Genomic DNA, 54,730 nt, shown 5'->3' with positions numbered 1-54,730 from the left:
ACTGGGCAAATGACGATGCAGGCTCAGACGGACGGAGGCGTCGTACGATTGTTGGCGTGCGATTACCGCGCTGGGGAACTTCGCGGTTATGTCGATTTTGATCAAGATCGGCTGGACGATCTAGGCGCCAACCCTTCGCTTTTTGCCCTGTTTGGCAAAGGTTACCTTGCGATCACTTTCGACCAGCCCGGTGAAAAGGGGCGGTATCAGGGAATCGTGCCGCTAGAAGGCGAAAGCATCGCGCAAGCGTGTGAAAGCTATTTCATGCAGTCAGAACAATTGCCGACCTTAATCAAGGTCGGAATTCATTCTGGCCCAGATGGTTGCGTTGCAGCTGGGCTGCTCATTCAACACTTGCCCGACGGGGAAGATGGCAGAGAGCGGATTGAAGCAAGGCTTGATCACCCTGAATGGGACCATGTTTCTATTCTGGCCGGTACCATTCGTCACGATGAACTTCTCGACAAGGGTCTGTCGCTTGAAGCTATTATTTGGCGATTATTTCATGAGGAGAACGAGGTTCGCGTTTTGCAGGGTAACCGCCTAGAGCGTGGCTGTCGTTGCTCCATTGAACATTATCGGTCGGTCCTTTCCGGCTTTCCTGAATCAGAGCGAGCAGAAATGCGTGACGAAGCCGGATTTATCCAAGTGGATTGTGCGTTTTGTTCAAGGAAATTTCCCATCGCGGCTTAACGCTTCACCGCTGGCAAAGAACGCTTTGTCGATGGTCCGAGAATGTGCTATGGGTCACCCACAAGGATATTGTGTGATATGACTGCGAATTTGAGAACAGCTATTGGATTTTTGGGAAAAGCGGCCGTGGCGGCGACGCTCGCTGTTCCTTTTATGATGCCAGCCACCGCTCAGGCGCCGGCGCTTGCCATGCTTGATAATCTTGATCGGGGTCAGTGGGAATTACGCTATCGTGACGGCCGACCGTCGGAGAAAATCTGCGTGCGAACCGGCCGTGAGCTTATCCAGATAAGGCATCCGGGCCGTGCTTGTAATCGTACAGTGATTGAAGATTCGGCCCAAGAAGTTACCGTGCAATATTCTTGCCGGGGAGACGGCTATGGCCGAACCAGCATCCGGCGAGAGACTAGGTCGCTCGTTCAAATCGAAGCTCAGGGGATTGCCGGGACAAAGCAATTCGAGTTTACCGCTGAAGCACGCCGAACAGGTAACTGCCGATAAGTCTCGATCCCGAAAACAATAGTGGGATTGCAGAGCGGAGTTTTTCCGATTAGCCGGAAGCGCATGGCGACTTCATCATTAAAATGCCCGCGGCCCGCGGTAGTGCTGCTGTCTGGCGGTCTCGATTCAATGGTCTCAGCTGCGCTCGCGCGTGAGCAAGGCTATTCCCTGTTTGCTCTCACAATTGACTACGGTCAGCGGCACCGGATCGAAATTGAATCGGCCAAGACTATTGCGGCCAAACTGCAATGCGAACGGCATGTTATTCTACCGCTTGATTTGCGGGCATTCGGGGGGTCAGCTCTGACGGACGATATCGACGTGCCAAAAGGCGGGGTCGGCCAAGACATTCCGATTACGTATGTTCCAGCCCGTAATCTGGTGTTCTTATCGCTGACTTTGGCATGGGCCGAAGTAACAGGTGCGCAGGACATTTTTATCGGGGTTAACGCGCTCGATTACTCCGGCTATCCCGATTGCAGACCGGAATTCATCAGCAGTTTCGCTGAGACGGCTCGCTTGGGCACAAAATCTGGAGTGGAGGGCGCGCCGTTTACTATTCACACCCCATTGCAGGATCTTACTAAGGCGGGAATTGCCGTCGAGGCAGATCGGCTTGGACTGGATACCAGCCTGAGCTGGTCTTGTTACGACCCATCGGTAGAAGGATTGGCCTGCGGGGTTTGCGATAGCTGCAGATTGCGGCAAAAGGGCTTTTCCGAAGCAGGCCTGGAAGATGGAACCGTTTATGCCGAATGATAGTAGCGTAGTTGCCAAACCCGAGACTGATGGTGAAGCGAAGAAAGTTCCCGCCTACAGCTGGTACGCGCTGGGTATTTTGGTTCTCATCTACATTTTGAATTTCGTAGACCGCAATATTCTATCGATCTTGGCTGAAGATATTAAAGCCGATTTGAACATCGGTGATGATGATTTGGGCTTTCTTTATGGAACAGCCTTCGGAGTGTTTTACGCCTTGTTTGGCATTCCGCTGGGCAAGCTTGCAGACAATTGGCACCGGGTCCGCTTGATGACGATAGGTCTCGCGCTATGGTCTGCCATGACCGCGCTGTCCGGTTTTGCGCGTAGCTTCGGCGCGCTGAGTGTCGCGAGGATCGGGGTTGGCGTGGGTGAAGCAACAGCCAGTCCTGCGGCCTATTCCCTCATCTCTGATTGGTTTCCCAAGCGGATGCGCGCCACTGCTCTCGCGATTTATTCATCGGGCCTATATATCGGCGGCGGTGTTTCATTGTTGATTGGCGGATTAATCGTGGAGCGGTGGAACTCCGCTTATCCTGATGGGGGTGCCTTTAATCTCGCTGGCTGGCAAGCAGCGTTTATCGCCGTTGGTCTTCCAGGTCTGCTGCTTGCAGCGCTGGTGTTTACCTTGCGTGAGCCGATCCGGGGACAAGTTGATGGCATCGTTACAGATCCTGTCAAAGACCCCTTCCGCGGCTTTGTCCAAGAATTGTTCGCGATCATTCCGCCATTTACAGTGCTGCAAGCAGCCCAGCATGGTTCTCGGGCGTTGGTCACCAATTTGATTGGCGCTGCAGTCATTTCAGCCGTCGCCTATTTGTTGATCCTCGTTACTGGTGACTGGCGCCAATGGATCGCGGTTGCAATCGGATATTATGCTGTGTTTTCGTGGGCAACCACGCTCAAGCGTCGCGATCCGCCAACCTTTGCTTTGATCTGGGGATCTCCGGCATTCTTATGCACAATCCTTGGGTACGGGATGGTCGCATTTGCATCCTACTCTGTCACCTTTTGGGCGGCCCCATATGCGATCCGTGTTCTTGGCGAAGCGCCAAGCATGGTTGGCTTTTGGATCGGCGGGCCAGGGGCGGTTGCAGGCTTCTTGGGCGTGATCATTGGTGGCCGTGTTGCTGATTGGCTCCGCGAACGTAATCCTGCCGGCCGCATATTGGTCATTCTATTCGGGGTTCTTGCTCCGGTTATCCCATTGATCGTGGCATTCAATACCTCGAATGTTGCGCTGTTTTATGTCCTGAGTTTCGTCCTTAGCCTGTTTGCAAGCTCGGCCTTGGGCGCTGCGGCGGCAACGTCTCAGGATTTAGTTCTTCCCCGTATGAGAGGTACCGCTACTGCAACATTCTTCCTGTCCACAACGCTCATCGGTCTGGCGCTTGGACCATATCTAGCGGGTCAAGTGTCTGTCATGACAGGCAGCCTCTCAACTGGGGTGCTTTCACTGTTGATAGCTGCGCCAATCGGAACGGTACTTCTGATTGCAGCCTATCGGTTGGTGCCCACAGCCGAATTGACTTTGATTGAACGAGCGAAAGCCGCTGGTGAAGTCATCGGATAAGAGGGTGATGTCTGGGATTGGCTAAGGCCGGACTAGCACCGCACAAGCGACGCGAGGTCCGGCGGCACCAGTAGGATCTGTCAGATAGTCGTCGGGCTCGGCGTGAATCATGACGGCCGTACCATCTTCATCGAATATCCAGGCCAGCACTTGTTCTGCGTGATTTGTGAACTTTGCGGTCAACATAGATTGGCCCGCTTCATTCGTAATCAAATTGGGTAGGTCGCCGAGGTGGCTGCCGCCTTCTGATTTTGATCCATGGCTCCTGTCCAGTGGATTTAGATGACCACCAGCAGACTTGAAGTCCGGGCTCTCGCAAGAGCCTGTCTGGTGAAGATGAAACCCGCGCTGCCCGGCTGTCAGGCCGCTTATCTTTGCGGACAATCGCACCTGTCCTGTCGTTTCGGTCAGCTGAACTTCGCCGATTGCTTCACCATTGGCATTCTTGAAGGTTCCTGTGGCGACGGTTTTCGAGAAGGCATCGTCCTCGCCAGTCGGCGCAACTTGCTGCCCTGCGCAGGCGGATAAGAACGTTAAAGCCAGAAGGGCTAAGGGGATTTTCGCAAATGTCATGCCGGTCTCCATAAGGCTTTCTGGAGGTATAACAAAAAAGGGGCCGGATTGCTCCGGCCCCTTCCAAGATTATTTTCGCGTAAGCGAACTTACATGCCGGAGCCCGGACCGTAAGTTACTTCCACACGACGGTTCTGCAATTCGCGAACACCGTCAGCAGTTGGAACGCGCAGTGCGCTTTCACCAAATGCTTCACTTGAAATCCGGCTGGTCGGAATTCCGCGACCTGCAAGATAGTTAGTGACCGATTCGTTACGACGCTCGGAAAGTCCGACGTTGTAAGTCTTCGCGCCGGACGCATCAGCGTGACCAGCGAGCATGACCGAAGCCATTCCGCAGTTTGCATAGGCCGAAACAGCGCTGTTCAGAATTGTGGCAGCTTCCGGAGTGATATCCGACTGATCCCATTCAAAGAACACGATGTAAGGGCCTTTGTTGCATGGCGGCGGAGGCGGCGGTGCAACTGGCGCTGGTGGTGGTGGAGGCGTGCGTACTGGTGGAGGAGGCGCCATCGGTACTGGCGGCGGAGGCGGAGCCTCACCACCGAAGTTGTATGTCAGCGTACCGAGCAGCGAGTGCGAACGGAACTTGCCATCGAGATCACGTCCGAAGCGATCAACGATGCTGACGCTTTCTGCAGTGAACAAGCGATAACGAAGGCCAACATCCCAGCTGTCGCTCAAAGGTGCGCGAACACCGGCGAGAACTTGCCATGCGAAGCCGGTATCCGAATCGTTGAAGGCATCACAAGCGCGTGGGTTAGCACAAGCTTGAGCATCGGTACGGGCAACGCCCACACCGCCGCCAGCAAAGCCTTGGAGACCATCATCGTCACCGAAGTCGAACAGACCGTTGACCATGAAGCTAAGTACATTCACGTCACCAGCAGCAGGATAAGTGCCTGGGGGCGTTACGGTGTTAACCCGTGGAAGTCCGATCGAATCTGCAGACAGATTATCGATATCGCCTTCGCGGTAGCTGGTTTCGGCTTCGAGGCGGAAAGCACCGAAGTCATAACCAACGGCACCACCGAAGTCGTAACCTTCTTGAGTGTCAGCAATAATATTGCCAGCACCATCGTTTACATCAAAAGCGACATCTTCAATGAGCATTGGGCCGCCACCGACCTCGACATACCATTGACCGTCGCGGGCGAGCGCAGGCGAAGCAAGGGCCGTTGAGGCCAGCGCCATGCCTATGACGAGTTTCCGCATTATGTAGTTCCCCTTTAATAGCGAAATTGAGCCACCGAGTGGCAGTTTTCTAACTTTTCCTCGTAGGAGAGGCAAGAGTTCAATCGTTGCAAACTGTTGCATGAAAGCCTCTCTTTACCATTTGGAGCCTTAAATTTGATCACGCTCCTCATCCTGACACCACCTAAACGGTGATGCCTAGCAATTGGTTCCTACTCAATTGCCGAATAAATTCCTGCGATCTTAAGGCTTTCAACTAGACCTACGAAAGCTTCTCTTAGCTCCGCATCGACCGTTTGGCCACCCAAAGCTTCTTTTGGAGGGCTGGGTTTTTGCCATTGACCGTCGAAAACCGCGAATTGCTTCGATGCCTTATCAAAGATCTGCATACCTATCTGGGGCAGGATGTATAGCCAGCCGTCGACTTGATAGGCGGCAATTTGGGTGGCTCTTCCAGCCCAATCTCCCGTAGCGGATTCGGCAATGATCCAAGCCTGACCGCTCTGCGGGTCCGAGGGTGGAGAAAGCTCGGTGGCTTCAACAGCAGGGTGAAGCAAAAAGTCCGTCAGGGCATGGGCCTCGTTGACGAGAAATTCTTTTTGCGCCTGCCCGGCAAAGAGAAATGGCAAGCTAAAACGTGGTGTGGAGCTGGTGAACTGAACGGGGTCTGGCATAACAATGGTCCAATCTTACTATATTTTTGGAGAATTTCTGAATTGTTTCGCATTTGCGAATCAAGGCAACAATCCGAGCAGTAACGGTGATGACTGGCTGATTCGGCCAATTTGCTGGACCCACACCGCGTTTCCAGAATATCCGTTTATATCGGACTGAGTTAATTCAATTTCGGGAACAGCAGTAAGCCAATAGGCGACCGGATTATCACGAGCGCCAATTCCAACTCTGTATAATTCTTTTTCTTCGTTCAGAGGCACCTCAACATAATCGTGCCATGCCCAAGCTCCGCGGGAGCGGCGAATCCAAGATAGCCGGAGATCGCCATTTTCAAGCAGAGATATTCTCGGATGGACGGGGCTGAGCGGCTGGCTACTAATGCCGCGGCTATTGATCGGTGTGAGAACGGCATCGTCATCTCCTCTCCCTATCGCTGCGAGTAATATGCCGTGGTCCTCAGGTAATTGTTCCGCAGTGATCCGTACAAGATTGTCGTCCAGCAGAACTACGGGCTTGCCCTCGCTGTGGCCGGCCAGTGCCGCAGCCTCCGAGCCTGCCCGACCCCTGAGCAAACCGGTCAACCGCCAGTCGGTTTCTGACAATTGCACCGCTTCTTTGAATTGCAGTATCTCCGTGCCGACCAAAAGCCGGTTCTTGCCTTGCGCCAATTCCGCCTTCGAAACAGAATTGAGAAGCATTCCGTCGTGCTGCGTTTGGATATTGCAGGAGGCCTGCTGATTGAAGAGGATGGCGGGTGAGGCAGGCAGGCTAGTCAGCAAATGGCCGATGACCGACTGGCCCCTGCCGCTTGACCCAATTGGCACGAGTTGACCGGAATTATCGGAATATAAGGCGGCTCCGGTCCAATTCGGATTGCTTCCACTCACTGCCGCATAAACATGGGGCTCGTCCGGATTACCAATTCCATGCCAGGGCAATTCAAACGCACGGATTTGTGTTGGCGACGAAATAAGGTCTGGCGGCAACGCTGGAAGGCCAGGGTCTCCGGAACCCTCCGAAGCCGCGGTTAGCTGAACAGGCAATTTGCGCTGCAAGTCCAACTCAATGCCTCGTTCCCGCCACTCCCACCCTGACAATACCCAAAGGCCGTCGATACCAGGAGCTCGCACAATCGCGCCAGGAATCAGAGACGCGTCTAATTCCGCAATGCGCCAGCGCAACCGGTCTGGCGTCCATTTTGCTCTGGCTGAAGCTTGGTTGACCAAGAAACGAGCCGAGTCCGCTCCTAGCGCGCCGGGGAATTCCAAAACTTCATTGCCTGATGAATTTGAACGCCCTTCCGGCCTTTGAATGCCGATCTGATAATCGCGGCCTGTGTCATAGTACCTGATCGCGTTCGGCCGGCTGTTACTTCCAATCTGGCGTTCACGCGTTGAGCCTTCAGCACCGCCAAAATCATTTTCCTCCCAAGCGGAGGCCGGCGGCGGAAGTATAATTGGAGTTAAGCCGTGCGCGCTTGCTTCGCTCAGGTTAAATTCGTCGCCGCTAGAATCACTCGTTAAAGGATACAAATAATCGATGACGCCGAGTGTACCAAGCAAGCTACCTCCCTCGTAGCTAATGCCCGAGACGTCTTTCAACTTGCGTGTGCTGCGGGCGCCGGACACGAGCGGATCTACAATATCCGAGAGCGCAAGAGTGCCTTCGTCGGCAATTACTTCGAAGGTTAAAGCAGGGATCCGGTTTCCAAAATCTTCAAGCTGCAAATCCTCGAACACAACATAAGCGCAGTGGCGATATGCAGGGCAGCTCGCCCCGAGTGCAGACATCAGAAGAGGGTCTTGGCTTTGGTCTCCGTATCCTTCGTAGACCCGAAGCGAACCGGGGGTCTTGAGGTCACCTGCTGCACCGCGGAGCAAATTACCATCGGCCCATATCCTGCCAATTCCGCCAATGGGGCGGCTGGCAATGGCGACTGCGAAGGAAGAGGAATAGCTGTACTCGGTGGTTTTCGGCTTGCCTTTACCGCCGCTGCTAGACTCCCGATTTTCTTGTAAGTCGGTTGCCCAGATGATCGATCCAGAGGTGCGCATCCGGCCGTAATGCTTGCCGATCGGTGTCCCATATGTTGAAGTAGTGATGGCCAATTCTTTCAAACGCGGGCCTTCGCGCGATCCATTACCAATTATTGCGCCATCGATCTGGCGGCCGGCCAAGGCGCCAATTGCACCGCCCAATGGCCCGCCAAACATCGTTCCAAGTGCGCCTAGAACCAAAGTTGCCATGGTCTCAGCCTTTCTCTTCTAATCTCAGAATCGCCCATATCGGCCATGTGACCGGTCCAGGCATGGTCACAATCTCGCGCAAACTGGCATGGGCGTGCACGAATCCACCGCGAGCCTGTGCAACGAGGAAATGGAGCTGTGCGGGACCAGGCTTAACCACCACCAAGTCGCCAAGAAAGATGCCATTCTTGGCTGGCTTAAACCCGGCAAGACAAGCTGTTTTCAGAACAAATGAGTAGTCTGAATTGCGCAGCGCATATTTGGGTAGCTGTGGTCTAGGCAGCCCGGCGATCTTGAGCGATTCGTTTATTAATCCCACACAGTCGAGGCCCGAATGCGGGTCTCGACCATGCAATCTGAAGGGTGTGCCGACCAACGAGACCGCAGCTTTGGCGAATTTGTTCGCAACATAACTCATTGCGGCAAAGGATACCGGGCAAGCAGATCATTGCCGGGCAGATGAGGTTCACCCTGAAAATTGATTGCGTTGCTGAAACGGTCACCGCATGTCGCCAGCGTGTGGTTGCAGCCTTCTAGTAACCGGGCTCGATTTCCCGGGGCTATATCGACTGCGAGCGGACGGTCGAGGATCAAGCCCTCGACCGTCAAATCAATGATCTGCGTTCGTAAACCGCACTGCATCCCATTAAACCAGCGCAGCTCACCACCGACAAAAAGAGCTTGATCGATAGCAGCGAAACTTACGGCATTGCGTTCAATATCGACCGAACTAACGATTGCTTCGATCATGTATTTCGAAGCAGAAAGCGTACATCCGGCTCCGCAAAACTGTGCCCGGCAAGTTGGGCTGGTTCGCGGGACATAATCTATATTGAGCGCCGCCTTGGCGGAATGAAGCTCCGCGACGAACCCACCGCTTTCTTCTTTCACCGGTCCTAACGTACCGTGATATAGAGTCGCGCGGTCGAGCGTTTCCCAATTCACAGCGCCGATCTGGATGCTGGCAGAATCATAACGCCCTTCGGCCAAATCTGCCGAGCGGATGGCCGAATGGGTCAGCACTCCTTGAACCTCGGCGCTATCGGGTGACAGATCCGCTGATTTGTAGATCGCGCTTGGCAGCATTCCGGGAGCAGCACGGTGAAGCACGCCATCAAATCGCAAATCACGATTATGGCTGGTAAAGCCCAGAGAGACGCCGTCGTTACGCATAATTCGCCAGAATGTTGCGACACCTTCCAGCTCGGTGCGAAAGAATACCGGGCTCATGACGCCTCGCGAATTTCGACCAGCGGCACAGATGGTGCCTCGCCGGCTGCGAAATTTGCACCGCTCACATCGAGCCGGTCTTCTGCGAAGCGAACAGGAACATCGAACAAGAAACCAGCACGAATTTCGGCACCTTGCGGCGGGGCCTGAGTGAACTCGACTGTGCCACCAGTCTGGTATGTCCACTCGTCCACTGGAACGCCGTCCACGCTTACCAGCAGTGTTTCCACTCGCACTCTGCTGATTGGCCGAATTTGGGGCTCATCTCCGGCACCATATGACTTGATCAGGGCAAAACTCGCAGCATTGCCATCGCCAATGCCCAGCAACTGGTCTGATGGCGAAGGTTGGCCGGTCATAAGATTAGAGCTGAAATCGAACGGATCGGTTAAGCGAAACCCGCGTGCTGCGCCCCGCCTTGCACGGAAAAACTGGATCAGCGTGCCGAGTTCTTGCTCGGAACGGATTCCGGGACCGACATCGAAATGCAATCGGGCATCGGACCACAAGGAATTGCGCCGTTCATGGCCCGAAGCAGTTACCGCAACTGAAGTCGAGAATTCTGGACTAACCCCGGTGTCACGGCCCAGAGCGAGCGGATAAAGCACATCATCAAAAGCTTTCACGGGATTTTCCTCGGATGTGGCGAGGCGGGTGTAGCCATCGCGGGTGATTTGCGGCAGCGCCCAAACAAAGCGCTGTTCAATGCCGCGCTGGGCGGCTTCATCAAGACCTGCGTCTATGCGTGTCCAAAAATCCTCGGCATCAGCTGGGTCGAGCACGAAGCCCGACAAATAGTCTTGCTCTTCAACCGGATACCCCAATCGCGCATCGAATTCGGCATAGGCGGCCCGCCGCTGTGCATCCGCGCCTGATGTTAGCCAGTCATAATCTTCCAACTGCAGCCGGTCGAAAGCGGGCCTCGCCCAGCCTAACGGGACATTGGCTCGTTTAAGCTCGGGCATTTCCGGATCGAGAATGGTCGGGGTGAACGCGAGCAGTAGAATTTCGGCTGGTCCATTTGCAGCGCCGCGAACCGCTTGCGCAAGATCGGCGGTCGATTCGGCCAAAATTGCCCCAGCTTGATCGAGCAGAGCTGTCTGGGCCGGGTCAAGGTTGCCCCGCATTGACGCGATAATCGGCGGACTGCCGCCAAATTCAGCAATCGCAGCGGCATCGTACATGCACGGCTTATGGTCTGCGGTGATCCACCACCACGGTTCTCCGATCTGGAACAGCACCGGGAGTCCGGAATTTTGCATCAGTGCCGTAAATATCGCGGCAACCGATTGCAGCCAGCCCATCGCTTCGCCGTTTGCGGGTGATAGTAAAGCGGAAGGTGGATCCCAACCTGTTCGGCCAGCCTCGCCATCATGCGCAATTTGCTGCCAGCTTTGCGGACAATGCTCAGCAAGGACCTCGTAGGATAATGAGCAAATCGGCTGGAGACCTTGCTCTAAGCATATGGTGAAGAAAGAGATGTGCCACCGGAATGCAGGTCGGCTTATCGTCCCGTCACCAGCGACAATCAGCCGTCCTTCGCCGGGCTCAAGCCTGAAGAAGTGGCTCATTCCTAAATAGTGAAGAATCCGCCCACGGTAGCCAAGCCCGCGGATATTGCGGAGTAGCCGCTCGGGCGTCAGATTGTACGAATCGTCATAGGCGGTGGCGATCTGTTCGCCATGTGGCGGGACCATCACATCACCAATTTCCAGCATCGGACGGTGTCCGTCGCAGGCGATTTCGGTGAGCTTGAGTGATGCGCTTGCCAATTCTGGCAACGGCGCAGTGCTATCGGCGACGTAGCCGGGCGGAACCAAAGAGATAAATATCCGGTCAATATCGGCCGGGTAGATAGCCTCGCCGGGTAGTCCGTAACCGCCCTCAAGCTTGGAAAATGGCAGGACAATATCGGCATTGTCTGGCGTACCCACGGCGTAATTCCACAAGCGGATGTACCAACTGCGCGGTTCGCCAGTTGCATCGCGGCCTTCAATAGTCAGCGTTGGACCGTTTGGTTGGTCGAGCGGAATTAATCCGTTCGATCGCCAATGAAACCTTAGGGTGGTTCGTGAATAATCCCTATCTGTAGAGTAAGCCAGCAGAGGGTGATCGTGCGTGTCTTCGCTTTCCCAAATCAATCCGCAAAGTTCACCCTCATGGTGAAACTCGCAATCAACTGTCAGCTTGTCGGCCCCCTGCGTTATGACCGAAGCCATCATCGGACGCGGGAAATTGACGGTCCAGAATCGCGGGTCGAACCGCTGGATGAAGTCGCTATCTTGTCCCCGTCTTCCACGGGCAAGCCAAAATGCCATGGTGCTGTCCTTTTTTAAACCGAAAGTGCGCGGCGAACGGCGCTGGCGACTTGGCGTGACGAGCGCTGCAAGGCTGTCGGTGAACTGGTGCCGCGTGGCTGGGAGAGTTGGATGGCGACGCGGACATCGCGCGACTTTCCGCCGCCATCGAGTGTCTCGACGCGTCCGGAACTGGTTGGAACAAACATCTCCGGCCCTCGCTCGCCTACTAGATAGCCTCGTCCCGGTGAAACGGGCCCGCCCGTTGCACGGCCCGGCAGGCCGAAGATCGAACCTACAATTCCGCCAAATATGCCGCCTATTCCGCCGGTGGAACCAGCACCTCCCCCGCCAAAGATCTGGTCAAGGCCAAGCTGCATTGCCTGCGATGCAATTTGATCCAGGGCCTGTGACGCGGCGCGTTTCAGATCGTCGAAACCGAGGCTTCCCTTACGAATGGCAGAGAGCAAGCTGTGCTCGAGCACATCGCCGGCTTTGCCAAAACCGCTGATCAGGTCGGTATCCACGCTTCGCCGCATTTCGCCAATATCTGCTGCAAAACCGCTGGTGCTTGCGCGCACCTCGATCAGCAATTGATCGATAGAATCATCCATGTTGTTCGCCCTCCAAAAGGCTGTTGAGCTCGGTTCGGGTGAGGGTGTCAGTCTCTGTGTCTGACGCGTTCAGCGACAAGACGAGATCTGCAGGGGTGGCATTCCAGAAGTCGCCAGGCCGCCAGCCTAAAACTTGCGCGGCGAGACCGGCGAGACGGATAGCGCTCTCACCGAAACACTGGTTCATCCGGCACCCTGCAATATCTGGATCAGGATTGCGCGAAGCGGCGCCGCACATTTCGCAAGGCCGCTTTCCAAGACCGCTTCGCCGATCTGATCCCGAGATATGCTGTTCTGTTGCTCAAGGCAGTGCCAAAACAAGGCGCTCATCTCTGACAGCTTCAACCGACCTTCGCCTGCGCGTTCTACCAAAGCAAACAGTGAGCCCAGCTCCTCTTCCGCTGCAACCAGCGCCGTAAAGCTAGGGCGCAGCAAATACTGCGACCCGTTCACCAAAATCGAGGCTTCTCCGCGGTGGGGATTGGCCGCGCCGCTCATGCAGGGAGCACCGCGCCGGAGCTTTCAAGCTGGAGTGTGTAATTGCGCTCGCCATTGAAATCGCCGGAGTAATCGAGCCGCTGAACCAGAAACCGTCCGAGCAATTTTTCGCCGTCTTCGAAAGACAGTTCGTAATCATCGACAGTTCCGGCCAATGCGTGGCCGCGGATTAGCGCCTCTGCAGTGCTGCCCAGAAATATGCCGCTTGCGCTGACCGAGACAGACCGTGTTCCGGCGCCCGACAACAGATCGCGCCAGCCGCCCGATTCCTTGTGCGTGACAATCACTGGGTCGCCATTGATCGACATTTGGGTGGTGCGAAGACCGGCGACGGTTTGATAAGTTACGGGTTGTCCCTCGCTGGCATTTCCGTCGCCTATTTTAAGCAAGAAGGCAGATCCTTTTTGAGCTGTCATGATGTGTTACTCCGGTGATGTTTCAAGGATGCGGAAGCGATATTCCAGCAGGATAGTTAGTAAATTTTGCGGACGCCGCTCGGCGCGGGCACGCAGGAATTGGACAGTGATCATGTCGAAGCCCGATTGATTGCGCGGGAAGGCGGTCATGCGCTTCTCAATCGCGGCGACAAGGGCGCCATCGCCTACGGCATCGTCGCCGCGAGTTTGCAATTCGAGTGCAATCCGGACCTCCCGTCCGATCCGGTTCTTTGCGCTCCAGTCAATCGATGCGCTCGTGGCAATGCCAAGCCAGGGCGGGGTGGCGCGCACCGGACTTTCCTCTTCGACTGCGTTGAGCAGATCGGCGAGAGTGAGGTCCGAGCGCAACCAATCGAGAAGCGCAGCGCGTAGCAGGGTTTCCATCTAACGATCCTCGCTGAAAAGGGGCCATAGCAATCGGGGGCTTCGCCAATGGCTGGCATCCGCCTTGCGTGCGCGCCTCGCATTCTCGGCGTAGGCGAGACCCAGTCTGCGCGCCTTTGCGACAAGCCGGTTGGTGAGCGCTGCCGAAGACTGCGACGATTTGGCATCAATCATGTAAGCCGCAGCCTGCGCCATGGACGCCACAACGCTGTGACAGCGGCGGGCGGCATTGCGGCAAACCCAGAATCTCGCTCGCGGAAATGCTGCGCGGCCAGACGGATGGTGCCATGCCTCAAACCTGCCGGCAGCGAGCCCCAGCCCGGCGCGAGTCCGGCGGTGAACCGGACCGCAATCCGGCCAGCGGCACCTTGGCGAATAATTCGTACCATGCCTGTGCCGTCTGCACCCAGATCCATTTCATAGGCGTCCGGCGCGAGGGCAAAGCGCGGCCCTTCTGCCGGAATGCCTTCCACTCCGGTGATGGCTAGAATGGGGCGCGTGGAAAGCGTTTGCCATTCACGCGAAGCCGGCCAGATTTCTTCATAGGTTGCAGCAATTGGAGCGGTACCGGTAAAAGCCTCGCACAATTCCAGGCTGGCTTCGAGCAAACTGATCAATGTCGGATCGTCGTTTGGTGTGGTTATGGCGAGCCATTGTTTCAGCTCGTCTAGGGCGGCCCCGCCAAGTTCGGCAGGGGCGAGAATGGCTCGTTTCATGGCGGTCTCCCGTAGTTAGAAAAGGTGCGCCTGCGCCGCCAGGCACTGGGAGGGCGGTGCGGGCGGCGCAGGCGCGGGATACCAGCGGGGGAGAAGGGGAACTCAAACCCCGCCGGGAACTGTTACTCCTCGATTTTGAGGAGTTTGATCGCCGCACTGTCGAGCACTTGGCCGCCAACACGCTTGGTCGCGTAGAAATGCACGAACGGTTTGTTGGTGAACGGATCGCGCAGTATCTGTGTCGCGCTGCGCTCTGCAATCAGATAGCCGTGACGGAAATTGCCAAATGCGATCGGAAATGCGCCCGCTGCGACATCGGGCATGTCTTCGGCCTCAACCACCGGATATCCGAGCAGGCGATCGGGCTGGCCTTCGACCAGACCGGGTTGCCACAGAAACGCGCCATCGGCGGTTTTGAGCTTGCGGACATCTGCCAGAGTCGACGAATTCATCACGAAGCTCGCGCCCTGACGGTGCCCTGCCTTCATTGTGTGAACCAGATCGATCAGGCGGCTTTCGGGCGAGGCGCCGAAACCGGCGGCATCGCCCGAACCGACATATTGCAACGCGCCGAATGCGCGAACGCTATCTTCTGCAACGGAAACAGGTGCGGATAGGAAGCCCATCGGCTGATCGCTGCCGGTGCCGCTCACAAAGGCGGCCCCTTCAGCGCGGGCGAATTCCATTGCTATCTCGCTGGCCAGCCAGTTTTCCAGATCGAAACCGGCATCATCAAGCATTGCCTGACTTGCCGCTGGGTTGGCATAAAGCTCTCCCGTTGGTGGGGCGATTTCAGCAAATTGCGGTGTATCGGTTTCTGGCCGTGCAGCCGTTTCGCTGACCCAGCCGCTGGCGGTTCCACCGGTCGAGACAAGCTTGCGATAGCCAGCGCTGCCAGTTTGCACCACTTGGGCCAATGCTCGGATCGGGCTGATCTCGGTCAGTTCGCGGGCGATCATTGCGTCCACTTCACGCGGTACGGCATAGCCGCCATCCGATGGCACTTGCCCGCTGATTGATTTGATCTCGGTCTCGCGGCCACGGCGCAAATAGCCATCGACAAAGCCTTTTACCTCGGGACTTGCATCAGCCGCTCCGGAAATGGCGGGGCGGGCGGCGGCTTTAGCTACTTTGTCGAGGCGGGCCTTCACTTCATCAACATCGCTTCGCAGCGTGGTTACATCCTTTTCGGTTTTGTCCTGACGCGCCACAATATCGAAGCTGGCGTCAAGTTGGTCAGGGGTAGTTTTGGGGGCAGTATTTTCCATGGGGGTAATCACCTTTTGGAGGTTGGGGGCGGGTGGGAGACACAAAAAAGGCCGCCTGCAGGCAGCCAAAATATCGGTCGAATTTTTCAGAATCAGGCGACCAGATGAATTCGCGCACCGTGTTGGAGCGGGTGAGTAACTAAGCTGACTTCAAACAGATCGATCTCTTCAAGAACACGTCCGGAGCCGGCCTTGCGAAATTTGCGCGCGCGGTAGCCAAAGCTGAGCCCGCTTACCGTTCGGTTGGCCAGCATCGCTGCTGCTTTGCTGCCGGGGTTGTCTAACCTGCCAATGACCCGAAGGCCGCGCGCGTCCTCACTGACTGCATCAACCCAGCCAACTCGCTGGTTTGGCCGGTGCTGCCAGAAAAGGGGTAATGGGCCGGCGCGCTCCGACAAAGTCCGGGTGAAGGCGTTTGGAGCTATGGTATCGGCTGCGGCGTCCGGCTTTCCAAACAAAGCCGCATAGCCAGCAAATCTCATCGCAGCATGCCCGGAACGCCGATCCGCACTGCAATGCCAATCAGCAATAATGCGAATATGCCGCGCACCACCCACTGGATTACTGCTTTGGAGGCGCTTGTTTTGGCATCACGCCAGGCTTGCAGCAGCTCGCGCAGTTCATCGATGTCGTTCTGCGCATTGTCATCGCTCAGACCCAGCCGAACCATTGCCCGATCTGCGCCCATTTCACTCGCTTCTTCGATAATCGCGCGCAGTGTAACCAACTCACCGCCTTCGCTTGATGCCTGCGCGATCAACCCGGCGAGCATATCTTGTCTGTTCATTGCACATCTCCTTTTGCGCTGAAGCTTTGAGAGCTTGGTTCGAGACCAAGCAGAGCGCGTTTCTCGTCGGCGCTTAGAAATTCGGCCGCCGAGACTTGCGACCACAACCGCTCACGGTCTTCCGACAAGGCGGAAATCTGGTCGAGATCGACCGCAAGCGTCGCGCCGCCAAACCATCCCGATAGCCCCTGCTGCAATCCGCCGAGGATCTTGCCAGCTAGCGGCAGCAGCGTCAGCCGCCACAATGCCCGATTGGCCTCGCGGTAATTGGCATAAGTGTTGTCACCCGGCAGCCCGAGCAGCATGGGCGGCACACCGAAAGCCAGCGCGATATCGCGGGCGGCGGCAGCTTTCAGCGTGGCGAAATCCATATCCGCCGGGCTCATCGACATGGCCTTCCAGTCCAGGCCGCCTTCGAGCAGCATTGGACGCCCTGCATTTGCCTGCCCTGCATAGGCGCTTGCGAGTTCGGATTTCAGCCGGTCAAACTGATCGGTGGTCAGCCCGCCAGAATCGCCTGCATCATAGACCAAAGCGCCGGAGGGTCGCGCCGCATTTTCAAGTAGCGACCGGTTCCACTCGCTTGCTGCATTATGGATAGCGACAGCCTGATCGGCCGCTGCCAGGCTACCTGCCCCATAATGGTCATCAACGGGATGGACGCTTTTCAAATGGATGATGTTGGGCCAACCCGCCTCATCCTCGAGTGGGATTGTCAGCGTCCGTTCGGTCAATTTATACTGATATGCGGCTGGCCAGCCATCATCGCCTGGAACGATTGAAACCCGCTCGGGGCGTAAAGCGAACAATTCGGCTGGCTGGCCGGCACCATCCTTCAGAATTTGCACATAGCCATTGCCGTGCAGCAGCAGATGCATCGCCAGCGTCTCGACCAGGGACTGCCCCGCGCTGGATGTCCTGATTAATGCAGACAAGGCCTCATCTGTAGGGGTTAGCGGCGCGCTGCCAACGCCTTCGGCCACAATCCGCACGGCACGTTGTGCCACCGGATTTTCGACGAAGCTGCGGCGCACCCCGCGGCCATAATCAAACGGCGCACGCGGGCTGCCGCCGTCAAAGGCGACCGCCCAAGGGGATTGGAAGCTGCGCGCCAAAGGCACACGGTTGCCGCCCCCGCCCTTAAAGGCGGAAGCGAGAGTGGCTAAAAAGGACATAGGATTTCCTTGGTTGTCAGATATTCGAAATTCGCGGACGAGCTTGCCGACCCAGCATCAATTCACTCAACGCCCATACCAGTGCGTCCGCCCGGTCAGGGCTGCGGCCGGGGCCTTCATAAGCGCCGCCTGCCATCAAACCGCACATCTGGTCTTCCAACTGAGCGAACATCCCTGCGTGGTGAACGCGTCCCGCTTCGTAAAGTGCGGCGACGGGTTCGGCGCGGGCGACCTTGCCTCTGCTCGCATGGACCAGCTTCAGCGGCAGCGAAATGTTGGCTGCGCGCAAGACGCTGGCGACCATCGCTCCGCCCTGATTGGCTTCGGCGACTACGCGATCGGCGGACCAAGCGGCTGCTGCATCGGCAACCGCGCGGGCCCAGCGTTCGGGACTGGCTCTACTGACCGAGCAATCGGCGAGCACCACGCCGGTGCCACATTCGTCCAGCGCCGCCACGACGATCCCGCAATCGTCGCCATGCGCAGAAATGGGCGGATCGACCGCAACCACAATCCGCGCGGGCGGACTTTCGGGTAGGAGAATTCGGCACTTCTCTAGCAGCGAGCGAGACCACAACGCGCCTTCTTGATCGGCGAGCATTTCACCCAGCAATTCCTGCCGGCCCAGTGAGGATTCGCCATATTTGCGCCGCATGTCTCGGGTGAATTTTGCGGGTAGATTGGCGGAATTGTCATAGGTCGAACCGCGAGTGATAGTGACATCGCCATTGCTCTCCTCGTCCAGCAATCGGCGCATCAATGGAACTGCGCGAGGCGTAGTGGTTGCCAGCACCCGTGAATGCTTGCCAAGCCGCAGTCCCATCATCAAATTATCCCAAGCTAGCAGGCTTTTGACCGGATCCCATTTGGCCACTTCATCGCACCATGCGTGGCTATGTTGCGGCCCGCGCAGGCTTTCGGGCTCAGCGGCAGAATACAATGTAGCGATAGCGCCGTTGGGCCAGGTAAGTCTCCGCAATGACGGTTCAAACCTGGGCATCCGGTAGGGCGGAGAGCAGGCCAGCAAACCGCTTTCTCCCTCCACCATCACGGCGCGTGCCTCTGCCAGCGAAGCACCAATCAGCGCGATTCTGGCAAGCGGGTCTTCTTCCGCCAGATAGCGAACCCATTCGGCCCCGGCGCGGGTTTTGCCAAAACCACGCCCGGCCATGATTAGCCAGATTTGCCAATCGCCGCTTGGGGGTAGCTGGCCAAGATGCGCGCGGGTCGCGAAATGATTGTCCCATTCAAGTGCGATCCTTGCTTCTTGATCGCCCAGATCTTCGAAAGTGTTTTCGCGTTCGAACGCATTTGCTTCGGCCACGAAATCCAACGGATCGGTGGCCGATCCAGTGCCCGACGTCACTGGATCGTGTCACCACGTGCGTCGCGGCGGGCGAGAACGCGCTGCCGCAGTTCCTCCAATTTTGCATCGATGATTTTGCGAGCAGACGCCGCGTCCATATTGCCCCTCTGTGCCTGTTCCTGAACCATCGTATCACGGTGCAGGGCAAGCAATCTCAGTGCGGAAGCATTATCATATTTGGGGCCGTCCTTCGGCTCTCCAGCGCGCAATCTGGCGAGCAGTTCAAGTTCCAGATGTTCATAGCCCTCGACCAGAGCGCAATGCCACTGGCGGGCAAATTCATCTTCCTCACGCCTGACTTTGTAGGCACGGCTGGGATTGATTTCCGCCCGCCGTGCAGCCTCGGAAACATTCGATGTTTCGGCCAGGCTGTCGAGGAACAGAGAACGCCAATGGCGGTTGAGTTTGTCCTTTTCCCCTTCTTTGAAGGCCGGATTGATTTTGGTCGGCTTTGCTTTGCGCTTACCGGATTTGGTGGTCATTTTCGGGGAAGCTCCGCTTGTTGAAAGCTCAAACGCAAACGGGCGGCCCGCCATTAGTGGAGGGCCGCCCGCTTTCGAATCGGTCTATCGCGATGTTCCGTTTCTCTAACCAAAGAGCGTTACGATGTCAATAGCAAAGTGCCAAATAGGTTATTTTCTTTATGATTGCCTCATGGGCGCACCTCGCCTAAATCGCTCGCGAGTAATCGGGAAGCCCACTCACTATGATGAAGATGCTGCGCGGTCTGTATGACTGGACGATGGACAAGGCCACGCATCCGCATGCGGTGTGGTGGCTGGCGTTTTTCTGCTTTATCGAAGCGAGTTTCTTCCCGATCCCGCCGCATCCCTTGCTCGGCCTGATGTGTCTGGCCGCCCCGAATAAGGCGATCCGCTTTGCTCTTATCGCCACGCTATCGTCGGTCGCAGGAGCGTTGTTTGGCTATGCAATCGGCTTCTTCCTGTTCGACACCGTTGGTCAGTCGGTGATTGCGATGCTGGGTCTGACCGAGAGCCTTCCTGCTGCGCGCTGCACCTTTGACGAATATGGAGCGGCGGCGGTGACCATTGCGGCGGCAACCCCTGTGCCGTTCAAATTGCTCACAATTACCGCCGGTTTCCTTGAGATGTCGCTGGTGCCGTTCATTGCGGCCAGCCTCGCAGGCCGCGCACTGATCTTCATGACCGTCGGCATCTTGTTCCGCTTCTTCGGCGCGCCGATTAAGCGTGTGATTGACCAATATCTTGGCACGATGACATCGATCTTCGTGGTTCTTGTGGTCGGCGGGTTTATCGCACTGACGCAGATGGGCGGCAGCGATGAGGGCGCCAAAGACACATGCGTATCGGCGGCCGAAGGGGGCGCGACCCAAATACGCTAAAGCTTGCCCTATCCAGAAGCTGCATCTTTCAGTATTTTGGCATCGATAATCTCAAGCCTCCCGTACCGTCTTACCAGCGCGCCCTCTAACTCCATCTGCCCAAGGCATTTGTTTACTGTTGCGCGGGTCAGTCCGGTCAGTTCAGCCAGTTCTTCCTGACCGAGCCTGACGATCGCTGGTAAGGGGCCGCCGCCGGCCAGGTTAATCAGCACGGCCGCGATCCGCGCCTTGCTTGTTCCTTCGCCCAAGCTCGACACCAGGCTTACGGTTTCTTGCAACTGCTTTGCCAGCGCACCGATCAACCGCCGCATTGCAGGCAAGTCCGTCGCGATTGCCTGTTCAAAGGATTGCCCTTCAATCCAACGCAATTTCACATCGCCATCCGCGACCGAATCGACTGCGCGCTCGTTTGCAGCAAATAGCGCCAGCTCACCGTAAGAATCGCCTTGGCCAAGCAACGCGATCACACGCAATTCACCTTTCAGGCGAAATTGGCCGACTTTGACCGCGCCTTGCTCGATTACCCAGAACCCGTTTGGCTTATCGCCGCGATGCTGGATGATTTGGCCGTCAGTAAATTGCAACAGCGGGGCTTTGGCCAGAAGGTCAATTTGCATCGCCGGAGCCAATTCACCGAACAATGTCGGTGCTAGCAGTGAACGATACCTCAGATTCGGGTCAAAATGTATACTGTTTGACATTCTAGTCCGGCAATATGCGTTAGCTGACCAGCAATCAAGAGAGGGACACGAGCATTGGCTACATCCACAATTGTAATTCTAGCGATCTTTTTCGGCTACGCACTGCTTGAAATGTGGCGCTCTGACTTGTTCAGTAAGCAAGAGCAGACCCGGGATGACGGGATCGTTGAACTGGTATCGACCTTTGTTCTGCTCGGTCTCACTCAGCCGATGATTTTGTTTTTGTCCGCTGCGCTAATGGGTTTAGCGGCCCCCGGGCTGGCGGGGGCCTTGGCCGATATCAATATTTTCGCGGCAATCGCGCTGTTCCTCGTCTTTGACGATATGATGCAATATTGGCTGCACCGCGCATCGCACACTGTGCCTTGGCTGTATAATTTGCACCGCGCCCACCATAATGCCCGCTACATGAGCGTTCGCCTGGTCTACCGGAATAATCTGTTTTATTATGCGCTGATGCCCGGGATCTGGTTTTCTGGTGTGCTGATTTATCTCGGACTCGGCTGGGTTTACGCTGGCTACATCGTGGTCAAATTATTGGTGATCACCGGCGCGCATAGCAACGTTGCTTGGGACAAGCCGCTTTACAAGATCAAGGCATTGTCACCATTCATGTGGGTGGTTGAGCGGGTCATCTCCACACCTGCAACACACCACGCCCACCACGGTCGCCACGCCGATGATCCTGCGGTTCAATATAAGGGCAATTTCGGCAATTTGCTGTTTTTCTGGGATGTTCTGTTCGGTACAGCAAAGATCACTCGCTCATATCCGGTCAGCTATGGAGTGGAAAATTTGCCCAAGGCAACGCTCGGCCAGCAATTGGCGTGGCCTTTGTTCAAAGAAGGCACCGAGATGGAAGCAGCGTCTGAACAGCCGAAATCCGGCGCAAGCGTGATTTAAGTTGGAGAGGAAGGCAGCCAAAGAAGCTGCCGAACCTACAGGGTGAGCGGCCGGGCTCAGATGATCCCGGTCGCTTTTCCAGCCCGATCGAACATGCCCAATATGGTGGTCACTTCCTCATCACTATGCTCTGCACAAAGTGAACAGCGAAGCAGGGTCATGTTAGCCGGGGTTGCTGGTGGTCGGGCCAGATTGACATATAGCCCTTCTTTCAGCAGCGCTTCCCACATCATCGCGCCCCTTTGCAGATCAGGCATGATCACCGCGACAATTGCACTTTGGCATTCGTCTGTACCCAGAGTGAAGCCCATTTCTTTCAGGCCGGCATGGAGCCGTTTGGAATTTTCCCACAGATGCGCCCGCTTGTTGTGGCCATGCATCAGTTTGCGAATGCTGGTTTCGGCTGTTGCTACAACGCTGGGAGGGAGCGAAGCCGTGAAAACGTATGGGCGGCAAACGAGCCGCATGATTTCAAACTTCGGATGGTTGGAAACGCAAAAGCCTCCGACGGTCCCGACGCTCTTCGAAAAAGTTCCGATGATAAAGTCGACATCGTCAATCACTCCGGCGGCTTCGACAACGCCGCGACCATTCTCGCCGATGAAACCCATCGAATGCGCTTCATCGACCAGCACCATCGCGCCATGCTTCTTCGCAATCGCGACCATTTCCTTCAGCGGGGCAACATCGCCAAGCATCGAATAAACGCCTTCGAGAATAACCAGCTTCCCGGCGCCCTCAGGTACACGCTTCAGCCGCTTTTCCATCGCTTCGATGTCATTATGCTTGAACGGCACGACTTCGGCATTACCCATCGCGCAGCCATCCCAAATGCTGGCGTGGCTATCGATGTCGAGAATGATGTAATCGCCTTTTCCGGCGATTGTGGAGATGATCCCGAGATTGGCAAGATAGCCGGTCGAGAACACCATTGCGTGTTCCATATCGTAAAATTCTTTGAGTGCTTCCTCGCATTCCTTGTGGCCTTGATACGTACCGTTGAGAACGCGGCTCCCGGTGGTGCCGGTGCCAAAGTCCGCCAGCGCTTGCTTGCCTGCGTCGATCACATCGGGATCGAAGGTCATTCCCATATAATTATAGGTGCCCAGCAATATCGTATCGCGCCCATTGCAAATGGCGCGGGTCGGGGAGAGAACTTTCTCCATGACCAGACTGAAGGGATCCTGCACACCGCTGGCGAGCAAGCCTTCGCGCATTGCAATGATGTCATCGAATTTGCTGAAGAGATCGCCTGACTCGGCGGGAATATTATCGCTCATAATCAGTTCTGCAATTTGGTTACGGCATCAATCAACTGGCCGAAGTTTTCTATCTCCGCCTGCTGGTTCATGCTGATGATGATATCGAATTCGTCTTCAATCTCAGCGACAAAATCCATCACAGTCAGGCTATCAAATTCCAGATCGTTGGCAAATGTGGACTCGTCCTGCAGCTTGATGCCCTTCTTGTTGAATGGCTCAATCAGCGAGCGGATTTTGCTGTCGACTTCGGCACGGTCCATCAAAATTCTTCCAATCAAATTAAAGGCAGAGCGAGCGCTTGCCATGACATTGGGGCCGAAAAGCGGCTGAAACCCCTGCTTGTCAAGCGCAACAGCCGCTGGCAAGCCTGCAAATGCATTGAATAGATATGCGCGGGGGGCACAATATCAATGACCGACAACATCCAAGGCGCATCGGCTGAAACCGAAGCGACGGCCATCAAGACCACTCCCGAATCGCCAATCTACTCGGCCCATGCGGTCCATATGGCGCGCACGGCGCAGGTCAACACGCTTACTCTTTCGCAAATGGCCGACCAGAAAGCGTCGATCCTGATGGGCGCAACTTTTTTGGTCTTTTCACTGTCGATCAGTCGGTCGCTTGGCGGTGAAGTTCCCTATTCGATGATGGTGCTGGCGGTGTTTTCGTTTTTAAGCTCGCTTTGCGCGGTCATGGCGGTGCTGCCATCTGTCCGAAAACCCAAAGACACAGGACCCATCCCCAACAAATTGTTTTTCGGACATTTTGCCGAGCTGGACGAAGAAGAATGGGTGGCATCAATCCTAGAAGAAATGCGGTCTGACGAGCGGATTTTCCGGACCATGATGCATGATATCTATCAAAACGGGCAAGTGCTCGCCCGGCGCAAATATCATTTCCTTGGTCTGGCCTACCGGATTTTTATCGGCGGTTTGTTTGTAACGCTGATCGTGTTTCTTTCGGAATCATTGGCAAGGTGAAGCCGTTTCTAACCGTCCAGTAATGCATTCACCGCCGCCATGAACGGGTTGATCGAAACTGGCTTGGACAGATAGGATTCGGCGCCTGCATCGCGGATGCGTTCCTCGTCACCCTTGCCGGCATAGGCGGTTACCGCGAGGATCGGCACATCCATTAGCGAAGCATCTTTTTTGAATGCCGCAATCAAGTCAATACCCGAGATATTTGGCAGCTGAATGTCCATAATCACCAAATCAGGCGCAAAGGCACGGGCAGCATTTAAGGCCAATTCGCCGTCTGCGATTGGCTCCACCTCACACCCGTTTGCTTTCAGAACATCGCAGAACAGTTTACGGTTCAAATCGTTATCCTCGACAACGAGGATTCTCTTTGCCATTGCGTCTCTCACTCGGCCAATTGCGCAAGGACAGATTGCCTTTGCCTTAGTGCCTCTAGGACTCTTGCAGGATTCTGACAATTCTCGTGCAAAACGAATTCACCCGCAGCGGTCATATGGAGCCGCAAAACCTCGCGCTGGCAGTGCTTGGCTGGATATTGGGCGATGGACCCAGAGCAGAGCGGCTGCTTGACCTCACCGGTCTGACACCCGATTTATTGCGGGAGCGTTTGGGCGATCCGGGCGTTCTGGCCGCAGTACTCGAATTTCTGATCAACCACGAGCCTGATTTGGTTCGGGCGTCAGACGAGCTGCAAATCACACCGCAACAAATTGTCGCGGCCCATGAAAGCCTATCCAGATGAGTTCTTACTAATGGCCAAGCCGCTGCTGATTTCCGATTGCGACGAAGTATTGCTGCATATGGTTGCCCCTTTCCGTGATTGGCTGGCCGAGAAAGAGGGTGTGACATTTCGCATGGAGGGCAACAATTTTGCCACTGCAATGCGCTGGCAGGAATCGGGTGAATTGGTTGAGGAGCGTGACATCTGGCGCTTGCTTGGCGGATTCTTCGATACCGAGATGCACCGTCAGAACCCGATTGAAGGCGCGATTGAAAGTGTTAACCGGATCGCCGAAAATGCCGATGTGGTGATTTTGACCAACCTCAATGATGAACGGCAACAGATGAGGGCGGAACAGCTTGCCGCGCATGGCGTCCATGCTCGCGTGTTCACCAATCAGGGGCCGAAAGGCCCGGCGCTCGCGAGAATCGTTGAGGAATATCAGCCGCTTACGACCATCTTCATTGATGATCTGCCGCAGCATCATCAGTCGGTCTCGGTCGATGTGCCGCAGGTGAAAAGATTGCATCTTTGCGGAGAGCCCATGTTGGCTCCGCATATCGATTGCGCTTATGAAGCGGGTCACGCCCATGCGCGAATTGACAGCTGGGACCATGCCTTGCCTTGGCTTCTGCGCGAATTGCACGAGGAAACAATATGACTATTGCAGCACGGCTTCAGGAATTGGGAATTGAGCTGCCCAAAGCGGCGGCACCGGTTGCGAGTTACGTTCCGGTCGTTGTCCATGGCGGGATGGCCTACATCTCTGGGCAATTGCCTTTTGTCGGCGGCCAACTGGTCACCGGCCGGCTGGGTGAGGATGTCTCGCTAGAGCAGGGAACCGAAGCAGCGCGTGCGTGCGGCTTGATGATTTTGGCGCAGCTCGAGCATGCCGGCATCGAATTGGACCGGGTCGAGCGGATCGTAAAATTGGGTGCATTCGTCAGCTCGACAGGTGACTTCGCCGATCAGCCCAAAATTGCCAATGGCGCTTCGGAACTGATGTTTGAGGTGTTCGGCGAGATTGGCAAGCACGCCCGCAGCGCGGTTGGCGTGCCGGTGCTGCCACTGAATGCCGCGGTAGAGGTGGATGCGATCATTGCTATTGCGCCTGCTTGATAATTGGCGCGCACCTGCGCCGCAGCCAGACAGGGTAAACTGGCTCAGCGAATGGGATTACGCCCATCGCGGCCTACACGGTGATGGCGTCCCGGAAAATTCGCCCTCGGCCTTTGCCGATGCGATTGCGCGCGGTCTGGGTATCGAATGCGACATCCAGCGCACGCGGGATGGCAAGGCAGTTGTGTTCCATGATTGGGACCTCGATCTGCTGACTGACGAGACAGGGCCGGTGAACAAGCGCGACGCAGCCGACATTGAAAAAATCATGCTGTCCGGCAGCACCGATGCGATTCCCCAATTGAGCCGGTTGCTGGATCAGGTCGCCGGGCAGGTGCCAATTTTGATTGAATTGAAATCCGCATTTGATCGCCGCACGAACTCGCTTTGCTTGGCGGTCAATCGCGCCTTGGAAGGGTATCGTGGGCAGTATGCAGTGATGAGTTATGACCCGCGCGTTGCAAGCTGGTTCCGGTCACATTCTCCGCGAGTTGTTTGCGGGCTGGTGATTAAGGAAGAGGGCAAGAAAAATGTGCGTGGAGCATGGGAACGGCGCCTGACGCTGTGGCATGCCAAGCCCGACTTTCTGGCCTATGATGTGCGCGATTTCCCGAGCAAATTTGCGAGCGCCCAGCGCAGTCGGGGCATTCCGGTATTGGCGTGGACGATCAATTCGGAGGAACTGCGCACGCGTGCCGTCGCTCATGCTGACGCGCTGATCGCGGAATTAGAAGGCTCGGCGTGAGCGAAATACCGCTTGTTGCAAAAATTGCCGGCTCCGTCGGAGCTTTGCCCGAAGATGGATGGAATGCGTTGGCAGGCGACGATAATCCCTTCGTGTCATATGCATTTCTAACTGCTTTGGAAGATTCTGGCAGCGTCGGCCCGGGCACCGGATGGCAGGCTACTCCGATTATCATCGAAGGCGAGGGTGGAGAATTATTGGCTGCGATGCCCGCCTATCTGAAGGGGCATAGTCAGGGTGAATATGTGTTCGACCACGCATGGGCTGACGCCTATCAGCGAGCTGGTGGTGAATACTACCCAAAGCTTCAGATCGCCGCGCCATTTACCCCAGCGACAGGCCCAAGATTGCTTCTGTCGGACCCGAAATATGCAAAGCCGCTGCTTCGTGCTGCAGAACAGCTTTGTGCGAGCAATGGGTTTTCCTCTGCCCATGCAACTTTTATCGAGCCAGATCAGATAGGATTGTTCGAAGAAGCTGGCTGGATGAAGCGCAGCGACACGCAATTCCATTGGGAAAATCGCGGATATGGATCGTTCGATGATTTCCTCGGCGCGCTCTCATCTCGCAAGCGCAAGGACATCCGCAAGGAGCGGCAAATGGCGCAAAGCGGCGTTGAAATTGTGCATCTTGTCGGCGATGAAATCCGCGAGGAGCATTGGGATGCGTTCTGGGAATTTTATCAGGATACAGGTGCACGCAAATGGGGGCGGCCCTATCTGACGCGCGAAGCGTTTACATTGTTTGGCGAACGGATGGGCGACCAGATATTGCTGATGCTGGCGTTAGAAGACGGCATCCCGATAGCAGGCGCGCTCAATTTCGTAGGCGGTAGCGCGCTATATGGCCGGTATTGGGGGTGCAGTAGGGAAAAGAAGTTCCTGCATTTCGAATTGTGTTACTATCAAGCAATTGATGCGGCTATTGCCCGCGGCCTGAAGCGCGTCGAGGCAGGTGCCCAAGGCGGCCACAAATTGGCAAGAGGGTACGAGCCGGTTACGACATGGTCCGCCCATTGGATTGCTGACCCAGACTTCTCAGCCGCTGTGTCAGACTACCTCCTGCGCGAGCGCGAAGGCGTTCGTACAGATCAAATGTTTCTAAGTCAGCGAACGCCGTTCAAGAAAGATTGATAGGCTCAGGTGGAATGCCAACCAGCTGTTTAGGCAGCTTGTCGTGCGGTAGAGCGCAGCCATTCGCGGGCACGGCGCTGGGCTTCAGCGATTTCGCGAGCGGTCATTTCATCTGAGACGTCGGCACGGCACCAAGCGGCTTCTTCATGTCCATTGGTCGCCGCCAGATTAAACCACTTATGGGCCTCAATCAAATCGCATGGCGCGCCATGACTGCCAGTGGAAAACGCTACGCCCAGGTCATAAAGTGCCGAGTCTTCGCCTTGAGCAGCGGAAGCGAGGCATTGTGCAACCAAAAGATCAGCGGCGCTTGTATCGGCTGGTTGGGCGTTTCCGCCATCGATCGAAGTCAGTTTCATTATTTAGTCCCCCAAGTGGCTGGCGGTTCCCTTTTCCGCCGGTGACCTCTGGTTCACCCGAACATGGTCAACAAATAGTTAACGCGGCCATCAATAATTTACTGCCTTCCCGTAAATTGCCGGCGCCTTGTCAGCAAAAAGATCAGAACGAGCCGCCAAATACCCATTGCGGCTTGTGCGCGAATGGAGTGCCGCCTATAGGCGCGCCAACGAACAGGTTTTGAAAACGCCCAAGAGGTAATGTGATCGAAACTTGATCGACTGACAGGATAGCTTTGGGAGCTGAGGACTAATGACCAGCGTGTCGTCCGATGACATAGAAGTCCTTGAAAGGGTTAAGAAATCGCTTGCTGCGGATTATGCTCCGAGCGACTCCGAACCTTATATGAGTGAGATGCAGCTGAATTATTTCCGCATGCTGCTGCTCGAATGGAAGCGCTCGATTCACTCCGCTTCCTCCGCAACGCTTCAATCTTTGCAAGATGCCCCAATCCGCGAAGCGGATTTGAATGACAGGGCTTCAAGCGAAACCGACTGGGGCATCGAATTGCGCACCCGCGATCGCCAGCGTAAACTGATTATGAAAATTGATTCAGCGTTGCGCCGGATTGACGAGGGCGAATATGGCTATTGTGAAGTGACCGGAGACCCAATCGGCCTTAAGCGTTTGGTCGCAAGGCCGGTCGCAACAATGACCGTTGAAGCACAGGAAGCGCATGAGCGGCGGGAAAAAATTTCACGCGACGATTAAACCTATATATATTAAACAGATATATTACGCCAGCTCCCGAGGGAGCCAGCTTGGCAAAATTAAACACTTTTTGACATTTTACATTTATCAGATGAGTCTGCTCTTTCAGGAGCGGAGTGTTAATTGCGTTTGAAAGAGAGACAGCCAGCCAATGTCCGGAGTTGATACCCGAAATATCTCGCGCGATAGTTTGTTCTTGATGGCTGATGTCCAGCTTGATGGAGACGATGCCGCGCACCGGGTGAAAGTCCGCAATTTATCCTCCGGCGGAATGATGGCTGAGGGCGGCCCTGCAGTAATTCGTGGCAAGAATGTATCGGTCAATTTGCGCAACATTGGTTCGGTTGATGGGGTTGTGGCGTGGATCGAGGAGGGGCGCTTCGGCATTGCGTTTTCGAAGGAAATAGACGCGAAACTTGCCCGTGCACCGGTGGGCACCGGGGACTTGGCATCGCCTCGATTTACCCGGTCAGCGGGAATTGATCCGAACGCAATGATTGGTGATTCCAAGCGCCTTCGGAACATCTGATCCCAAGCCGGTTCTTCTGATAAGAAAGATAGGCTAATTCGCCGCTGACGAACTGTCTTCAAGCTGCTACTTGCATGCTAATGGCACGTCTCGGAACTATTCTACTCACCATGATTTCGGCGGTTGCGCTGGCAGGATGCAGTGGGAGCACGGACGACAAGGTCACCCGTGTCGCCTTCATTGGCAATTCAAGTGACATTGAGGAAGATGGTGTCCGGCTGTCAGTTGCAGCACAGCATTTACGGGCGGCGACTGCAGAGGGTCTGGTCGCGTTGAACGAGCGAGGGGAAATCGTCCCTGCTCTTGCCGAACGCTGGATCATAACGGATGATGGGATGAGTTATATATTCCGTCTGAGAAGCGCCGATTGGCCAGACGGGACACCTCTCACGGGAGCTAATGTTCGCGCAGCCTTGGAGCGCAATTTCAAGCAGCTTGATGGGACATCACTTGGGCTTGATCTCGACATCATCTCCGACACGAGAGCGATGACCGGGAGAGTCATCGAAATTCGGCTGAAAAGCCCGATGCCGCAATTTCTTCAATTACTTGCTCAACCCGAATTAGGTCTTCGGCGGAACGGAAAGGGCACTGGCCCTATGGTTTCCGAGATCGAAGGTGGCCAGGCTATTCTGGATGTCATGGTAGATGGGCGTAGTGGCCTTGAGAGTATTGAAGACCGCAAGGGCAGTTACCGGCAAATAGCGGTGATAAGCGCTCCGGCTGATGAAGCGACAAAGTCATTCCAGAATGATGAAGCAGATGTTGTTTTTAACGGCCGGCTTCTCAGTTTGCCTCTGGCGGCAACCGGCCCACTGACCCGCGGCACTGTGCGGCTCGATATTGTGGTTGGCTTATTGGGCTTGCAAATCAGCAACAGTAATGGACTGCTGGCAAGTCCCGCGCGGCGCGAAGCATTAACGAAGGCAATTGACCGGGAGACGCTATTGGAATCATTTGCCGTCGGTGGCTGGGTTCCGGCTTCTCAAATCGTCCCGGCCGGACTGCCTTCAGAACCGATTTCCGTGACCGTGCCTTGGGCGGAAACTCCAATTTTGGATCGGCAAGCTGATGCGCGGCGCCAGATTAACGCTTGGAAAAACGGCGAAGGTAGGGGGCAAGCGAAATTGACAATCTCCCTGCCCAGAATGGCTGGATCGAACCTGTTTTTTGTGGCGCTGAAAGAAGATTTTGAAGCGATTGGCATCACGCTCGAACGCGTTGGACCAGATGACCCGTCGGACCTGAAATTAGTCGACCGGATTGCCCGATATGGCGACGCGCGCTGGTTTCTCAATCAGTTCAATTGCAGCTTGAAGCGCGGCCTGTGTTCTGCCCGGGCAGATGCGTTAGTCGGCGCTGCGGTCGCTGAAAGTGACCCAGTAGAGCGCTCGCAATTGTTGGCAGCGGCAGAGCGCGCCTTGCTTGAAGAGAATGTTTATATTCCTCTAGGTGCGCCTGTCCGCTGGTCCTTGATCAGCGGCGGCGTCGACGGATTTATTGAAAACCCGTCGGGAATGCATCCCTTGTTCCCGATGGCATTACGCCCCATTTAAGGGACGAATTGCCCGTTTTCCGGCTGAATGGAGTGCCCGATGGCTGACTTGGAACCCTATAATCCCGCCGCCGAAAACAGCGGGCAAGCCCGGCCAATGGGTTTTGAATTGCCGACCGGTACGGACCCTGCATCGGTTCGCAAACGGATTGAAGCTATGGAGCAATTGCTTGAACGCAGCTTCCGCATCCCCGGCATCAATTATCCGGTGGGCCTCGATTCAATTGTCGGGCTGGTGCCTGTTCTGGGCGATATCGTAACCACAGCGATGGGCGCCTATATTGTTTGGGAAGCGCGCAATCTGAATCTCCCGAAATGGAAGATCTGGCGGATGGCCGGTAATGTCGGTTTTGATGCGCTGCTAGGCGTGGTGCCGGTTGTTGGCGACGCCGCCGACTTCCTGTTCCGCTCCAACTCGCGCAATTTGCGGATCGTCAAGAAGCACCTCGACAAACATCATCCCGGTTCGAAAGTGATCGAAGGATAGTTTCAATACAAACCACTTTGGTCCTATAGCCTCTGCCATGACCAAAGGCGTTACCTACTCGAGCTATCTCGACCTCGACCGTATTTTGACTTCGCAGCATCCTGCGTCCGATGCACATGATGAAATGCTGTTCATCGTGGTCCATCAGGCCAGCGAATTGTGGTTGAAACTTTGTCTTCATGAACTCTTCGAAGCGCGTGAGCATATTGCTGCCGATACGCTTCGCCCAGCATTCAAGATGCTTGCGCGAGTGGCGCGTGCGCAGAACCAGCTCATCTCCAGTTGGGACGTTCTCTCGACCATGACCCCGCACGACTATTCTCTCGTGCGCCCGCATTTGGGTACCAGTTCCGGCTTCCAGTCGGCGCAGTACCGGCTGATGGAATTCCTGCTCGGCGGACGAAACCCCGATATGGTGACAATGCACGAAGCGACCCCCGATGTGGCGAAGCAATTGCGCGCTGAATTGGGCAGGGCCAGCCTGTATGACGAAGCGGTGAAGTTGCTAGCCCGTCGCGGGTTCGCGATCCCTCCAGAAGTGCTTGAGCGCGACACAACAGGCCCTTGGCAGGCTTCAGAAGCGGTTGAACAGGCTTGGGCAGAAATTTACCGCCACCCCAACAAACATTGGGATTTGTATGAGCTGGCGGAAAAGCTGGTCGATCTGGAATATCATTTCCAACGCTGGCGGTTCGGCCATCTGAAAACCGTTGAGCGGATTATCGGCTTCAAAAAAGGCACCGGCGGCACTGCTGGCGTACCATATCTCGAAGCAGTGCTGAAACAGACCTTCTTCCCTGAGCTGCTTTCGGTCAGAACCGCAATATGAGCCGCATTTGGGATATTTCGCAGAAATTGCGCGCCGGGTTGCCGGTTTGGCCAGGCGACACGCAGTTCAGCCATACCCCGACTTGGGAAATGCGGGATGGCTCGCCAGTCAATGTCTCAGCGCTGACTCTCTCGACGCACAGCGGGACTCATGCTGACGCACCGCTGCATTATGATCCTGCGGGACTGGACAGCGCCGCCTCTGATCTTGAGCCCTATCTGGGTAAATGTCTGGTGGTTGACGCACGCGGCTCTGGCGCGGCGATAGCAATTGGCACTGTGCCCGGTTTGGATGGCATAGAGCGGGTGCTGTTCCGCACCTATGAAAGTTTTCCGCATGATATGTGGGACGAGAATTTCACCGCCATCGAGCCTGAAACGATTGCGTGGCTTGCGGCACAGGGCGTGAAGCTGGTCGGGATTGATACCCCCTCGCTCGATCCGCAAGATTCCAAGACGATGGACGCGCATAAGGCGGTGCTTGCGGCGGATATGCGGATATTGGAAGGGCTGGTGCTGGATGATGTTCCGCCGGGTCTGTACGAGCTAATTGCCCTACCGCTGCCGATTGCGGGCGCTGATGCCTCGCCGGTTCGGGCCATTTTGAGAGAACTTCCATGAGCCTGCTCGATCAAGCCCGCGCGCTCGACGCCGCTGATCCTTTGCGCGAATATCGCAGCCGTTTTGAACTGCCTGAGGGAGTGATCTATCTCGACGGAAATTCGCTCGGCGCTTTGCCCAAGGCAACCAAAGCGCGGCTTAGCCATGTGGTCCAGCGCGAATGGGGCAGCGACCTGATCCGCAGCTGGAATGCGACCGAGAATGGCGGTGACTGGATTACCGCGCCGCAGCGGATTGGCGCCAAGATTGCGCCGTTGGTGGGGGCGCAGCCGCATGAAGTGATTGCGTGCGACAGTGTGTCGGTAAACCTCACCAAGCTGATCGGCGCGGCGCTCACCATGAATGCGGGCCGCACAGTGGTTCTCTCCGAACCGGGCAATTTCCCGACCGACCTCTATATGGTTCAGGGCCTGCAAGCGCGCGGCATGGCCGAGCAGCGGCTGGTTGCACGCGACAAGATGATCGAGGCGCTGGACCCGAAAAATGGCGGGCGCGATGTCGCGCTGCTGATGCTGACCCATGTCCATTACAAGACCGGCGAAATGTTCGACATGGCGGCGCTGACCAAGGCGGCGCATGATGCGGGCGCGCTGGTGCTGTGGGATCTGTCGCATAGCGGCGGCGCGGTGCCGGTCGATCTGAACGCGGCAGGCGCGGATTTTGCGGTCGGCTGCGGCTATAAATATCTCAATGGCGGACCCGGCGCGCCGGCCTATGCTTTCGTTGCCGAGCGGCATCATGAGACATTCCGGCAACCGATCACCGGATGGATGGGCCATGCGCAGCCCTTCGCCTTTTCGGACACATACGAACCCGCGCCGGGTGTCAGCCGGATGCTGGCGGGAACCCCGCCTATCCTTGCCATGGCCGCGCTCGAATGCGGGGTGGAACTGATGGCGGAAATCGGGATGGACAGGCTGGTGGCCAAGTCACGCGCCCTGTCCGAATTCTTCGGCGCCGCCATGGCGCAGCATTGCCCGCATATGCGCTGCGTCAGCCCGGCCGACCCGGCGCAGAGGGGCAGTCAATTGTCGTTCCGCCATGCAGAAGCCTATGCGATTTGCCAGGCGCTGATCGCGCGCGGCGTGATCGGCGATTTCCGCGATCCGGATATCCTCCGCTTCGGCTTCGCGCCCGCCTATGTCAGTTTTGCCGATGCAGCGGGGGCAGTGACCGCACTGGCGGAGATTTTGGACAGCGGTGAATGGGACGCGCCGGAGTTTAGACAGAGGGCGGCGGTGACCTGATGGCAGGAATTGGGGTGGGAAGCGGACATTAGAGCATTGAGTTTCTCTCTTTGGTCGTTCCAAGGTATCAAGCGCCCTTGGGCTTCTAGGCAAACGGGCGGGAACGGTTTAGTTTCTATCTGAAATTCACAGGCCTTTGCTTGGAATCTGAAAAAGGAAATGGCGTGGTCACCCTCTATACACTCCCACCGGCATTCGGTCAGCGCAATCCAAGCCCATTTTGCTTGAAGGTGGAAATGGCTTTGACCTACCTCGAGCTTGATTTTGAATCCAAAACTACCTTGGAATTGAACAAGGCTCCGAAAGGCAAAGCTCCCTGGCTCGAAGACAACGGAATCATTGCAGATTCCGAACTGATTCTCGGCCATCTAGACAGCAAAACCAATGGTAGATTGCTCGGTCAATTGACGGCGGAAGAAGTCGCAATTGGAACCGCATTTACGCGACTTGCCGAGGACCATCTATATTGGTTGACCGTTGCTTCACGCTGGTTGGATGACGAATGGTTTGAAGTCGTGAAACGCGATTTTTTCAGCAGTCTACCCTGGCCACTTCGAACGATTGTGCCTTTGATAGGGCGGCGGCGCATGCGTCAGACTTACGATCTGCATGGATTGGGACGACACAGTCTTGAAGAACAGCAGGCATTTCTGGATCGTGACGTGGAAGCGTTGGTGGCCCGCTTGACCGATCACAATTACATCGCTTCAGATCGCATGACGATTTATGATTTTACGGTTGCGAGCATGTTAGCTTCCAGCATGGACAATCAACCTGAAACTTGGGTTTCGGCAAGGATGAATCGAGAACAATCTCTGCGAGACTATATCGAGCGTGTACAAGAAGAGGTGGGTGTTTACGGCAGAAAGTGAAGGCTAGCTTCACTTGTCCGTTGTCCGCCTTGGTGACCAATGTCGACAATGTTCGGAGTAAACGCGAATGTCCGCAAATGGGTCGTAAGCGGACATAACAAATTCTCCTGTCCTACAAGCGGTCCATGATGGCATTTCGGGCAAATGCCACTCGTATCCCACCCCCTCAGTTCACCTCTTCCATCACCATTGAATCCGGCCCCGGTTTCGACTTCCAGGACTGTGTTCCATGTGTTCCACTTGCTCAGCTTTCGCGCCCCAAAGCTGAACGAATCACGCCTCCAGCTCGATGTCCCAATAGAGCCAGTCGCGCCATGTTTCGTGGAGATAGCCGGGCGGGAAGCTGCGGCCATATTGCTGCAATTGCCAGCTGGTCGGGCGGATCGGGTTGACCTGCTTCATATGCGCCTGTTTGGGCGTGCGCCCGCCCTTCTTCATGTTGCACGGCGCGCAGGCGCTGGCGATGTTTTCCCACGTGGTCTTGCCGCCCAGACGGCGCGGGATGACATGGTCGAAGGTCAAATCCTGCCCGCTGCCGCAATATTGGCATTCGAACTTGTCGCGCAGGAACAGGTTGAAGCGGGTGAAGGCGGGAAATTCGCTTTGCTTCACATATTGCCGCAATGCGATGACCGAGGGGATCTTCATATCGAGCGAGGGCGAATGGACCTCGCGGTCATAGCATTCGATGATATCGACCCGGTCGAGGAACACCGCCTTGATCGCGGTTTGCCACGGCCAGAGGCTGAGCGGGTAGTAGGACAGCGGGGTGTAATCCGCATTGAGCACAAGCGTGGGGCATCCCGCCAGATTGCGGGTTCCATCATCAGCCGCGCTTCTGAAGTGTGCGGCGCGTTCGATCAGTTCGGCCTTGAACAAAGTCTGCTCCCTTCTGATAGACATGAAGTGAGCATTTGCGCCAAAAAGCGTCAACCCTGTTACACAGGTGCAATCCACAGGCAATTTCGCCATATCGCCCGGTCGGGAAGGGAAAAGCAGCCATGATCGTCACCCGCTTCGCCCCTAGCCCGAACGGAATGTTGCATTTGGGCCATGCCTATTCGGCAATCGTCGCGCATGATCTGGCGCGCGGGCAAGATGGGACGGCGGACGGACGCTTTCTGCTGCGGATCGAGGATATTGACGGGGAGCGGAGCAGGCCGGAACTGACAGAGGCCTTTCGTGAGGATTTGGCATGGCTGGGTCTGGAGTGGGAGGAAGTCCCCCCGCAATCCTCGCGGCTGGAAAGATACGCTGCAGCTGCCGAGCGGCTGAAGTCAGAAGGCTTGCTCTACCCGTGCCAATGCACTCGCAGCGAAATCGCGGCGGCAGCGCGGCAAACGGGGCCGGAGGGTCCGGTCTATCCGGGCACATGCAAGCATAAGGCGTTTGATCCCGGCGTTCCTGCCGCATGGCGGCTTAATATCGCCGAGGCTATCGGGCGCACCGGACCACTTGATTGGTGCGATGATCTGGCAGGCTTGCAAGTCGCGCAGCCTGAATTGCTGGGCGATGTTGTGCTGGTGCGTAAAGACAATCCGGCAAGCTACCACCTCGCCGCGACGCTTGATGATGCCGCTGACGCCGTTACGCTGGTCACACGGGGGCAGGATTTGTTCGCTGCGACGCATGTTCATCGCTTGCTACAGGCGCTGCTCGATTTGCCAGTGCCAAGATGGCATCATCATGCGCTGGTGCTGGACGCATCGGGAAAGAAATTGGCCAAGCGGCGCGGCTCCGCATCGCTTGCTGATTTGCGGGCAAAGGGGGTGGATGGAAAAGATTTGGGCACAGAATTGCGCGCCGGGCGTTTGGCCGGTGTAAACTCACTCTCACAGGTTTAAATTCGCTCTCAAATGCTTAGGTAGAGATTATGAACTATATCCTCATCCCCGCCCTCATCATCCTTTGTGTTCTTGTTATCGTGTCGCTCATCCGCGGCATCGTCGCGTTTATGCAGAGCACCAAAATCGATCTTGAAACCGGCGAGAGCATGGATGCGAGCGATATGCAGCTGAAACAGAACAAGGCAATGTTCGCCCGGATTAAATATCAGGCGCTGGCGATTGTGGTGGTTGCGATCATCTTGGCAATTTCGCGCGGCGGCGCGTAACCACCCGAAATGGTAAAGCTCAACAAGATTTATACACGCACTGGCGATGATGGTTCGACCGGATTGGTCGACGGTTCACGTCTGGCGAAACATGCAATGCGCATGGCGGCAATTGGTGCAGTCGATGAAGCGAACAGCGTAATCGGACTTGCTGCGACATCGCTTCAAGGCGGGGCCTATGCCGCCGATGTTGAGCGCATCCAGAACGATATGTTCGATCTTGGTGCCGATTTGGCGACGCCGCTTGGTGAATTTGGCGGTGAAGATTTCGAGCCGTCCGAAATGGTCTTGAGAATAGTCGCAAGCCAAGTGGAATGGCTTGAAGAACGAATTGATGCGCTGAATGCGAAGCTTGAGCCGCTGACCAGCTTTATTCTGCCGGGCGGAACAGAAGCTGCGGCCCGGATGCACATCGCCCGTGCTTCGGTGCGCGGGGCAGAACGGGCAATGACCGCAATGGCCGCAGAAGAACCGACCAATCCTCAGGCGCTTGCCTACATCAACCGTTTGTCGGATTATCTGTTCGTACTCGCCCGCGTGCTGAATGATAATGGCACAGCCGATGTTAAATGGGTGCCGGGATCGAGCCGGACTGCGTGAAGCAAGTCTCTATCCGCTAGTCAGACCACCATCAGATCGCTAACAGACCCGCTTTGCTGCAAATGCGAAGGGATTTCTAATGCGTAAAGTCGCGATTATCGGTGCGGGTCAAATGGGTTCGGGTATTGCCCAAACAATCGCCCAACATGGCACACAAGTCTTGTTGTCCGATATTGATCTTGCCGTTGCGGAGAAGGCGAAAGCGGGGATCGAAGGATCGCTTGGCAAGCTGGTTGGACGCGGCAAGATCGAAATCTCCGAAGCGGAATCGGCATTGCGCCTTATTACTCCGATCGGGGAAAGCGCACCGATGGCAGAAGCCGACCTGATTATCGAGGCGGCGACCGAGCAAGAGAACGTCAAAAAAATTATCTTCGAATCCGCCGGCAAAGTGTTGCGCGATGATGCGATTATGGCGAGCAACACCAGCTCCATTCCGATCACCCGGATGGCCAATTATGCGCCAGATCCCGCACGCTTCATTGGCCTGCATTTCTTTAATCCGGTACCGGTTATGGGCCTGATCGAAGTGATCCCCGGCCTTGCCACGGCGCAGGATACGACCGATCAGATTACTGCATTTGCTGAAAGTCTCGGCAAACAAGTTGTCTTGTCACAGGACGAGCCGGGCTTTGTGGTGAACCGGATTTTGCTGCCGATGATCAACGAAGCGATTTTTGTGCTCGGCCAAAGCACCGCTAATATCGAAGATATCGATAAGGGCTGCCGCCTTGGCCTGAACCACCCGATGGGTCCGCTGCAACTCGCAGATTTCGTCGGTCTCGATACCTGCTTCGAGATTATCAAGGTGCTTTACGACACCACAGGCGACAGCAAATACCGCCCGGCACCGCTCTTGGTAAAATATGTCGAGGCAGGTTGGCTTGGCCGCAAAACGGGACGCGGATTTTACGATTACACCGGTGAAACGCCTGTTCCCACCCGATAATCTCGGAACAAGCGCAGGGGTCTAGCCGTTGGTTATGCAAAGGAGAATTTGTATGACTAAGACAGCAAGCCCATCGCAGGCACCCGAACAGACGGCCAAACAGACCCCACTTTCGCAACAGCAGCGTCAGGCCGATCTTGCGCCTGAAACTCACAATAGTGAACAAGCCGATTATGCCAGCCAAGCGCAAGAGATCGCCCGACAAGCGCAGTCTTTGACCGAGCAAACCGGTAGCCCGACAGAAAGCACCAAAGATCATAATTCGAGCGGCTTGATGGGCGACTCAACGCAGGATACCATCGACCACATGCGCGATATGGAAAGTTCGGGCCGGATCGACATGGGCGCCTTTGCAGGCGAACCAAATCACGATGATAATGTCGATAAATTTGGCAAATCAGCAAAGCTCGATGGTCTGCGCGGTGACGGCACCTAAATTCTAGTCAATAATCGTTTTGCGCAAGAACCACAGCGCACAGACCAAAACGATTGCGCCGCCGGAGACTATGTAGCTAAGCCAGCGCATATGCAGCGCTTTTGGGGCATCAACGTCATGCGTGCTAAGTCGTGAAAGCGATTTGCACGCATTTCTTTGCGCAGACCATGCGACAATTCCGCCCAGCAGGATAAAAACGGTGGCAATTCCTTTGGCGAGCCAAGGCGGGTCAAATTCGCCGAACAAAGCCCGGAATCCTAGCCCAATACCGATAGCTGCAAATGCAGTTCTGAGCCAACCGGCGTAAGTTCGTTCTGTCGCCTGAACGGTCCGATCTTCCGCCCAGTCGGTCCGTTGTTCGGCTAACTCGTTGGAACTATTCTGTTTCTGGTCTTTGCTCATTTTCAAGAACAATAACGACTTCTTCCTGCTCGGCAAGCGACTCAGGGTTGAACTCGTCGTCGGGTGTCGGATCAAATCCCTCTGCTGAGTCAATAAGCTCCTCGTCATCGAGAAACTCGATTGGGGTTTCTTCTTCTGACCCTTGGCCGTTCAGAGTTTTTGGTGGGCCGACAGCCTCAACCGCACTTTCAAATTCAGCCTTCTGCGCTTCGATTTCATTGGCGGTTTTAGTGATTACGCCTTCCTGATCCTCAGTGCCAACCAAGCTTATCGCGCTGATAATCATCAGTAGGACAAACCCTAGCGCGGCCAGTCGGTTGCGGAACAATAGCGTGTACATCGCCGTAGCATTGGGCCGAAAATCTTAAAATTTGGTAGATTTTCAGAGTTCTGCCGCCTGCGCATCCTGCTTCAGGCGGTAGATCAATTCGAGCGCTTCTCGCGGCGATAGAGCGTCGACATCGGTCTCCATCAATTGCGCGAGGATGCCGGTATCCTGCGTACCTTCCTGCTCTATTATAGCGGCGAAAAGCGGCAAGTCGCCCAGACCCGCCGCCAGCCCGCCCGTTTCAGCGCGGCCTTTTTCAAGCTTGTCCAACACTGACTTTGCACGCTTGACAACGGGCTTGGGAATACCGGCAAGACGCGCCACTGCCAGACCATAAGAACGATCCGCTGGTCCCTCTGCCAATTCGTGCAGCAGGACTAGATCACCCTTCCACTCGCGGGCGCGGACATGGTGAAGGGACAGCGAGTCACAACTGTCGGCTAGCCGAGCCAATTCATGATAGTGGGTTGCGAAAAGGCAGCGGCTGCGATTGGTTTCATGCACTGCTTCGACCACCGCCCATGCCAAAGCCAAGCCGTCATAGGTTGAAGTTCCGCGCCCAACTTCGTCTAGAATAACGAAGCTGCGATCAGTTGCTTGCGAAAGAATGGCCGCAGTTTCGACCATTTCGACCATGAAAGTCGAACGGCCCTTTGCAAGATTATCCGATGCGCCGACACGGCTGAAAAGCCTGTCGACAAGCCCGATGCGGGCCGATGCCGCGGGAACATAGCCTCCAGCCTGCGCTAGCAGAACGATTAACGCGTTCTGCCGCAGGAATGTCGATTTACCGCCCATATTGGGCCCGCCTATGAGCCAAAGCCGGTCGGACTCATCCAATATGCAATCATTGGCGACGAACCGATCGCCCGATTTGGCTAGGGCAGCCTCCACGACCGGATGACGGCCACCAAGAATCTCGAGCGTAGTGGATTCGGAAATCTCCGGCCTGCACCAGTCGCTCTCGGCCGCGCGTTCTGCCTGGCCAGCGCTGACATCAAGCCGCGATAGTGCATCTGCAGTAACCGCAATAGCTTGGCGGTCCGCCACAACGGCACTGGTGAGCTGCTCGAAATGGGCATCTTCTGCAACAAGCGCATGACCGCCAGCTTCGTTTATCCGTCCGGCTTCTTCATGCAACGACAGCGAGTTAAACCGGACCGCGCCCGCCATGGTTTGCCTGTGGGTGAAGCCGCTGTCCGCCGACATTAGCGGATCGGCATGTTTGGCTGGCACTTCGATGAAATACCCTAGCACGCCATTGTGCTTTATCTTCAGTGCGGCAATTCCGGTGTCAGTTCGGTAGCGTGCCTCTAGCGCTGCGATTGCGCGCCTCGCATTACCCGATACGCTGCGCAACTCGTCGAGCGCGGCGTCATATCCTTCGGCGATGTAGCCACCATTTGATCGCTCGGTTGGCGGCGCGGCAATTAATGCACGCTGCATCATATCAACTAAGGCGCCATGCCCCGCCATCATGGGCAGCAATGCATCTAGCAAGGGCGGCCTATCGGTTTTCTGACTTAGGAAGTCGCGAATGCGCCGCGCTTCCGCCAGACCATCGCGTATTTGACCGAGGTCGCGCGGACTGCCTCGGCCAGCGACGACCCTTCCAAGCGCGCGGCCAATATCAGGCAGAGCACGCAAAACCTCGCGCAAATCGGCGCGTAATAAAGGGTCGCGGTGAAAGTAATCAACCAGCGCAAGACGCTGCGAAATTGCGGATAGATCGCATAGGGGCGAGGACAGATCATCCGCCAATTGCCGCGCACCTGCGCCGGACACGCAGCGATCAACCGCGGCAATCAAGCTACCTGGCCGCCCGCCTTGCTGCGAGACCAGAATTTCCAGACTGGCGCGGGTTGCCTCGTCCATCGCCAATTGCGCGTTTCCAGCGCGGATCCTTGGCGGCAGGAGCAGCGGCAAATTGCCGCGACCGACATGATCAAGATAGGCAATAAGCCCGCCCCCGGCAGCCAGCATTGCCCGGCTGAAGTCGCCGAAAGCGTCGAGCGTTTTTACCTCATGCAAAGATTTGAGCAGCCGTTCACCCTCATCACTGCTGAAGTCTGCGCGTGGCCGCTCGATTGCGTCTTCAGGCACCGACTCCCAGCCTTCCGGCGCGACGACTTCCGATGCGCCAATCCGGGCGAGCGCGGCGTTCAAACTTTCAGCGTCGCATTCCTCCAGCACCATCTGGCCGGTTGAAATGTCGCAACTTGCCAGCCCGATAATGCCGCGCACTTCGCACACAGCCGCCAGCATATTGGCGCGGCGCGGTTCGAGCAGCGCTTCTTCCGTCAGTGTCCCAGCGGTTACAAAACGAACGATATCGCGCTGCACCAGCGCCTTGTACCCACCGCGCTTTTTGGCTTGTTCGGGCGTCTCAACCTGTTCAGCTATCGCTACCCTGCAGCCAGCCTTGATCAGCCGTGCTAGATAGCCTTCTGCTGCATGGACCGGCACCCCGCACATCGGCACCGGTTCTCCGCTATCTTTGCCGCGCGCGGTCAGAGCGATGTCGAGGATGGCGGCGGCTTGCTTCGCATCATCAAAAAACAATTCAAAGAAATCACCCATCCGGTAGAATAGCAGACAGCCCTCGGCCTGCGCTTTCAGTGCATGATATTGCTCCATCATCGGAGTTTGTTTCGGGGACTGCTTGGCGGCCATATTGCGGGGTTACCCGCGCCGCACTCGATTCGTGAAGGGAAAGGACAATCTATTCCCCGACCGCCTTTCATAGGTCGTTGTCACGGGCGTTATGCTCCCACCTGTCGCCTTTTCCCTATCGCTTAGCGCCGCCGTGGGTTAGATGCCGGCTCACTGGACTGGCAGATTGATACGCAGGGGAAATATAGTGGCCGACGACACTCAGGATAGCTTCACGACGCGCGAGGCGCTGTTTTACCACGAGACAATCCGGCCCGGTAAAATCGAGATTATCGCCTCCAAGCCAATGGCTACGCAGCGCGATTTGTCGCTTGCTTACTCCCCCGGTGTTGCTGCGCCGGTCCAGGCGATTGCCGACGATCCGGCCAATGCGGCAAAATACACAGCGCGCGCCAATCTGGTTGCGGTGATTTCTAACGGAACCGCCATTCTCGGCATGGGAAATCTGGGTGCCTTGGCATCCAAGCCGGTGATGGAAGGTAAAGCGGTGTTGTTCAAACGCTTTGCCGATGTGGATTCGATCGACATCGAGTTGGACACCGAAGACCCAGACAAATTTATCGAAGCTGTTGCGCTGATGGAGCCGACTTTCGGCGGGATTAATCTTGAAGATATCGCTGCGCCCGAATGCTTCATCATCGAACAGGCTTTGCGCGACCGGATGAATATTCCGGTTATGCATGATGATCAGCACGGAACTGCGATTATTGCTGCGGCTGGATTGATTAACGCCTGCTTCCTGACCGGGCGCGATTTCAAAGACGTGAAAATGGTCGTGAATGGAGCTGGCGCTTCTGCGCTCGCCTGCACCGCTCTGATAAAGTCGATCGGCGTTCCGCATGAAAATGTGACCGTGTGCGACCGAAGCGGACCGATTTATCCCGGCCGGGAGAATGTCGACCAATGGAAAAGCGCACATGCTGTGCCTACCGAAGCGCGGACATTGGAAGAAGCGCTCGACGGCGCGGATATTTTCCTCGGCCTGTCGGCGGCAGGCGCACTGAAGCCCGAATGGGTCAAGAAAATGGCCAAGAGCCCGATTATCTTCGCGATGGCCAATCCCGACCCAGAAATTACTCCTGATGATGCCAAAGCAGTTCGCCCCGACGCGATTATTGCGACCGGTCGTTCCGACTATCCCAATCAGGTCAATAATGTTCTTGGCTTCCCGTTCATTTTCCGCGGTGCGCTCGATGTTCGTGCGACCGCGATCAATGAAGAAATGAAAGTTGCTGCGGCACACGCCATCGCAGATCTGGCGCGGCAACGCGTTCCCGATGAAGTGGCTGCCGCCTATGGTAAGAACCACAAATTCGGCACTGACTATATCATTCCTGCACCGTTCGATCCGCGCCTTATGGAAGTCGTTTCCTCTGCCGTGGCCAAGGCTGCGATGGATTCGGGCGTCGCTCAGGCTCCAATCGATGATTTCGACGCTTACCGTCTGTCATTAAAGGCCCGACTCAATCCGACCACCTCGGTGCTCACCAACACCTATGAAATCGCGAAGGCCAACCCTAAGCGGGTGGTATTTGCCGAGGCGGAGGAAGACGTGGTGCTGCGCGCAGCAATTCAGTTCCGCGATTTCGGATACGGCACGCCAGTGTTGGTTGGCCGTACAAAAGCGGTGGCGAATAAACTCCATATGCTGGGCGTGGATAATCCTGGTGACTTCGAAATCCAGAACTCGGCTGATTCGGAACATGTGCCGGCAATGGTCGACTTCCTTTACAAGCGGCTTCAGCGGCGCGGTTTTACAGAGCGCGACGTGCGCCGGATGGTCAATCAGGAACGCAATGTATTTTCAGCTTTGCTGGTCGCGCTGGGGCATGGCGATGCGATGATTTCGGGCCTGACCCGAACATTCGCGCAATCGGCCCGCGAAGTGAATCTTGTGCTTGATGCGAAGAAGGGAGCTCTGCCGTTTGGCATCCACATGATGATCGGCAAAAACCACACAACGTTCCTTGCTGATACAACAATAAACGAACGCCCAAGCGCGGAAGAACTGGCGCATATCGCGCGCGAAACTGCCGCTGTTGCGCGCCGTATGGGCCATGAACCGCGCGTGGCGTTCCTGTCCTATTCAACCTTCGGCAATCCGAGCGGAAAATGGCTCGACAATATTCGCGGCGCGGTTGCAATATTGGATCGGGAAGACCCCGGCTTTGAATATGAAGGGGAAATGGCGCCCGATGCCGCGCTCAATCCGAAAGTCATGGCGCTTTATCCGTTCAGTCGCCTATCAGGCCCCGCAAATGTGCTGGTGATGCCCGGCCTGCAATCGGCCAATCTGTCTGCCAAAATTCTGCGGGAGCTAGGCGGCGATGACACTATCGGCCCGATGCTGATTGGTATGGAAAAACCGGTCCAGCTGGCCCCGATGACCGCCAATGCGCCGGATATTCTAACGCTGGCAGTGCTGGCGGCTGCGGGGGTGGTGGGTTAGCGGCCCCAGCCGGTTTCCTTGGCTTCCCTGCGATCTCGCCGGATCAACCAGCCGCCCAGTGCAACGAAGATGCTGGCAAAGAGTGCATCAAAAACCGATGCGGAGCGGGTCCAGAAATTGTTGATTATCGCATTTTCGGGATTTGCCGGATCGTAAGCGACCTCCACAATCTCGCCCTTGTCGAATGAACGAAGGGCGCTGCCCTGTCTGTTCACGAAGCCGATTTCTGCACCAGCCGCGGTTTTGAACACCACGCCTGCATGCCAACTACGGCCCCCACGTCTCGCGTTGTTCGATTTGCGGGTCATGCTGGAGACTTCACCAAGCGTGTGCGCTCCGGTAACGGCCAAAGCGTTCACTTCCCATGTCCTCACTGCGCTTGCGCCCACAAACACCAGCCCCAATAGCAGGAAGGGAGCGCCAACCAGACTTTTGGCTCCAATCATCGATTACCGTCGCCGATATTTGAAATACCACACCTCATGCCCGAACACATCGCGCGCCTTGCGCTCATAACGGGTTTCGCTCCAGCCGCTCGGGCGATTTTGCCAGTCTTGCGGCCCTTCGGCGAGCCATTCGAATGTGTCCGAGTGCCGCCGCATAATCATCAGCGCGTGGCGCAGATAGATGTCGTGGTCGGTGCCGAAGCGAAATTCGCCGCCCGGTTTAAGCTTGGCGGCGAGCATTTCGACCGGCCCGTCATTCATCATCCGGCGCTTTGCATGGCGCGCCTTGGGCCACGGGTCGGGGTGGAGAAGATAGGCGAAGCTGAGCGAGCCATCGGGAATACGCGCGAGCACCTCCAGCGCGTCGCCGTGATGCAGGCGGATATTGGGCAGCGTGCGTTCCTTCACATGGCCCAGCGCCGCCGCCACGCCGTTGAGGAACGGTTCGGCTCCGATAAATCCGTGATCGGGCAAATTTTCGGCGCGGTCGGCCATATGTTCGCCCGAACCGAAGCCGATCTCGAAATGCATCGGGCGGTCGTCTCCGAACAATCGCTCGGCCGTAACCGGACCTTCATCCGGCACCGCAATCTGTGGCAAGAAATCATCGACCAGACTTTGCTGGAAGGCGCGCAAAGGCTTGCCGATGGATCGGCCATAGAGGCGGTTCAGGGTGGTCGGGTCACCGGGTTTATGCGCAGTCATGGGGCGTGCGTGTAGTGGGTCTTGTCCTTACTCTCAAGCGCGGACACTTTGTACACGCTTTCAGATTTTGGCAGCAGTTTGCGTTGGAGCGGCCTGATTGGTCATGAATCTTGCAATGGTTGAGCCGATTGCGTCAGCGGTAAACCGTTTGCTTTGTGCCGCGCGCAGCATGGCGAATACCGCCAAGCCGCACATCGCGCCCTCTATCGCGATCGCGCCTAATGATCCTGAGGTAACAACATCATGGGTGAACAGCGCCCACAGCACTTGGTCGGCAACGAGCGCGAGAACCGCGCCAACCGAGAAGACTTCGAGCGAGCGACGGCCCAATATCGTCAAAACATTTCCGGGCGAAACGCCGTAGACTAACCTGATGACCGGCGCTTTTCTCAGGGCGATAACCAGATAGGCAAGCGCGAGCATATAGGCGACACGAAGCGGCGATTGCAGAGACTTGCTTGCCCCTGTCCAGAAATAATCATTGCGCGTATCGACCCAGGCCAGAATATCTGGCGAAAGACGCGTGAGAACAGTGAAGCATACCGGCCCTGCAAGCACCAGAGCAGCTGCAGCAAATGTCAGGGGCCTGCTTTGTGGCAATGCTTTGCCTTGAGCGATAGCCGCTCCCAGCGCGATACCCGATGCAAACACCATGTTCCACGGCAGCAAGGTAAGAGCGAGCGGGACGCCGCTTAAACTGTTGCTTTCGGCAAGGCCAAAATGCCCGGCACCAAGCCACAACAGTCCTGCCGGAATAAGCGGGTACCAGAACCGTTTACCAGCCAGCCAGATATACAGCGGCGCGGCCAGCATCAGCGCGACATAGAGCCGCAACACAACCGAGTATCCGGCGGTCTCCTGCATTGTCAGTACATGCCAGAGGTAAGGGACGATGCCGTGTTCTTTAATCAATTCTGTAGGAAACAGCGAAGGTTCGGCTGGTGTGGCAATTCTCGCTGCGATCAGCAGAATCGCGACCGATATCAAAGCAATCAGCGAATTGACCCAGAGCAGCGTAATGGCGCGGTGCCATATTCGCTGGCGATTGATGGCAGTGAAATTTTTGCCGCCATAGGCCCCATAGGCCAGAAAGCATGATATTCCGGCGAGGAATACAAATGCTTCTGCGCTGTCGGAAAACATGATCCTTGATGGTGAAAGGCCGTTCAGAAAACCGACTGTTATGTGGTTCACGAAAATGTTGAGCAGGCAAAACCCGCGAATGGCGTCAATCGCATGGATGCGTGTGTGGGAACGCTGAGGAGAGAGGCTGCTCGAACTCATGTAATCCGCTTAGGGTAGGAGCGTTGGCATCGGGTTAACTCAAACGAAAACGCCCGGCATGTTTCCATCCCGGGCGCCCTCGCTGCAATTAGGAGACTATAATTTTGTTCGGAAATTACGCAGCTGCGGCTGCACTTTCCGGATCGCGCAGGACGTAACCACGGCCCCACACAGTTTCGATATAATTCTCGCCGTCACATGCATGGCTGAGTTTTTTGCGCAGCTTGCAAATGAAGACGTCAATGATCTTGAGTTCAGGCTCGTCCATTCCACCATAAAGGTGGTTGAGGAACATTTCCTTAGTGAGCGTCGTGGCCTTGCGAAGCGAAAGAAGCTCGAGCATCGCATATTCTTTGCCGGTCAGGTGAACACGGGCGCCGTCAACTTCTACAGTTTTGGCATCAAGGTTCACGGCCAGCTTGCCGGTGCGGATGACCGATTGGCTGTGGCCTTTCGAGCGGCGGACAACCGCATGAATGCGTGCAACCAGTTCTTCGCGGTGGAACGGCTTGGTCACATAATCATCAGCACCGAAGCCGAAGCTGCGGATTTTGCTGTCCATTTCTGCGATACCCGAAAGGATCAGAACCGGCGTCTGCACCTTGGCAACGCGCAATTTCTTCAACACATCATATCCGTGCATGTCCGGTAAATTAAGATCCAGCAGGATGATGTCGTAATCATACAGTTTACCCAGATCCAAACCTTCCTCGCCCAAATCGGTCGAGTAGACATTGAACCCTTCTGTTGTAAGCATGAGCTCGATAGCTTTTGCCGTTGTCGGCTCGTCTTCAATCAACAGTACCCGCATGGGAATTCCCCTTTGCCCCGAATTCGTTTAGTAACACTTCGATAATCAGTGTTGCATTGGATTAACCACAAAACTTCTGAACAAAAAAGGTTAATAAGTCGTAAACCCGCCTGACTCCACGAGTCGCGTGGCTTTTGAGTCACGGGTATTTTGCTTGTTTAGCCTCAGACATCATTGGTCGCTTGCGCTTCGATAGCCTACCGCGCTGACCGCGCGTCGCCCGGTAGTGCGGCGCCAAGCCTGCGGATGCAGGCGCTCGGCGTCTAAGGGTCCCCACACAAAAGATTACGTTCAAAAACTGTTGAGCTTTTTGGTTCGCCTCCGCTGAACGCTGCTGCCGATGCCAACTGCTTCGCGATATTTGGCCACGGTGCGGCGCGCAATGTCGAAGCCTTCTGCCTTGAGTAACTCGACCAATTTATCATCGGAGAGGATTTTTTTCGGGTCTTCCGCATCGCATAGTGACTTTATTCGCGCCTTGACGCTTTCCGAAGACGCGCCGCCTTCGCCGTCTGCATCTGCGCCAACCCCGCTCATGAAGAAATATTTGAGCTCGAATGTGCCCCGATCGCAGTGCAGATACTTGTTGCTGGTCACCCGGCTGACGGTGCTTTCATGCATATCGATCTCTTCGGCGACCTCACGCAAAGTCAAAGGACGCAATTCTGACACCCCATGTTTGAAAAAACCTTCCTGCTTCTTTACGATTTCCGCAGCGGTCTTGAGAATGGTTTTCTGACGCTGATCAAGCGCCTTTATCAACCAGTTTGCATCGGCCAGTTTTTCATTCAGCCAGCCGCGCGATTCCTTGTCGGTGCAACCTTCGCGCAATTCGACAAAATAACCGCGATTGACCACAAGCCGCGGCAATGTCGCTTCGTTTAGCCTAATATCCCAGCCTTCAGCCTTGCCGGGTGATATGAGAATGTCGGGTAGAACCGCGCTTTCGGGATCGCCGCCATAGGCTAGCCCCGGTTTGGGGTCATAGCTGCGCAGCTCGTTCAGCATATCGGCAAAATCCTCGTCATCGACATCGCACATGCGCTTCAGTCGGGCGAATTCGCCTTTCGCGACCAGATCAAGATTGTCGATCAAACGCGCCATGCAGGGGTCATAACGGTCGGCTTCGCGTGCTTGCAAAGCGAGACATTCGCTCAGTGTCCTTGCTCCGACACCGGTGGGATCGAGCGACTGGACGGCTTTCAGCGCGCTTTCTACCTCGCTTGGGTTCATATCGAGATCGAGCGCTGCGCTGCGCAAATCGGTGCCGAGATAGCCTGCTTCATCGAGCAGGCCGATCAGGTAACGCGCGGCAAATTCTTCGCGAGGATTGCTGGTGGCTCCGCCGATTTGTTCTTCAAGATGGTCAGCTAGCGATATAGTAGCAGTGCTGCGCTCCTCAATCCCAGGCATGTCATCGGATATGGAACCGCTTGCAGAGCCAGCTGCCCCCCATTCGCCATCGCCAGTTTGCCCGTCGCCGGTGTCACGGTCCACATCGATGGCGCTGCTGTCGATATCTAGTGCGGTGTCATCTCCGGCTGGGCCATCAGCAGAGGGTTCTGAAATTGCATCGCCAGCATTATCGGGCGCGTCCTGACTTTGGATCTCGCCAGCTTCGAGCAGCGGGTTAGCCTCCAGCGCATCTCCGATGAAGGTTTCGATTTCGAGATTTGACAGCGCCAGCAGCTTGATAGCTTGCTGCAGCTGGGGAGTCATAACCAGCGATTGCGATTGGCGGAGGTCTAGGCGCGGCCCCAAGGCCATAAATCAATGTCCCGCCAGAATTCTCATCACAAAGTGAAGCCTTCGCCCAGATACAGGCGCTTCACATTCTCATCCGCGACCAGATCTTGAGGCGTGCCGGCAAACAGCACTTGTCCGCCATAAATGATGCAGGCGCGGTCAACGATTTCGAGTGTCTCACGAACATTATGGTCAGTTATGAGCACGCCGATGCCGCGGGTCTTCAAATCTTTGACCAGATCGCGAATGTCGCTGATCGACAGCGGGTCAATTCCGGCAAACGGTTCATCGAGCAGCATGATGGAGGGTTTGGCTGCCAATGCGCGGGCAATCTCGCAGCGCCGTCGTTCACCACCCGATAGCGCCATTGCTGCCGAAGCGCGTAATTTCACCAAGCCGAATTCGTCTAGCAGCCGTTCCAGTTCAGCCGCGCGGGTTTCCTTGTCAGGCTCGACCATTTCGAGCACGCAATTGATATTTTGCTCCACAGTCATTCCGCGAAAAATGCTGGTTTCCTGAGGTAGATAACCGAGCCCAAGGATCGCGCGGCGATACATCGGCAGTTTGGTGACATCATCGCCATCCATCAAGATACGCCCGGAATCAGGGCGAACCAGGCCCATGATTGAATAAAAGCAGGTGGTCTTGCCCGCGCCATTGGGGCCAAGCAGTCCAAGCACCTCTCCCTTACCCACAGTCAGGGAAATGTCGGTCAGGACCGCTCGCTTGTCATAGCTTTTGGCGATGGAAATAACTTCCAGTCCGCCTTGTGGCATGGGGGCGTTGGCATCCACGGACGCGGTGGGTTCGGCGTGTATGATCTCGCTCATAACTCCACCATGTAGCATTGCAGGACGCCTTGAAAAGCCCCGTTTGCCCTAAATTGGCAGGATTCCTGCATGACCAGCATATTTGCTGATAGAACACATCGCCGGTTTCGGTTTGGTTACTGCGCTTGAACTTTGTGCGGAAATCTGTGACACTTCGAATCGAATTGAGGGAAAATGCCACTCTGGGGAGAGGACGCATGAACAAGATTTTGGAAGATACTGCACCGGTCGCAAAATTGCGCGGGCGCGATTGGCGTAAGAGCATGAGCGATCATGTCGCCTATGCGCTGATTATTTATACTGCGCTGCATATCTTTGCGACTGTCGGTGCGATGAAAGAAACCGGTTTCAAATCGCTGGCCCTCTTTGCGCTTGTGGTTCTTGTGGTCGGCATCATCCCGGCTTGCCGCTCCTTCGAGCGTCGCTGGCGCAATCTAAGCGATGCACAGGCGTCCGACCCATCGCTGGCACCAGCTTTCCGGCGAGATCTTGCGCTGTTGTGGTTGTTGGCCATCGGTCTCCCATTTGCGCTGACCGGGTTGTTTAAGGCGATTGCTTTGATTGGCTGACGGCTTTCGCAGGCTGTATGCTACATTGCCTGCGATGCATTAGATCACTAGGTCCGCTGACATGAAACGGACCAGCACACTAACATGATTACACCGGAACAAGCGCAAGAACGTTGCGCGGAGTTAATTGGCCTCGCCGTGAAGAAGGGCGCCGATTCTGCGGACGCGGTTACTTCGGCCAGCGCGTCCGAAAGCGTCTCTGTCCGGTTGGGCGCGTTGGAAGATGTTGAGCGGTCAGAAGGTGAGGAAATAGGTCTTCGCGTGTTCTTAGGCCAGCGTTCGGCAACTATCAGCACCAGCGATTTCTCCGATGAGGCCTTCGCCGAATTGACCGAGCGCGTGGTCGCGATGGCAAGGCTCGCGCCTGAAGATCCTTTCGCGGGCCTTGCCCCTTCAGATTTGTTGGCACGGACTGGTCACGCCGATTACGACTTGAGCGATCCAGCTGAGCCAACTCCGGCTTCATTGCGAGACCGGGCTTTGGAAATGGAAGATGCCGCGCGTGCGGTGGAGGGCGTGACCAATAGCGGCGGAGCGAATGCAGGTTTTAGCCGCTCGGTCGTGGCGCTGGTGACCAGCCACGGTTTTTCTGGCGGCTTCGAATCGACCTCGCATGCACTCAGCGCCAGCCTGATCGCAGGCGAAGGTGACGCAATGCAGCGCGATTATGAGTATCGCGCCGCGCATTATCTGGAGGATTTGCCGTCCCCCGCATCCATTGGCCTGACCGCTGCGGAGCGTACGATTGCACGCATGAATCCCGGTAAATTGCCGAGCGGCGCTATGCCAGTTCTGTTCGATCCGCGGGTTAGCGGAACTTTGATCGGCCATTTGATCGCGGCGATGAGCGGAATGTCGGCGGCGCGGCGATCAACTTTCCTGCTGGACCGAATCGACGACACATTATTTCCAGCGAGCATCCGCATCCTGGATGACCCCCACCGCCTACGCGGCCCCCGCTCGCGCCCGTTTGATGGCGAGGGCTTGCCCACAGCAGCGCGAGCCTTGGTCGAGGCTGGTAAATGCACGGGCTGGCTTCTCAACAGCGCCGCTGCGCGCCAGCTTGATTTGCCGCTAACCGGCCACGCTGCTCGTAGCGGCGGCGGTGCACCGGGAATCTCGGCCAGCAATGTCCATATGGAAGCGGGTGAGATCAGCCGCGAGGAAATGATTGCCGAAATCAGCGATGGTGTGCTCGTGACTGAATTGGTCGGGCAGGGTGTGAACGGCCTGACTGGCGACTACAGCCGGGCAGCGTCCGGTTTCCGGATTCGCAGCGGTGAATTGGTAGGGCCGGTTGCCGATTTTACGATTGCGGGGAACCTATTGGATATGTTCGCCGCTTTAATCCCTGCAAGCGATTTGGAAATGTACCGTGCAATCAACGCGCCGACCTTGCGGATCGACGGGATGACTGTTGCAGGAGAATGACAATGCGCAAGATATGGCAAGCGGTGGCAATGTGCCTTTTGATGTTAACCGGGCCAGCCTACGCGATACTCCCCGCGGCTCCGGAGACTGAAGCCGGGGAACCCGCTCCCGCGCAACTGATCGAGCCGGAGATCGTCCCCGGCGAAGACGAGCGCATCGCAAAGCGGCTTCGCGGAATTTATGGGGTTCTGGATCATCTCTCCGCCGTCACAGTTGAAGTTGAGCAGGGCGTTGTCACATTAAATGGTGCGCTCGCATCGCAAGCCGATATCGATGAAGCCGAAGGGCTCGCTGATCAGATTGATGGCGTGGTGACTGTGCAAAACAAAATTGAGCGCGATGTATCAATTGGCGAAAATTTGGGCGCGTTGGGCAGCCTGTCGGAGCGGTTTACCGATTTTGTGAAGTTCCTGCCCTTGCTTGGCGCGGCTTTTCTCGTGGCACTGCTTATCAGCCTGCTTGGCTACGCGATTGCGGGTCTTCGCGGGTTCTGGCGCCGAATTTCACCCAACGTTTTCTTGGCAGAACTCATCGCCAGCGCGATCCGGTTTGTGTTTGTTATTGGCGGGGCGGTGATTGCTCTCGATATGATCGGCGCAGGCGCTTTGCTGGGCGCGGTGCTTGGCGGAGCCGGTGTAATTGGTATCGCGCTTGGCTTTGCGATGCGCGAAACAATTGAGAATTACGTCGCGTCGCTGATGCTTAGCCTCCGCCAACCGTTTCAGGCCAATGATCATGTCCTGATCGATGATCTTGAGGGGCGGATTATCCGCCTGACTAGCCGTGCAACGGTGATGATGACGATGGACGGTAACCATCTGCGCGTGCCAAATTCGACTGTTTTCAAAGCGGTCATCACCAATTTCACCCGCAACCCGCAGCGCCGATTCGACTTTGAATTGGGCGTGGATGCGGAAGATGATCCAACCGCTGCGCGTTGTCTCGGGGTCAGTGTCCTCAAGGAGCTGCCATTTGTGCTCGACAATCCCGAGCCAAGCGCAAGGATTGAACAGGTGGGCGATTCCAACATTGTCATCCGCTACCTGGGCTGGATCGATCAACAGCAGGCGGATATCTACAAAGCGCGAAGCAGGGCGATCCATGCGGTTAAAGACGCACTTGAAAACAATGGGTTTGCCCTGCCGGAACCGATTTACCGCTTGCGGTTCGACTCGGCGGCTCCGCTCAATTTTGAAGGGGCAGCGACTATGACCACTGGCGAGAAACCAAAGGTAGAAAGGCCGGACAAACCCGTGCGACCGCCTTTGCCGGATGAGGATGTTTCGCCCGTCACCGAGATTTCGGAAATGGTAAGAGCTGAACGAGCAGCAGATTTGGGCGACGATGATCTGCTCGATTCAGAGCGTCCAATTGAATAGGCGTTACGCTTTTGCTCGCTCTATCGCCTCGATAACAATCTGACGCGCTTCCTCCGCATCGCCCCAATTGCCGATACGCACCCATTTTTCAGCTTCGAGGTCTTTGTAATGGGTGAAGAAATGTTCGATCTGTTGAAAGATGATTGACGGCAAATCCTTGGTTTCGCCGACGTCAGAATAATAGGGGAACGTTGTGTCGACTGGCACGCAGATCAGCTTCTCATCGCCGCCGTGCTCGTCTTCCAAATTGAGCACGCCAATCGGGCGTGCGCGGACGACACAGCCTGCGATGAAGGGGGTGCGCGCAATTACCAGAGCGTCCAGCGGATCGCCATCTGGCGACAAAGTGTGCGGAATGAAGCCGTAATTGGCGGGATACCGCATTGGCGTGTGTAGGATGCGGTCCACGAACAATGCG

The 54,730-nt window shown here is 56.1% G+C and carries 64 protein-coding genes (2 of these 64 running past the window's edge); 29 read left to right on the top strand and 35 right to left on the bottom strand.

Annotation, left to right across the window (positions count from 1 at the left end; all coding sequences use genetic code 11):
* The 4 genes from hslO to GRI36_RS01365 form a co-directional block, all read left to right on the top strand.
* On the top strand, positions 1–693 hold the 3' portion of the coding sequence (gene hslO / locus GRI36_RS01380) for an Hsp33 family molecular chaperone HslO (RefSeq protein WP_160596837.1). It extends 201 nt beyond the left edge of the window; the window shows 693 of its 894 coding nt (coding positions 202–894); its start codon lies off the left edge, out of view; the stop codon is at positions 691–693.
* Positions 694–771: 78 nt separating this feature from the next.
* Positions 772–1,194 carry a hypothetical protein gene (locus tag GRI36_RS01375; RefSeq protein WP_235902129.1) on the top strand — a complete coding sequence of 141 codons (423 nt, stop codon included), beginning with the start codon at positions 772–774 and terminating at the stop codon, positions 1,192–1,194.
* Between the two features lie 63 nt (positions 1,195–1,257).
* A complete protein-coding gene (gene queC, locus GRI36_RS01370) occupies positions 1,258–1,953 on the top strand; it encodes a 7-cyano-7-deazaguanine synthase QueC (protein WP_160596836.1) in 696 nt (231 codons plus the stop codon).
* On the top strand, positions 1,943–3,526 hold the full coding sequence (locus GRI36_RS01365; protein ID WP_160596835.1) for a spinster family MFS transporter: 1,584 nt from the start codon (positions 1,943–1,945) through the stop codon (positions 3,524–3,526). Before queC ends, GRI36_RS01365 begins: the two co-directional genes overlap by 11 nt.
* 21 nt (positions 3,527–3,547) lie before the next feature.
* On the opposite strand, the gene GRI36_RS01360 is transcribed toward GRI36_RS01365, so the two are convergent.
* The 19 genes from GRI36_RS01360 to GRI36_RS01270 all read right to left on the bottom strand — a co-directional run bounded on the left by GRI36_RS01360 (position 3,548) and on the right by GRI36_RS01270 (position 19,467).
* On the bottom strand, positions 3,548–4,099 hold the full coding sequence (locus GRI36_RS01360) for a superoxide dismutase family protein (protein ID WP_160596834.1): 552 nt from the start codon (positions 4,097–4,099) through the stop codon (positions 3,548–3,550).
* 89 nt (positions 4,100–4,188) lie between these two features.
* Entirely contained in the window at positions 4,189–5,313 is a 1,125-nt protein-coding gene (locus GRI36_RS01355) for an OmpA family protein (protein ID WP_160596833.1), read from the bottom strand.
* Between the two features lie 191 nt (positions 5,314–5,504).
* The gene (locus tag GRI36_RS01350) at positions 5,505–5,966 is read right to left on the bottom strand and encodes a DUF2793 domain-containing protein (RefSeq protein WP_160596832.1); all 462 of its coding nucleotides are present in this window, start codon (positions 5,964–5,966) and stop codon (positions 5,505–5,507) included.
* A 60-nt stretch (positions 5,967–6,026) separates the two neighbouring features.
* Positions 6,027–8,213 (bottom strand): GTA baseplate fiber-binding domain-containing protein, encoded by a 2,187-nt coding sequence (locus GRI36_RS01345; RefSeq protein ID WP_160596831.1) that lies wholly within the window; start codon positions 8,211–8,213, stop codon positions 6,027–6,029.
* Positions 8,214–8,217: 4 nt separating this feature from the next.
* Positions 8,218–8,631, bottom strand: a complete 414-nt coding sequence (locus GRI36_RS01340) for an NlpC/P60 family protein (RefSeq protein WP_160596830.1) — start codon at positions 8,629–8,631, stop codon at positions 8,218–8,220.
* On the bottom strand, positions 8,628–9,443 hold the full coding sequence (locus GRI36_RS01335; protein ID WP_160596829.1) for a DUF2163 domain-containing protein: 816 nt from the start codon (positions 9,441–9,443) through the stop codon (positions 8,628–8,630). Before GRI36_RS01335 ends, GRI36_RS01340 begins: the two co-directional genes overlap by 4 nt.
* A complete protein-coding gene (locus GRI36_RS01330; protein ID WP_160596828.1) occupies positions 9,440–11,761 on the bottom strand; it encodes a DUF2460 domain-containing protein in 2,322 nt (773 codons plus the stop codon). Before GRI36_RS01330 ends, GRI36_RS01335 begins: the two co-directional genes overlap by 4 nt.
* Before the next feature lie 14 nt (positions 11,762–11,775).
* Positions 11,776–12,354, bottom strand: coding sequence for a tail tape measure protein (locus GRI36_RS01325; protein WP_160596827.1), 579 nt, complete (start codon positions 12,352–12,354; stop codon positions 11,776–11,778).
* Entirely contained in the window at positions 12,347–12,541 is a 195-nt protein-coding gene (locus tag GRI36_RS01320; protein WP_160596826.1) for a phage tail assembly chaperone, read from the bottom strand. Before GRI36_RS01320 ends, GRI36_RS01325 begins: the two co-directional genes overlap by 8 nt.
* Complete coding sequence (locus GRI36_RS01315; RefSeq protein WP_160596825.1) at positions 12,538–12,852, bottom strand: gene transfer agent family protein; 315 nt, start codon at positions 12,850–12,852, stop codon at positions 12,538–12,540. The genes GRI36_RS01320 and GRI36_RS01315 overlap by 4 nt, the downstream gene beginning before the upstream one ends.
* Positions 12,849–13,268 carry a phage major tail protein, TP901-1 family gene (locus GRI36_RS01310; protein ID WP_160596824.1) on the bottom strand — a complete coding sequence of 140 codons (420 nt, stop codon included), beginning with the start codon at positions 13,266–13,268 and terminating at the stop codon, positions 12,849–12,851. Before GRI36_RS01310 ends, GRI36_RS01315 begins: the two co-directional genes overlap by 4 nt.
* Before the next feature lie 6 nt (positions 13,269–13,274).
* Positions 13,275–13,673: a DUF3168 domain-containing protein gene (locus GRI36_RS01305; protein ID WP_160596823.1), complete on the bottom strand. Its 399-nt coding sequence runs from the start codon at positions 13,671–13,673 to the stop codon at positions 13,275–13,277.
* A gap of 170 nt (positions 13,674–13,843) precedes the next feature.
* Positions 13,844–14,389, bottom strand: coding sequence for a head-tail connector protein (locus GRI36_RS01300; protein ID WP_160596822.1), 546 nt, complete (start codon positions 14,387–14,389; stop codon positions 13,844–13,846).
* 122 nt (positions 14,390–14,511) lie between these two features.
* Positions 14,512–15,657 carry a phage major capsid protein gene (locus GRI36_RS01295; RefSeq protein ID WP_160596821.1) on the bottom strand — a complete coding sequence of 382 codons (1,146 nt, stop codon included), beginning with the start codon at positions 15,655–15,657 and terminating at the stop codon, positions 14,512–14,514.
* 92 nt (positions 15,658–15,749) lie between these two features.
* Positions 15,750–16,139: an HK97 family phage prohead protease gene (locus GRI36_RS01290; RefSeq protein ID WP_160596820.1), complete on the bottom strand. Its 390-nt coding sequence runs from the start codon at positions 16,137–16,139 to the stop codon at positions 15,750–15,752.
* The gene (locus tag GRI36_RS01285) at positions 16,136–16,444 is read right to left on the bottom strand and encodes a DUF6127 family protein (protein ID WP_160596819.1); all 309 of its coding nucleotides are present in this window, start codon (positions 16,442–16,444) and stop codon (positions 16,136–16,138) included. The genes GRI36_RS01290 and GRI36_RS01285 overlap by 4 nt, the downstream gene beginning before the upstream one ends.
* A complete protein-coding gene (locus tag GRI36_RS01280; RefSeq protein WP_160596818.1) occupies positions 16,441–17,619 on the bottom strand; it encodes a phage portal protein in 1,179 nt (392 codons plus the stop codon). Before GRI36_RS01280 ends, GRI36_RS01285 begins: the two co-directional genes overlap by 4 nt.
* Positions 17,620–17,635: 16 nt before the next feature.
* Entirely contained in the window at positions 17,636–18,985 is a 1,350-nt protein-coding gene (locus GRI36_RS01275) for a DNA-packaging protein (RefSeq protein ID WP_328598333.1), read from the bottom strand.
* Positions 18,982–19,467 carry a hypothetical protein gene (locus tag GRI36_RS01270; RefSeq protein WP_160596817.1) on the bottom strand — a complete coding sequence of 162 codons (486 nt, stop codon included), beginning with the start codon at positions 19,465–19,467 and terminating at the stop codon, positions 18,982–18,984. The genes GRI36_RS01275 and GRI36_RS01270 overlap by 4 nt, the downstream gene beginning before the upstream one ends.
* Before the next feature lie 233 nt (positions 19,468–19,700).
* On the opposite strand from GRI36_RS01270, the gene GRI36_RS01265 reads away from it, so the two are divergent.
* Positions 19,701–20,348, top strand: coding sequence for a YqaA family protein (locus GRI36_RS01265; protein ID WP_160598979.1), 648 nt, complete (start codon positions 19,701–19,703; stop codon positions 20,346–20,348).
* Between the two features lie 8 nt (positions 20,349–20,356).
* Here GRI36_RS01265 and GRI36_RS01260 read toward each other — a convergent pair whose 3' ends face one another.
* On the bottom strand, positions 20,357–21,049 hold the full coding sequence (locus tag GRI36_RS01260) for a Crp/Fnr family transcriptional regulator (protein WP_160596816.1): 693 nt from the start codon (positions 21,047–21,049) through the stop codon (positions 20,357–20,359).
* Positions 21,050–21,103: 54 nt separating this feature from the next.
* Here GRI36_RS01260 and GRI36_RS01255 point away from each other — a divergent pair, with 54 nt between their 5' ends.
* Positions 21,104–21,952, top strand: a complete 849-nt coding sequence (locus GRI36_RS01255) for a sterol desaturase family protein (RefSeq protein WP_202392083.1) — start codon at positions 21,104–21,106, stop codon at positions 21,950–21,952.
* Positions 21,953–22,008: 56 nt separating this feature from the next.
* On the opposite strand, the gene spt is transcribed toward GRI36_RS01255, so the two are convergent.
* Both spt and GRI36_RS01245 read right to left on the bottom strand, forming a co-directional pair.
* Positions 22,009–23,232: a serine palmitoyltransferase gene (gene spt, locus GRI36_RS01250; protein WP_160596815.1), complete on the bottom strand. Its 1,224-nt coding sequence runs from the start codon at positions 23,230–23,232 to the stop codon at positions 22,009–22,011.
* Positions 23,233–23,234: 2 nt separating this feature from the next.
* Positions 23,235–23,474 carry an acyl carrier protein gene (locus GRI36_RS01245; protein WP_160596814.1) on the bottom strand — a complete coding sequence of 80 codons (240 nt, stop codon included), beginning with the start codon at positions 23,472–23,474 and terminating at the stop codon, positions 23,235–23,237.
* A gap of 150 nt (positions 23,475–23,624) precedes the next feature.
* On the opposite strand from GRI36_RS01245, the gene GRI36_RS01240 reads away from it, so the two are divergent.
* Complete coding sequence (locus GRI36_RS01240; protein WP_160596813.1) at positions 23,625–24,194, top strand: Pycsar system effector family protein; 570 nt, start codon at positions 23,625–23,627, stop codon at positions 24,192–24,194.
* Positions 24,195–24,202: 8 nt separating this feature from the next.
* On the opposite strand, the gene GRI36_RS01235 is transcribed toward GRI36_RS01240, so the two are convergent.
* Positions 24,203–24,571, bottom strand: coding sequence for a response regulator (locus GRI36_RS01235; protein WP_160596812.1), 369 nt, complete (start codon positions 24,569–24,571; stop codon positions 24,203–24,205).
* A gap of 86 nt (positions 24,572–24,657) precedes the next feature.
* Here GRI36_RS01235 and GRI36_RS01230 point away from each other — a divergent pair, with 86 nt between their 5' ends.
* The 5 genes from GRI36_RS01230 to GRI36_RS01210 are packed head-to-tail and all read left to right on the top strand — an operon-like array spanning position 24,658 to position 27,912.
* Positions 24,658–24,936, top strand: a complete 279-nt coding sequence (locus GRI36_RS01230; protein WP_328598332.1) for a DUF3572 domain-containing protein — start codon at positions 24,658–24,660, stop codon at positions 24,934–24,936.
* Between the two features lie 10 nt (positions 24,937–24,946).
* The gene (locus GRI36_RS01225) at positions 24,947–25,576 is read left to right on the top strand and encodes an HAD family hydrolase (protein ID WP_160596811.1); all 630 of its coding nucleotides are present in this window, start codon (positions 24,947–24,949) and stop codon (positions 25,574–25,576) included.
* Complete coding sequence (locus GRI36_RS01220) at positions 25,573–26,034, top strand: RidA family protein (protein ID WP_160596810.1); 462 nt, start codon at positions 25,573–25,575, stop codon at positions 26,032–26,034. The genes GRI36_RS01225 and GRI36_RS01220 overlap by 4 nt, the downstream gene beginning before the upstream one ends.
* Positions 26,006–26,779: a glycerophosphodiester phosphodiesterase family protein gene (locus tag GRI36_RS01215; protein WP_160596809.1), complete on the top strand. Its 774-nt coding sequence runs from the start codon at positions 26,006–26,008 to the stop codon at positions 26,777–26,779. The genes GRI36_RS01220 and GRI36_RS01215 overlap by 29 nt, the downstream gene beginning before the upstream one ends.
* A complete protein-coding gene (locus tag GRI36_RS01210) occupies positions 26,776–27,912 on the top strand; it encodes a GNAT family N-acetyltransferase (protein ID WP_160596808.1) in 1,137 nt (378 codons plus the stop codon). The genes GRI36_RS01215 and GRI36_RS01210 overlap by 4 nt, the downstream gene beginning before the upstream one ends.
* Positions 27,913–27,941: 29 nt before the next feature.
* On the opposite strand, the gene GRI36_RS01205 is transcribed toward GRI36_RS01210, so the two are convergent.
* On the bottom strand, positions 27,942–28,271 hold the full coding sequence (locus GRI36_RS01205; protein WP_160596807.1) for a sel1 repeat family protein: 330 nt from the start codon (positions 28,269–28,271) through the stop codon (positions 27,942–27,944).
* 292 nt (positions 28,272–28,563) lie between these two features.
* Between GRI36_RS01205 and dksA the strand changes: the two genes are divergently transcribed.
* From dksA to GRI36_RS01165, 8 genes are all read left to right on the top strand, one after another.
* A complete protein-coding gene (gene dksA, locus GRI36_RS01200) occupies positions 28,564–29,022 on the top strand; it encodes an RNA polymerase-binding protein DksA (protein ID WP_160596806.1) in 459 nt (152 codons plus the stop codon).
* Positions 29,023–29,173: 151 nt separating this feature from the next.
* On the top strand, positions 29,174–29,551 hold the full coding sequence (locus GRI36_RS01195; RefSeq protein WP_160596805.1) for a PilZ domain-containing protein: 378 nt from the start codon (positions 29,174–29,176) through the stop codon (positions 29,549–29,551).
* A gap of 80 nt (positions 29,552–29,631) precedes the next feature.
* Positions 29,632–31,107: an ABC transporter substrate-binding protein gene (locus tag GRI36_RS01190; RefSeq protein ID WP_160596804.1), complete on the top strand. Its 1,476-nt coding sequence runs from the start codon at positions 29,632–29,634 to the stop codon at positions 31,105–31,107.
* 96 nt (positions 31,108–31,203) lie between these two features.
* The gene (locus GRI36_RS01185) at positions 31,204–31,593 is read left to right on the top strand and encodes a DUF4112 domain-containing protein (protein WP_235902313.1); all 390 of its coding nucleotides are present in this window, start codon (positions 31,204–31,206) and stop codon (positions 31,591–31,593) included.
* 37 nt (positions 31,594–31,630) lie between these two features.
* Positions 31,631–32,422, top strand: a complete 792-nt coding sequence (locus tag GRI36_RS01180; RefSeq protein WP_160596802.1) for a tryptophan 2,3-dioxygenase — start codon at positions 31,631–31,633, stop codon at positions 32,420–32,422.
* On the top strand, positions 32,419–33,042 hold the full coding sequence (gene kynB, locus GRI36_RS01175) for an arylformamidase (protein ID WP_160596801.1): 624 nt from the start codon (positions 32,419–32,421) through the stop codon (positions 33,040–33,042). Before GRI36_RS01180 ends, kynB begins: the two co-directional genes overlap by 4 nt.
* A gap of 2 nt (positions 33,043–33,044) precedes the next feature.
* Positions 33,045–34,289, top strand: coding sequence for a kynureninase (kynU, locus tag GRI36_RS01170; RefSeq protein WP_160598976.1), 1,245 nt, complete (start codon positions 33,045–33,047; stop codon positions 34,287–34,289).
* A 140-nt stretch (positions 34,290–34,429) separates the two neighbouring features.
* On the top strand, positions 34,430–35,161 hold the full coding sequence (locus GRI36_RS01165) for a glutathione S-transferase family protein (protein ID WP_202392082.1): 732 nt from the start codon (positions 34,430–34,432) through the stop codon (positions 35,159–35,161).
* Between the two features lie 273 nt (positions 35,162–35,434).
* On the opposite strand, the gene GRI36_RS01160 is transcribed toward GRI36_RS01165, so the two are convergent.
* Positions 35,435–36,040, bottom strand: a complete 606-nt coding sequence (locus tag GRI36_RS01160) for an HNH endonuclease (RefSeq protein ID WP_235902311.1) — start codon at positions 36,038–36,040, stop codon at positions 35,435–35,437.
* Positions 36,041–36,162: 122 nt separating this feature from the next.
* Here GRI36_RS01160 and gluQRS point away from each other — a divergent pair, with 122 nt between their 5' ends.
* The 5 genes from gluQRS to GRI36_RS01135 all read left to right on the top strand — a co-directional run bounded on the left by gluQRS (position 36,163) and on the right by GRI36_RS01135 (position 39,259).
* Positions 36,163–37,005, top strand: coding sequence for a tRNA glutamyl-Q(34) synthetase GluQRS (gene gluQRS / locus GRI36_RS01155; protein WP_160596799.1), 843 nt, complete (start codon positions 36,163–36,165; stop codon positions 37,003–37,005).
* 29 nt (positions 37,006–37,034) lie between these two features.
* Complete coding sequence (locus GRI36_RS01150) at positions 37,035–37,274, top strand: HIG1 domain-containing protein (RefSeq protein WP_160596798.1); 240 nt, start codon at positions 37,035–37,037, stop codon at positions 37,272–37,274.
* Positions 37,275–37,283: 9 nt separating this feature from the next.
* On the top strand, positions 37,284–37,874 hold the full coding sequence (locus tag GRI36_RS01145) for a cob(I)yrinic acid a,c-diamide adenosyltransferase (protein WP_160596797.1): 591 nt from the start codon (positions 37,284–37,286) through the stop codon (positions 37,872–37,874).
* 79 nt (positions 37,875–37,953) lie between these two features.
* Positions 37,954–38,823 (top strand): 3-hydroxyacyl-CoA dehydrogenase NAD-binding domain-containing protein, encoded by an 870-nt coding sequence (locus GRI36_RS01140; RefSeq protein WP_160596796.1) that lies wholly within the window; start codon positions 37,954–37,956, stop codon positions 38,821–38,823.
* A gap of 52 nt (positions 38,824–38,875) precedes the next feature.
* Entirely contained in the window at positions 38,876–39,259 is a 384-nt protein-coding gene (locus GRI36_RS01135; protein ID WP_160596795.1) for a hypothetical protein, read from the top strand.
* Positions 39,260–39,262: 3 nt separating this feature from the next.
* On the opposite strand, the gene GRI36_RS01130 is transcribed toward GRI36_RS01135, so the two are convergent.
* From GRI36_RS01130 to mutS, 3 genes are read right to left on the bottom strand one after another with little or no spacing between them, the layout of a single operon-like run.
* Complete coding sequence (locus GRI36_RS01130) at positions 39,263–39,661, bottom strand: YidH family protein (protein WP_160596794.1); 399 nt, start codon at positions 39,659–39,661, stop codon at positions 39,263–39,265.
* Positions 39,636–40,001, bottom strand: a complete 366-nt coding sequence (locus tag GRI36_RS01125) for a hypothetical protein (protein WP_160596793.1) — start codon at positions 39,999–40,001, stop codon at positions 39,636–39,638. Before GRI36_RS01125 ends, GRI36_RS01130 begins: the two co-directional genes overlap by 26 nt.
* A 42-nt stretch (positions 40,002–40,043) precedes the next feature.
* Positions 40,044–42,662, bottom strand: a complete 2,619-nt coding sequence (mutS, locus tag GRI36_RS01120; protein WP_456238408.1) for a DNA mismatch repair protein MutS — start codon at positions 42,660–42,662, stop codon at positions 40,044–40,046.
* A 187-nt stretch (positions 42,663–42,849) separates the two neighbouring features.
* Here mutS and GRI36_RS01115 point away from each other — a divergent pair, with 187 nt between their 5' ends.
* A complete protein-coding gene (locus GRI36_RS01115) occupies positions 42,850–45,111 on the top strand; it encodes an NADP-dependent malic enzyme (protein WP_160596792.1) in 2,262 nt (753 codons plus the stop codon).
* Here the strand turns inward: GRI36_RS01115 and GRI36_RS01110 are convergent.
* From GRI36_RS01110 to lptB, 6 genes are all read right to left on the bottom strand, one after another.
* Positions 45,108–45,557, bottom strand: coding sequence for a DUF3592 domain-containing protein (locus tag GRI36_RS01110; protein ID WP_160596791.1), 450 nt, complete (start codon positions 45,555–45,557; stop codon positions 45,108–45,110). The two genes, GRI36_RS01115 and GRI36_RS01110, sit on opposite strands and share 4 nt — an antisense overlap.
* Positions 45,558–45,560: 3 nt before the next feature.
* Entirely contained in the window at positions 45,561–46,262 is a 702-nt protein-coding gene (gene trmB, locus GRI36_RS01105) for a tRNA (guanine(46)-N(7))-methyltransferase TrmB (RefSeq protein ID WP_160596790.1), read from the bottom strand.
* A gap of 60 nt (positions 46,263–46,322) precedes the next feature.
* On the bottom strand, positions 46,323–47,546 hold the full coding sequence (opgC, locus tag GRI36_RS01100; RefSeq protein ID WP_160596789.1) for an OpgC domain-containing protein: 1,224 nt from the start codon (positions 47,544–47,546) through the stop codon (positions 46,323–46,325).
* 115 nt (positions 47,547–47,661) lie between these two features.
* Entirely contained in the window at positions 47,662–48,357 is a 696-nt protein-coding gene (gene ctrA / locus GRI36_RS01095) for a response regulator transcription factor CtrA (RefSeq protein ID WP_160596788.1), read from the bottom strand.
* Positions 48,358–48,648: 291 nt separating this feature from the next.
* Positions 48,649–50,124, bottom strand: coding sequence for an RNA polymerase factor sigma-54 (gene rpoN / locus GRI36_RS01090; protein ID WP_160596787.1), 1,476 nt, complete (start codon positions 50,122–50,124; stop codon positions 48,649–48,651).
* Positions 50,125–50,150: 26 nt separating this feature from the next.
* Complete coding sequence (gene lptB, locus GRI36_RS01085; protein WP_160596786.1) at positions 50,151–50,933, bottom strand: LPS export ABC transporter ATP-binding protein; 783 nt, start codon at positions 50,931–50,933, stop codon at positions 50,151–50,153.
* A 197-nt stretch (positions 50,934–51,130) separates the two neighbouring features.
* On the opposite strand from lptB, the gene GRI36_RS01080 reads away from it, so the two are divergent.
* The 3 genes from GRI36_RS01080 to GRI36_RS01070 all read left to right on the top strand — a co-directional run bounded on the left by GRI36_RS01080 (position 51,131) and on the right by GRI36_RS01070 (position 54,312).
* The gene (locus GRI36_RS01080) at positions 51,131–51,502 is read left to right on the top strand and encodes a hypothetical protein (RefSeq protein WP_160596785.1); all 372 of its coding nucleotides are present in this window, start codon (positions 51,131–51,133) and stop codon (positions 51,500–51,502) included.
* An 84-nt stretch (positions 51,503–51,586) separates the two neighbouring features.
* Entirely contained in the window at positions 51,587–52,933 is a 1,347-nt protein-coding gene (locus tag GRI36_RS01075; protein WP_160596784.1) for a TldD/PmbA family protein, read from the top strand.
* 2 nt (positions 52,934–52,935) lie between these two features.
* The gene (locus tag GRI36_RS01070) at positions 52,936–54,312 is read left to right on the top strand and encodes a mechanosensitive ion channel family protein (protein WP_202392080.1); all 1,377 of its coding nucleotides are present in this window, start codon (positions 52,936–52,938) and stop codon (positions 54,310–54,312) included.
* Positions 54,313–54,315: 3 nt separating this feature from the next.
* Here GRI36_RS01070 and ppa read toward each other — a convergent pair whose 3' ends face one another.
* A protein-coding gene (gene ppa, locus GRI36_RS01065; protein WP_160596782.1) for an inorganic diphosphatase crosses the window boundary here: on the bottom strand, positions 54,316–54,730 show its 3' portion. 113 nt of this gene lie beyond the right edge of the window; only the last 415 of its 528 coding nucleotides appear in the window; the start codon falls outside the window, past its right edge; the stop codon is at positions 54,316–54,318.

The sequence above is a fragment of the Pontixanthobacter gangjinensis genome, from assembly GCF_009827545.1.
GTDB lineage: Bacteria > Pseudomonadota > Alphaproteobacteria > Sphingomonadales > Sphingomonadaceae > Pontixanthobacter > Pontixanthobacter gangjinensis.
This window is presented reverse-complemented; position numbering and strand designations above follow the sequence as displayed.

Excerpts from the sequence above, each read along its gene's own strand:
- GRI36_RS01280 (WP_160596818.1), bottom strand. The coding sequence starts at position 17,619 with ATGTCCTTTTTAGCCACTCTCGCTTCCGCCTTTAAGGGCGGGGGCGGC.
- GRI36_RS01075 (WP_160596784.1), top strand. The coding sequence starts at position 51,587 with ATGATTACACCGGAACAAGCGCAAGAACGTTGCGCGGAGTTAATTGGC.
- GRI36_RS01305 (WP_160596823.1), bottom strand. The coding sequence starts at position 13,673 with ATGGAAACCCTGCTACGCGCTGCGCTTCTCGATTGGTTGCGCTCGGAC.
- GRI36_RS01135 (WP_160596795.1), top strand. The coding sequence starts at position 38,876 with ATGACTAAGACAGCAAGCCCATCGCAGGCACCCGAACAGACGGCCAAA.
- GRI36_RS01130 (WP_160596794.1), bottom strand. The coding sequence starts at position 39,661 with ATGAGCAAAGACCAGAAACAGAATAGTTCCAACGAGTTAGCCGAACAA.
- GRI36_RS01365 (WP_160596835.1), top strand. The coding sequence starts at position 1,943 with ATGCCGAATGATAGTAGCGTAGTTGCCAAACCCGAGACTGATGGTGAA.
- GRI36_RS01180 (WP_160596802.1), top strand. The coding sequence starts at position 31,631 with ATGACCAAAGGCGTTACCTACTCGAGCTATCTCGACCTCGACCGTATT.
- GRI36_RS01145 (WP_160596797.1), top strand. The coding sequence starts at position 37,284 with ATGGTAAAGCTCAACAAGATTTATACACGCACTGGCGATGATGGTTCG.
- GRI36_RS01240 (WP_160596813.1), top strand. The coding sequence starts at position 23,625 with ATGACCGACAACATCCAAGGCGCATCGGCTGAAACCGAAGCGACGGCC.
- GRI36_RS01185 (WP_235902313.1), top strand. The coding sequence starts at position 31,204 with ATGGGTTTTGAATTGCCGACCGGTACGGACCCTGCATCGGTTCGCAAA.
- GRI36_RS01245 (WP_160596814.1), bottom strand. The coding sequence starts at position 23,474 with ATGGACCGTGCCGAAGTCGACAGCAAAATCCGCTCGCTGATTGAGCCA.
- GRI36_RS01235 (WP_160596812.1), bottom strand. The coding sequence starts at position 24,571 with ATGGCAAAGAGAATCCTCGTTGTCGAGGATAACGATTTGAACCGTAAA.
- dksA (WP_160596806.1), top strand. The coding sequence starts at position 28,564 with ATGACCAGCGTGTCGTCCGATGACATAGAAGTCCTTGAAAGGGTTAAG.
- GRI36_RS01270 (WP_160596817.1), bottom strand. The coding sequence starts at position 19,467 with ATGACCACCAAATCCGGTAAGCGCAAAGCAAAGCCGACCAAAATCAAT.
- GRI36_RS01360 (WP_160596834.1), bottom strand. The coding sequence starts at position 4,099 with ATGACATTTGCGAAAATCCCCTTAGCCCTTCTGGCTTTAACGTTCTTA.
- GRI36_RS01195 (WP_160596805.1), top strand. The coding sequence starts at position 29,174 with ATGTCCGGAGTTGATACCCGAAATATCTCGCGCGATAGTTTGTTCTTG.
- GRI36_RS01220 (WP_160596810.1), top strand. The coding sequence starts at position 25,573 with ATGACTATTGCAGCACGGCTTCAGGAATTGGGAATTGAGCTGCCCAAA.
- GRI36_RS01330 (WP_160596828.1), bottom strand. The coding sequence starts at position 11,761 with ATGGCATTTTGGCTTGCCCGTGGAAGACGGGGACAAGATAGCGACTTC.
- GRI36_RS01110 (WP_160596791.1), bottom strand. The coding sequence starts at position 45,557 with ATGATTGGAGCCAAAAGTCTGGTTGGCGCTCCCTTCCTGCTATTGGGG.
- GRI36_RS01310 (WP_160596824.1), bottom strand. The coding sequence starts at position 13,268 with ATGACAGCTCAAAAAGGATCTGCCTTCTTGCTTAAAATAGGCGACGGA.
- GRI36_RS01125 (WP_160596793.1), bottom strand. The coding sequence starts at position 40,001 with ATGTACACGCTATTGTTCCGCAACCGACTGGCCGCGCTAGGGTTTGTC.
- opgC (WP_160596789.1), bottom strand. The coding sequence starts at position 47,546 with ATGAGTTCGAGCAGCCTCTCTCCTCAGCGTTCCCACACACGCATCCAT.
- GRI36_RS01205 (WP_160596807.1), bottom strand. The coding sequence starts at position 28,271 with ATGAAACTGACTTCGATCGATGGCGGAAACGCCCAACCAGCCGATACA.
- GRI36_RS01340 (WP_160596830.1), bottom strand. The coding sequence starts at position 8,631 with ATGAGTTATGTTGCGAACAAATTCGCCAAAGCTGCGGTCTCGTTGGTC.
- GRI36_RS01150 (WP_160596798.1), top strand. The coding sequence starts at position 37,035 with ATGAACTATATCCTCATCCCCGCCCTCATCATCCTTTGTGTTCTTGTT.
- GRI36_RS01140 (WP_160596796.1), top strand. The coding sequence starts at position 37,954 with ATGCGTAAAGTCGCGATTATCGGTGCGGGTCAAATGGGTTCGGGTATT.
- GRI36_RS01265 (WP_160598979.1), top strand. The coding sequence starts at position 19,701 with ATGCTGCGCGGTCTGTATGACTGGACGATGGACAAGGCCACGCATCCG.
- GRI36_RS01325 (WP_160596827.1), bottom strand. The coding sequence starts at position 12,354 with ATGGATGATTCTATCGATCAATTGCTGATCGAGGTGCGCGCAAGCACC.
- GRI36_RS01355 (WP_160596833.1), bottom strand. The coding sequence starts at position 5,313 with ATGCGGAAACTCGTCATAGGCATGGCGCTGGCCTCAACGGCCCTTGCT.
- GRI36_RS01190 (WP_160596804.1), top strand. The coding sequence starts at position 29,632 with ATGGCACGTCTCGGAACTATTCTACTCACCATGATTTCGGCGGTTGCG.
- mutS (WP_456238408.1), bottom strand. The coding sequence starts at position 42,662 with ATGGCCGCCAAGCAGTCCCCGAAACAAACTCCGATGATGGAGCAATAT.
- spt (WP_160596815.1), bottom strand. The coding sequence starts at position 23,232 with ATGAGCGATAATATTCCCGCCGAGTCAGGCGATCTCTTCAGCAAATTC.
- GRI36_RS01070 (WP_202392080.1), top strand. The coding sequence starts at position 52,936 with ATGCGCAAGATATGGCAAGCGGTGGCAATGTGCCTTTTGATGTTAACC.
- queC (WP_160596836.1), top strand. The coding sequence starts at position 1,258 with ATGGCGACTTCATCATTAAAATGCCCGCGGCCCGCGGTAGTGCTGCTG.
- GRI36_RS01375 (WP_235902129.1), top strand. The coding sequence starts at position 772 with ATGACTGCGAATTTGAGAACAGCTATTGGATTTTTGGGAAAAGCGGCC.
- gluQRS (WP_160596799.1), top strand. The coding sequence starts at position 36,163 with ATGATCGTCACCCGCTTCGCCCCTAGCCCGAACGGAATGTTGCATTTG.
- GRI36_RS01335 (WP_160596829.1), bottom strand. The coding sequence starts at position 9,443 with ATGAGCCCGGTATTCTTTCGCACCGAGCTGGAAGGTGTCGCAACATTC.
- GRI36_RS01320 (WP_160596826.1), bottom strand. The coding sequence starts at position 12,541 with ATGAACCAGTGTTTCGGTGAGAGCGCTATCCGTCTCGCCGGTCTCGCC.
- trmB (WP_160596790.1), bottom strand. The coding sequence starts at position 46,262 with ATGACTGCGCATAAACCCGGTGACCCGACCACCCTGAACCGCCTCTAT.
- GRI36_RS01350 (WP_160596832.1), bottom strand. The coding sequence starts at position 5,966 with ATGCCAGACCCCGTTCAGTTCACCAGCTCCACACCACGTTTTAGCTTG.
- GRI36_RS01215 (WP_160596809.1), top strand. The coding sequence starts at position 26,006 with ATGCGATCATTGCTATTGCGCCTGCTTGATAATTGGCGCGCACCTGCG.
- GRI36_RS01290 (WP_160596820.1), bottom strand. The coding sequence starts at position 16,139 with ATGAGATTTGCTGGCTATGCGGCTTTGTTTGGAAAGCCGGACGCCGCA.
- GRI36_RS01345 (WP_160596831.1), bottom strand. The coding sequence starts at position 8,213 with ATGGCAACTTTGGTTCTAGGCGCACTTGGAACGATGTTTGGCGGGCCA.
- ctrA (WP_160596788.1), bottom strand. The coding sequence starts at position 48,357 with ATGCGGGTACTGTTGATTGAAGACGAGCCGACAACGGCAAAAGCTATC.
- GRI36_RS01295 (WP_160596821.1), bottom strand. The coding sequence starts at position 15,657 with ATGGAAAATACTGCCCCCAAAACTACCCCTGACCAACTTGACGCCAGC.
- kynB (WP_160596801.1), top strand. The coding sequence starts at position 32,419 with ATGAGCCGCATTTGGGATATTTCGCAGAAATTGCGCGCCGGGTTGCCG.
- GRI36_RS01260 (WP_160596816.1), bottom strand. The coding sequence starts at position 21,049 with ATGTCAAACAGTATACATTTTGACCCGAATCTGAGGTATCGTTCACTG.
- GRI36_RS01225 (WP_160596811.1), top strand. The coding sequence starts at position 24,947 with ATGGCCAAGCCGCTGCTGATTTCCGATTGCGACGAAGTATTGCTGCAT.
- rpoN (WP_160596787.1), bottom strand. The coding sequence starts at position 50,124 with ATGGCCTTGGGGCCGCGCCTAGACCTCCGCCAATCGCAATCGCTGGTT.
- lptB (WP_160596786.1), bottom strand. The coding sequence starts at position 50,933 with ATGAGCGAGATCATACACGCCGAACCCACCGCGTCCGTGGATGCCAAC.
- GRI36_RS01315 (WP_160596825.1), bottom strand. The coding sequence starts at position 12,852 with ATGAGCGGCGCGGCCAATCCCCACCGCGGAGAAGCCTCGATTTTGGTG.
- GRI36_RS01285 (WP_160596819.1), bottom strand. The coding sequence starts at position 16,444 with ATGAACAGACAAGATATGCTCGCCGGGTTGATCGCGCAGGCATCAAGC.
- GRI36_RS01300 (WP_160596822.1), bottom strand. The coding sequence starts at position 14,389 with ATGAAACGAGCCATTCTCGCCCCTGCCGAACTTGGCGGGGCCGCCCTA.
- GRI36_RS01080 (WP_160596785.1), top strand. The coding sequence starts at position 51,131 with ATGAACAAGATTTTGGAAGATACTGCACCGGTCGCAAAATTGCGCGGG.